This is a genomic window from Schlegelella aquatica (genome assembly GCF_026013905.1).
GTDB classification, from domain to species: domain Bacteria; phylum Pseudomonadota; class Gammaproteobacteria; order Burkholderiales; family Burkholderiaceae_C; genus Caldimonas; species Caldimonas aquatica.
The window spans coordinates 1,411,886-1,469,556 of sequence record NZ_CP110257.1 but is presented as its reverse complement, the minus strand read 5'-3'; the positions used below and the strand labels follow the sequence as shown (position 1 = coordinate 1,469,556).

The 57,671-nt window shown below is 68.5% G+C and carries 32 protein-coding genes, 1 tRNA gene and 1 riboswitch (2 of these 34 running past the window's edge); of the genes, 21 read left to right on the top strand and 12 right to left on the bottom strand.

Going from position 1 to position 57,671, the window contains the following annotated elements; translation table 11 throughout:
• The 11 genes from OMP39_RS06575 to OMP39_RS06525 all read left to right on the top strand — a co-directional run.
• On the top strand, window positions 1-353 hold the 3' portion of the coding sequence (locus OMP39_RS06575; RefSeq protein ID WP_264894136.1) for a sulfite exporter TauE/SafE family protein. Its footprint begins 415 nt before the window's first position; the window shows 353 of its 768 coding nt (coding positions 416-768); its start codon lies beyond the left edge, outside the window; it ends in the stop codon at window positions 351-353.
• A gap of 10 nt (window positions 354-363) precedes the next feature.
• On the top strand, window positions 364-2,076 hold the full coding sequence (locus OMP39_RS06570) for a nitrite/sulfite reductase (protein WP_264894135.1): 1,713 nt from the start codon (window positions 364-366) through the stop codon (window positions 2,074-2,076).
• A 15-nt stretch (window positions 2,077-2,091) separates the two neighbouring features.
• Complete coding sequence (locus tag OMP39_RS06565) at window positions 2,092-2,577, top strand: DUF934 domain-containing protein (RefSeq protein WP_264894133.1); 486 nt, start codon at window positions 2,092-2,094, stop codon at window positions 2,575-2,577.
• Window positions 2,574-3,326: a phosphoadenylyl-sulfate reductase gene (locus OMP39_RS06560; protein ID WP_264894131.1), complete on the top strand. Its 753-nt coding sequence runs from the start codon at window positions 2,574-2,576 to the stop codon at window positions 3,324-3,326. The genes OMP39_RS06565 and OMP39_RS06560 overlap by 4 nt, the downstream gene beginning before the upstream one ends.
• On the top strand, window positions 3,323-4,282 hold the full coding sequence (gene cysD, locus OMP39_RS06555) for a sulfate adenylyltransferase subunit CysD (RefSeq protein ID WP_264894130.1): 960 nt from the start codon (window positions 3,323-3,325) through the stop codon (window positions 4,280-4,282). Before OMP39_RS06560 ends, cysD begins: the two co-directional genes overlap by 4 nt.
• A complete protein-coding gene (locus OMP39_RS06550) occupies window positions 4,282-5,559 on the top strand; it encodes a sulfate adenylyltransferase subunit 1 (RefSeq protein WP_264894128.1) in 1,278 nt (425 codons plus the stop codon). Before cysD ends, OMP39_RS06550 begins: the two co-directional genes overlap by 1 nt.
• A gap of 27 nt (window positions 5,560-5,586) precedes the next feature.
• On the top strand, window positions 5,587-6,348 hold the full coding sequence (gene cobA, locus OMP39_RS06545) for a uroporphyrinogen-III C-methyltransferase (RefSeq protein ID WP_264894127.1): 762 nt from the start codon (window positions 5,587-5,589) through the stop codon (window positions 6,346-6,348).
• A gap of 160 nt (window positions 6,349-6,508) precedes the next feature.
• Window positions 6,509-6,832, top strand: coding sequence for a ferredoxin FdxA (gene fdxA / locus OMP39_RS06540; protein ID WP_264894125.1), 324 nt, complete (start codon window positions 6,509-6,511; stop codon window positions 6,830-6,832).
• Between the two features lie 22 nt (window positions 6,833-6,854).
• Window positions 6,855-7,943 (top strand): NAD(P)/FAD-dependent oxidoreductase, encoded by a 1,089-nt coding sequence (locus tag OMP39_RS06535; protein WP_264894123.1) that lies wholly within the window; start codon window positions 6,855-6,857, stop codon window positions 7,941-7,943.
• A gap of 122 nt (window positions 7,944-8,065) precedes the next feature.
• A riboswitch (TPP riboswitch) is annotated at window positions 8,066-8,166 on the top strand.
• Complete coding sequence (locus tag OMP39_RS06530) at window positions 8,166-10,391, top strand: TonB-dependent siderophore receptor (RefSeq protein ID WP_264894122.1); 2,226 nt, start codon at window positions 8,166-8,168, stop codon at window positions 10,389-10,391. Its footprint overlaps the riboswitch before it by 1 nt.
• 36 nt (window positions 10,392-10,427) lie before the next feature.
• Window positions 10,428-10,503, top strand: a tRNA-Asn gene (locus OMP39_RS06525).
• A 239-nt stretch (window positions 10,504-10,742) separates the two neighbouring features.
• Here OMP39_RS06525 and OMP39_RS06520 read toward each other — a convergent pair.
• Window positions 10,743-11,666: an SOS response-associated peptidase gene (locus OMP39_RS06520; protein ID WP_264894121.1), complete on the bottom strand. Its 924-nt coding sequence runs from the start codon at window positions 11,664-11,666 to the stop codon at window positions 10,743-10,745.
• A 168-nt stretch (window positions 11,667-11,834) separates the two neighbouring features.
• Here OMP39_RS06520 and OMP39_RS06515 point away from each other — a divergent pair, with 168 nt between their 5' ends.
• Complete coding sequence (locus OMP39_RS06515) at window positions 11,835-12,242, top strand: hypothetical protein (RefSeq protein ID WP_264894119.1); 408 nt, start codon at window positions 11,835-11,837, stop codon at window positions 12,240-12,242.
• A 311-nt stretch (window positions 12,243-12,553) separates the two neighbouring features.
• Here OMP39_RS06515 and OMP39_RS06510 read toward each other — a convergent pair whose 3' ends face one another.
• Entirely contained in the window at window positions 12,554-13,177 is a 624-nt protein-coding gene (locus tag OMP39_RS06510) for a methyltransferase domain-containing protein (RefSeq protein ID WP_264894116.1), read from the bottom strand.
• A gap of 131 nt (window positions 13,178-13,308) precedes the next feature.
• Window positions 13,309-13,851: an inorganic diphosphatase gene (ppa, locus tag OMP39_RS06505; protein WP_264894115.1), complete on the bottom strand. Its 543-nt coding sequence runs from the start codon at window positions 13,849-13,851 to the stop codon at window positions 13,309-13,311.
• Window positions 13,852-14,098: 247 nt separating this feature from the next.
• Between ppa and OMP39_RS06500 the strand changes: the two genes are divergently transcribed.
• Window positions 14,099-16,270: a sodium-translocating pyrophosphatase gene (locus OMP39_RS06500; RefSeq protein WP_264894113.1), complete on the top strand. Its 2,172-nt coding sequence runs from the start codon at window positions 14,099-14,101 to the stop codon at window positions 16,268-16,270.
• Between the two features lie 80 nt (window positions 16,271-16,350).
• Here the strand turns inward: OMP39_RS06500 and lpdA are convergent, their stop codons facing one another.
• The 3 genes from lpdA to aceE are packed head-to-tail and all read right to left on the bottom strand — an operon-like array spanning window position 16,351 to window position 22,324.
• Window positions 16,351-18,168: a dihydrolipoyl dehydrogenase gene (gene lpdA / locus OMP39_RS06495; protein ID WP_264894112.1), complete on the bottom strand. Its 1,818-nt coding sequence runs from the start codon at window positions 18,166-18,168 to the stop codon at window positions 16,351-16,353.
• Between the two features lie 13 nt (window positions 18,169-18,181).
• Window positions 18,182-19,555 (bottom strand): dihydrolipoyllysine-residue acetyltransferase, encoded by a 1,374-nt coding sequence (gene aceF, locus OMP39_RS06490; RefSeq protein ID WP_425340666.1) that lies wholly within the window; start codon window positions 19,553-19,555, stop codon window positions 18,182-18,184.
• A gap of 51 nt (window positions 19,556-19,606) precedes the next feature.
• Window positions 19,607-22,324, bottom strand: a complete 2,718-nt coding sequence (gene aceE / locus OMP39_RS06485; protein WP_264894108.1) for a pyruvate dehydrogenase (acetyl-transferring), homodimeric type — start codon at window positions 22,322-22,324, stop codon at window positions 19,607-19,609.
• 151 nt (window positions 22,325-22,475) lie between these two features.
• Between aceE and OMP39_RS06480 the strand changes: the two genes are divergently transcribed.
• The 5 genes from OMP39_RS06480 to OMP39_RS06460 all read left to right on the top strand — a co-directional run bounded on the left by OMP39_RS06480 (window position 22,476) and on the right by OMP39_RS06460 (window position 29,413).
• On the top strand, window positions 22,476-25,013 hold the full coding sequence (locus tag OMP39_RS06480) for a PAS domain S-box protein (RefSeq protein ID WP_264894105.1): 2,538 nt from the start codon (window positions 22,476-22,478) through the stop codon (window positions 25,011-25,013).
• Between the two features lie 9 nt (window positions 25,014-25,022).
• Window positions 25,023-25,646, top strand: coding sequence for a response regulator transcription factor (locus OMP39_RS06475; protein ID WP_264894104.1), 624 nt, complete (start codon window positions 25,023-25,025; stop codon window positions 25,644-25,646).
• A gap of 79 nt (window positions 25,647-25,725) precedes the next feature.
• Window positions 25,726-26,583 carry a bifunctional methylenetetrahydrofolate dehydrogenase/methenyltetrahydrofolate cyclohydrolase FolD gene (gene folD, locus OMP39_RS06470; protein WP_264894103.1) on the top strand — a complete coding sequence of 286 codons (858 nt, stop codon included), beginning with the start codon at window positions 25,726-25,728 and terminating at the stop codon, window positions 26,581-26,583.
• A 124-nt stretch (window positions 26,584-26,707) separates the two neighbouring features.
• Window positions 26,708-28,723, top strand: a complete 2,016-nt coding sequence (locus tag OMP39_RS06465; protein WP_264894101.1) for a M3 family metallopeptidase — start codon at window positions 26,708-26,710, stop codon at window positions 28,721-28,723.
• A gap of 39 nt (window positions 28,724-28,762) precedes the next feature.
• The gene (locus tag OMP39_RS06460; RefSeq protein ID WP_264894100.1) at window positions 28,763-29,413 is read left to right on the top strand and encodes a glutaredoxin family protein; all 651 of its coding nucleotides are present in this window, start codon (window positions 28,763-28,765) and stop codon (window positions 29,411-29,413) included.
• An 18-nt stretch (window positions 29,414-29,431) separates the two neighbouring features.
• On the opposite strand, the gene rpiA is transcribed toward OMP39_RS06460, so the two are convergent.
• Window positions 29,432-30,091: a ribose-5-phosphate isomerase RpiA gene (gene rpiA, locus OMP39_RS06455; RefSeq protein WP_264894099.1), complete on the bottom strand. Its 660-nt coding sequence runs from the start codon at window positions 30,089-30,091 to the stop codon at window positions 29,432-29,434.
• A gap of 62 nt (window positions 30,092-30,153) precedes the next feature.
• Here rpiA and OMP39_RS06450 point away from each other — a divergent pair, with 62 nt between their 5' ends.
• Window positions 30,154-31,200: a quinone-dependent dihydroorotate dehydrogenase gene (locus tag OMP39_RS06450; protein ID WP_264894097.1), complete on the top strand. Its 1,047-nt coding sequence runs from the start codon at window positions 30,154-30,156 to the stop codon at window positions 31,198-31,200.
• Window positions 31,201-31,218: 18 nt separating this feature from the next.
• Here the strand turns inward: OMP39_RS06450 and OMP39_RS06445 are convergent, their stop codons facing one another.
• The 5 genes from OMP39_RS06445 to OMP39_RS06425 all read right to left on the bottom strand — a co-directional run bounded on the left by OMP39_RS06445 (window position 31,219) and on the right by OMP39_RS06425 (window position 36,803).
• A complete protein-coding gene (locus OMP39_RS06445; protein ID WP_264894096.1) occupies window positions 31,219-32,346 on the bottom strand; it encodes an NAD(P)/FAD-dependent oxidoreductase in 1,128 nt (375 codons plus the stop codon).
• Window positions 32,347-32,353: 7 nt separating this feature from the next.
• On the bottom strand, window positions 32,354-33,187 hold the full coding sequence (locus OMP39_RS06440; protein ID WP_264894095.1) for an N-formylglutamate amidohydrolase: 834 nt from the start codon (window positions 33,185-33,187) through the stop codon (window positions 32,354-32,356).
• 89 nt (window positions 33,188-33,276) lie between these two features.
• Window positions 33,277-34,311, bottom strand: a complete 1,035-nt coding sequence (locus tag OMP39_RS06435; RefSeq protein WP_264894094.1) for an SDR family oxidoreductase — start codon at window positions 34,309-34,311, stop codon at window positions 33,277-33,279.
• On the bottom strand, window positions 34,308-35,588 hold the full coding sequence (locus OMP39_RS06430; RefSeq protein WP_264894092.1) for a nucleotide sugar dehydrogenase: 1,281 nt from the start codon (window positions 35,586-35,588) through the stop codon (window positions 34,308-34,310). The genes OMP39_RS06435 and OMP39_RS06430 overlap by 4 nt, the downstream gene beginning before the upstream one ends.
• Window positions 35,589-35,663: 75 nt before the next feature.
• The gene (locus OMP39_RS06425) at window positions 35,664-36,803 is read right to left on the bottom strand and encodes an SGNH/GDSL hydrolase family protein (RefSeq protein WP_264894091.1); all 1,140 of its coding nucleotides are present in this window, start codon (window positions 36,801-36,803) and stop codon (window positions 35,664-35,666) included.
• 192 nt (window positions 36,804-36,995) lie between these two features.
• On the opposite strand from OMP39_RS06425, the gene OMP39_RS06420 reads away from it, so the two are divergent.
• Both OMP39_RS06420 and OMP39_RS06415 read left to right on the top strand, forming a co-directional pair.
• Complete coding sequence (locus OMP39_RS06420; RefSeq protein WP_264894089.1) at window positions 36,996-50,126, top strand: non-ribosomal peptide synthetase/type I polyketide synthase; 13,131 nt, start codon at window positions 36,996-36,998, stop codon at window positions 50,124-50,126.
• Between the two features lie 241 nt (window positions 50,127-50,367).
• On the top strand, window positions 50,368-57,671 hold the 5' portion of the coding sequence (locus OMP39_RS06415) for a non-ribosomal peptide synthetase (RefSeq protein ID WP_264894088.1). It continues 1,171 nt past the right edge of the window; the window shows 7,304 of its 8,475 coding nt (coding positions 1-7,304); its start codon is at window positions 50,368-50,370; its stop codon lies beyond the right edge, outside the window.

Below are 57,671 nucleotides of genomic sequence, written 5' to 3'. Positions count from 1 at the left end.
GAAAGCCGGCACTCACGGTCGCCGCCGGCGCCATCCTGGGCGTGCTGGTCTCGCTCAGTTCGATCGGCGCGGGTGCGATCGGCGCGACGCTGATTCTCTTCCTCTACCCCCGCCTCGAGGCGCGTCGCCTCGTCGGCACCGACATCGCCCACGCCGTGCCGCTCACGCTGGTGGCCGGCATCGGCCACGCCTCGCTGGGCCACGTGGACTGGCCGCTCCTCGCGGCGCTGCTGATGGGCTCGGTGCCGGGGATCTGGATCGGCGCCCAGCTCACCCGCCGCATGCCCGACCGCCTGGTGCGCGGGCTGCTGTGCGTGTCGCTCGTGACGGCCGGGCTCAAGGTCATTCACTGAAACAGGCACGATGTACCGCTACACCGAATTCGACAAGCAGTTCATCAAGCTGCGGGCTGCGCAGTTCCGCGATCAGCTCGAGCGCCACTTGGCGGGCACGCTGAGCGACGATGATTTCCGTCCGCTGCGGCTGCAAAACGGGTGGTACATCCAGCGGCACGCGCCGATGGCACGCATCGCCATTCCGTATGGCGAGCTGAACTCGGCGCAACTGCGCCGCCTCGCCAGGATCGCCCGCGAGTACGACCGCGGCTACGGTCACTTCACGACGCGCCAGAACATCCAGTTCAACTGGATCCCGCTGCACCGCGCGGCCGACGTGATGGAGGAACTGGCCGAGGTGGACATGCACGGCATCCAGACCTCCGGCAACTGCATCCGCAACATCACGAGCGACGCCTTCGCGGGCATCGCGCCGGACGAGGTGGTGGACCCGCGTCCCTATTGCGAGATCCTGCGCCAGTGGTCGACGCTGCACCCGGAGTTCGCCTTCCTGCCGCGCAAGTTCAAGATCGCGGTGACGGGCGCGAAGGAAGACCGCGCAGCCCTGGCCTGGCACGACATCGGGCTGCACCTGGTGCGTAACGAGGCGGGGGACGTGGGCTTCAAGGTGCTGGTGGGCGGCGGCATGGGCCGCACGCCGATCACCGCTACCGTCGTGCGCGAGTTCCTGCCGTGGGAGCAGATCCTCGTCTACATCGAGGCGATCGTGCGCGTCTACAACCGCTATGGCCGGCGCGACAACATCTACAAGGCCCGCATCAAGATCCTCGTCAAGGCCGAGGGCCCTCGCTTCATCGACGACGTCGAGGAGGAGTTCCGGGCGATCCTCGAGCGCGATGTCGACGGCGCGGCTCACCTCCTCACGCAGGATGAGTTGGACCGCGTGGCCCAGCACTTCGACGTGCCGGCCGGGGTGCGATACGACGCGGCCAATGACTCGCTCGCCGTGGACGTGGGCGAGGTGCCCGTGGCCTTCCGCCGCTGGCTGGAGCGCAACGTGCATGCGCACCGCTTCCCCGGCTACCGGGCGGTGACGCTGTCGCTCAAGCGAGTGGGCCAGGCACCCGGGGACGTGACGGCCGAGCAGATGGAAGCCGCGGCCGATCTCGCGGAGCGGTTCAGCGCCGGCGAGATCCGCGTCACGCACGACCAGAACCTGGTGCTGCCCTGGGTGCGCGAGAGCGAGCTCTACGCCCTGTGGCAGGCCGCCAGGGCCGCGAGCTTCGCGACGCCGAACGTGGGCCTGCTGACCGACATGATCGCCTGCCCCGGCGGCGACTTCTGCGCACTGGCCAACGCCCGCTCGATCCCCATCGCCGCGGCGATCACCGAGCGCTTCCAGGACCTCGACGAGCTCTATGACATCGGCGACATCGACGTGCACATGAGCGGCTGCATGAACTCCTGCGGCCACCACCACAGCGGCCACATCGGCATCCTCGGCGTCGACAAGGACGGCTCCGAGTGGTACCAGATCACCCTCGGCGGCTCCGACGGTTCGACGCCCAGCGGCGCGGCCGTCGCCGGCAAGGTGATCGGCCCGTCGTTCGCGGCCGACGAGGTGCCCGACGTGATCGAGGCGGTGATCGAGATCTACCGCGAGCAACGCGCGGCCCACGAGCGCTTCATCGACACGGTGAAGCGCCTCGGGCTGGAGCCCTTCAAGGCGGCGGCCAACGCCGTGCGACGCACCACCGGCGGCAAGGCGATGGCCGCCTGACGAGGAGCCCCGCACATGAACTTCATCGACCCCCTACACGACGACTGGACGCCCTGGGCCGATGGCGAGCCGGGCACTCCCCTGCCCAATCGCCTGCTGACCTGGGCCCAGTGGCAGCAGGTGCGCGAGCAGTGGCCGGCGGACGTGCCGGTGGGCGTCGCCTTCCCGAACGATGCGGACATCGAGGCGCTGGAACCGGACCTGCCCCGCATTGCGCTGGTCGCCCTGCACTTCCCCAAATGGACCGACGGCCGCGCCTACAGCCAGGCGCGCCTGCTGCGCAACCGCTATCGCTTCAGCGGCCAGGTGCGGGCCACCGGCGACGTGGTCGTGGACATGGTGCCGCTCCTGCACCGCACCGGCTTCGATGCGGCCGTGCTGCGCGAAGGCCAGAGCGCCGAGGTCGCCCGGCGCTTGCTCGCGCACTTCCCGGCGTACTACCAGGGCGACGTGCACGAGCGCCAGCCGCGCTTTCGCCGCCCGGAAGGAGCTGTTGCATGAGCGCGATCGAACTCTATGCCCGTCACACCCCGGGCTTCGAAGCCCGGGTGGACCACGCCCTGGCCGTGCTGCGCGAAGCGGCCGCGCGGCATCCGGGTCGTGTGGTCCAGGCCACGAGCCTTGGCGCGGAGGACATGGTCCTCACTGACCTCATCGCCCGTCACGGCCTGCCCATCGCGCTCGGCACGCTCGAAACCGGCAAGCTGCACGACGAGACGGTCGCGCTGATCGGGCGCATCGAGGAGCGCTATGGTGTCGGCGTCGAGGTGTACCGGCCGGTCGAGGAGACGGTGGTTCACTTCGTGCGCACGCACGGCGAGAAGGCGATGTACCAGAGCATCGACCTGCGCAAGCAGTGCTGCGCGATCCGCAAGCTCGAGCCGCTGGCGCGCATGCTGAACGGCCGCAGCGCCTGGATCACCGGTTTGCGCCGCGAGCAGTCGAACACGCGCGCCGAGGTGCCCTTCAGCGAAGCGGACGACCAGGGCCGCACGAAGTACAACCCGCTCGCCGACTGGAGCTGGAACGACGTGTGGCACTACATCGCCACGCATCGAGCCCCCTACAACCCGCTGCACGACCAGTTCATGCCCAGCATCGGCTGCGCCCCCTGCACCCGCGCCATCGCCGTGGGCGAGGACTTCCGCGCCGGGCGCTGGTGGTGGGAGGACGAGAAAGCCAAGGAGTGCGGGCTGCACGTGAAGCAGGAAGAACCCGCCGTCGTATCGATCATCGGAGCCCACGCATGAACGCCCCCGTCAGCCTCGACAAGCTGTTGCCGGAGCTGGACCATCGGCACCTGGACTGGCTGGAAGAAGAAGCGATCTTCATCCTGCGCGAGACCGCCGCCGCCTTCGAGCGCCCCGCCCTGCTGTTTTCCGGCGGCAAGGACTCGTGCGTCGTGCTGCGCCTGGCCGAGAAGGCCTTCAAGACCCACGTGGGGCAAGGCCGGTACAAGGGCCGCCTGCCCTTTCCGCTGCTGCACGTCGACACCGGCCACAACTTCCCGGAGGTGATCGAGTTCCGCGACCGGCGGGTGGCCGAGATGGGCGAACGCCTGGTCGTGGCCCACTTGGAGGACTCCATCAAGCGCGGCAAGGTGCGTCTGGCGCACCCGCTCGAGTCGCGCAACGGCCACCAGACGGTCACGCTGCTGGAGGCCATCGAGGAGCACCGCTTCGACGTGCTGATCGGTGGCGCCCGGCGCGACGAGGAGAAGGCCCGCGCGAAGGAACGCATCTTCTCGCACCGCGACAGCTTCGGCCAATGGCAACCCAAGGAGCAGCGACCCGAGCTGTGGACGCTGTTCAACACCCGCATCAAGCCGGGCGAGCACATGCGGGCCTTTCCCATCAGCAACTGGACCGAGCTGGACGTGTGGCTCTACATCGCGCGCGAGAACATCCCGTTGCCGAGCCTGTACTACGCGCACGACCGCCAGGTGGTGCGGCGCAAGGGCCTGCTGGTGCCGGTGACCGAGGTCACCCCCGTGCAGCCCGGCGAGCAGGTCGAGACCGCGCAGGTGCGCTTCCGCACGGTCGGTGACATGACCTGCACCTGCCCGGTGGAAAGCACGGCCGCCACGCCGGCCGAGATCGTCGCCGAGACGCTGACCGTCACCGTCAGCGAGCGCGGCGCCACCCGCATGGACGACCGCACCTCCGACAGCTCGATGGAGCGTCGCAAGAAGGAAGGGTATTTCTGATGTCTCTGGAGCACGCCCCTCACCGCGCACTGCGCTTCTTGACGGCCGGCAGCGTCGACGACGGCAAGAGCACGTTGATCGGCCGTCTGCTCTACGACAGCCGCGCGATCCTGGCCGATCAGCTCGACGTGCTGCAAAAGAAGTCCGCCGGCGAGCAGATCGACCTGTCGCTGCTGACCGACGGCCTCGAAGCCGAGCGCGAGCAAGGCATCACGATCGATGTCGCCTACCGCTATTTCGCGACCCGCCAGCGCAAGTTCATCATCGCCGACGCCCCGGGCCACGAGCAGTACACCCGCAACATGGTGACGGCGGCGGCCGGCAGCGATGCGGCCGTCGTGTTGGTGGACATCACCAAGCTGGACACCTCCGCCCGGCCGGTCGCGCTGTTGCCGCAGACCCGCCGCCACGCGCTGCTGGCGCAGCTGCTGCGCGTGCCCAGCATCGTGTTCGCGATCAACAAGCTCGACGCGGTCGCCCAACCGCAGGCCGCCTTCGAGGCGGTGCGCGATGCGCTGCTGGACTTCACCGAGCAGGCCGCCATCCGCCCGGCGGGGATCATCCCGGTGTCGGCCCTGCGCGGGGACAACGTCACCCAGCCGCTGGAGGCGCCCTGGTACCAGGGCCCCTCGCTGCTGCAACTGCTGGAGTCGCTGCCGACCACGCAGGAGCGTCAGAGCGGCCACCTGCTGATCCCGGTGCAGTACGTGGCCCGTGAAGGCGAAGGCACCGGCAACCAGCCGCGCACGCTGTGGGGGCGCATCGCGCACGGCAGCGTCAAGGCGGGCGATTCGGTGCAGATCTTCCCGAGCGGGGAACTCGCCACCGTGGCCGAGGTGCGGCGTGCCGGCGAGGTCGTCGACGGCTGCTCGGCCGGCGAATCGGCCGGTCTGGTGCTGGACCGTCAGCTCGACGTTTCGCGCGGGGACTGGATCGCCACGCCCGGCTCCATCCGCGCCGCTCAGCGCTTTGCGGCCACGCTCGCCTGGCTCGACACCGAGCCGGCCGTCGTCGGGCGCAAGTACTGGGTGCGCCACGGCAACCGCTGGGTGCAAGCCCGCATCTCGGCGATCGACAGCCGCCTGGACATCCACACGCTGCAAGCCACCGACGCACAGGAGCTGGCCGTCAACGACATCGGCCATGTGATCGTCGAGACACAGCAGCCGCTGCCGGTGGAGCCCTATGAAGACAACCGCGTCGGCGGCGCACTGATCATCGTCGACCCCGCGAGCAACCGCACGAGTGGCGCGCTGCTCGTCAAGGCGGCGCAGTAGGACTGCGCGGGGAGCGAGGAACGAGCGATGGGAACGGTCGCATTCATCGGCGCGGGCCCCGGGGCGGCCGACCTCATCACGCTGCGCGGCGCGCGCTTGCTGGCGCAGGCCGACGTCGTGCTGCACGACGCGCTCACCGACCCGGCATTGCGCGATCTGGCGCCCCAAGCGCGGTGGATCGACGTCGGCAAACGAGGCTTTGCCGACAGCACGGGCCAGGACGCCATCAATGCGCTCCTGGTCCGCCATGCCGCACGCTCGTCGCTGGTCGTGCGCTTGAAGGGCGGCGACCCGAGCGTGTTCGGGCGGCTGGAAGAAGAACTGGAAGCGCTCGCGCGGGCGGGGTTCGAGGCCATCGTGGTGCCGGGCGTCACGGCGGCCCTGGCCGCGGCCGCCGACACCCGGCTGCCGCTGACGCGCCGCGGCAGCGGCCGCAGCGTGAGCCTCACCACCGCGATGACGCGCACCGGCGACTTGCGAGCCAGCCGCACCGCCGACACCGAGGTCTTCTACATGGCGGGCAAGCAGTTGGGCGCCTTGGCGCGCCGCCTGCAAGAGGCCGGCTGGCCGGCCGACACCCCCACGAGCGTCGTCTCGCGCGCCGGTTGGCCGGATCAACTCCACAGCCGCCACACCGTCGCCGACCTCGCACGCGCCAGCGTGCTGCACGCCGGGCGGCCCACCGTGGTGGTAGTGGGGGCGGGGGCCGCACCCCTGGGGGTCGCCCCTGCCCGGCCCGGCATCGAGCTTGCGCAGGGTCAAGTGCCGGGGAAAACCCTGGCGTCTTAAAATCGCATGTTTGCTGCTCCAATTCGCGGCTGAGGGCCGCGGGTCGCGGCGCTCAGCCGGCCGCGCGGTCGCGCCGGGCGCGGCTCGCGCCCTCGGGGCGGGAGATCAAGCGCCGCGCACACGGACATCCCGATTCACCAACCACATACGCGAGACCTGTATGACCCACGTAGTGACCGAGGCCTGCATCCGCTGCAAGTACACCGACTGTGTGGACGTATGCCCGGTGGACTGCTTCCGGGAGGGGCCCAACTTCCTGGCCATCGACCCGGACGAGTGCATCGACTGCGCGGTGTGCATTCCCGAGTGCCCGGTCAATGCCATCCTGCCCGAGGAGGACGTGCCGGCCGACCAGCAGCACTTCATCCAGCTCAACGCAGAGCTGGCGAAGAAGTGGCCGAGCATCACCAAGCGCAAGGCCCCGCTGCCCGATGCCGACGAGTGGAAGGACAAGAAGGACAAGCTCTCCGAGCTGATCCGCTGAGCATCGCAGCCCGCCCTCGTCCATGACCCGCCCGGCCGCCCCCGAATCCGCCCTTGCTGCGATCGAGACGGACGCATTGATCGTCGGTGCAGGCCCCGTGGGTCTGTTCCAGGTCTTCGAGCTGGGGCTGCTCGACATCGAGGCCCACGTGGTCGATGCGCTGACCGAGCCGGGCGGTCAGTGCATCGAGCTCTACCCCGACAAGCCGATCTACGACATTCCCGGCGTGCCGATGTGCACGGGGCGCGAGCTGACCGAGCGGCTGTTGGAGCAGATCCGGCCGTTCGCGCCCACCTTCCACCTGGGTCAAGAAGTGACCGCGCTCGCCCGCCGCGAAGACGGGCGATTCGACATCGGCACCTCGCTGGGGACGCGGTTCGTTGCCAAGACCGTCTTCATCGCGGCCGGCGTCGGCGCCTTCCAGCCGCGCAAGCTGCATCTGCAAGGGGCCGACACGCTGGAGGATCGGCAGATCTTCTACCGGGTGCGCCGCCCGCAGGACTTTGCCGGCAAGCACCTCGTCATCGCCGGCGGCGGCGATTCCGCCCTCGACTGGGCCATCCACTTCGCCCAGGAAGGCGCTCATCGTGCCGCCAGCGTCGTGCTGGTGCATCGGCGCGACGGCTTCCGGGCCGCACCGGCGTCCGTCGCCCGCATGCGCGAGCTGTGCGATGCCATGCAGATGCAGTTCCTCGTGGGCCAGATCAGCGGGCTGGAAACGGCGGGCGAGCGCATGGCGGGTGTCAAGGTCACCTCCCCGGACGGCTTGACGAGGGTGGTGCCGGCAGAGGCCTTGCTCGTCTTCTACGGCCTGAGCCCCAAGCTGGGCCCGATCGCGCAATGGGGGCTCGCGATCGAGCGCAAGCAGCTGGTCGTCGACACCGAGAAGTTCGAGACCAGCGAGCCGGGCGTCTTTGCCGTGGGCGACATCAACACCTACCCGGGCAAGAAGAAGCTCATCCTCTGCGGCTTTCACGAGGCCGCGCTCGCCGCTTTCGGCGCGGCCCGCTACGTGTTCCCGGACAAGCCGGTCCATCTGCAATACACGACCACGAGCCCCAAGCTCCACAAGGCGCTGGGCGTCGAGCCGCCCTCCTTCGACGACGAGTGAGCCGGCGCGCGCGGCGCCGGCCAGCCTTTGCGGCCACCGCAAACGCAGCAGGACGCACCGCAACGGTCTCGTTGGGGCGATAATCCACATTCTGAACGCGGCCCCGCCCAGGCGACGCCGCGTTCATTCGCTAGGGGTGTTGGAGCGTGGCCGCTCCGACTGAGAGAGTCCCTTCGAACCTGATTGAGGTAATCCTCGCGCAGGGAAGCGACCGAAAGCGGCGTGCATCCACGCCCTCTCGAAAGCCGCCACCTGCGCCACCTAGGACTGCAGATGGCGCACATCCACCCTTCTTCCTCCCGTCGTTCGCATTTCGTTCGGCGTCGCTCCCCCATCGCGGCTGCGTGCCTGCTGTGGTGCGGCTGGGCGGCCGCGCAGACGGACCAGACGGCCCTGCCCGCGATCACCGTCAAAGGCCAGGAGCGGCCACCCGCCAGCGTCACCGGCTTCGGGCAAGAGCCGCTGGCGCGGACCCCGCTCCAGGCGCAGGCATGGACGCTGGACGATCTCAAGGACCGCGGCGCCACCCGCCTGGCCGACGTGGTGGGCCTGGACGCCAGCATCAGCGACGCCTACAACTCCCAGGGCTACTGGGACTTCCTCACCGTGCGCGGCTTCGTGCTCGACAACCGGTTCAACTACCGGCGCGACGGCCTGCCCATCAACGCGGAAACCTCCATCCCGCTGGACAACAAGTCGGCCATCGAGATCCTGAAGGGCACGAGTGGCATCCAGGCCGGCACGAGCGCGCCGGGCGGCCTCGTGAACCATGTGGTCAAGCGCCCTGAGGGACGGACGCGCACCGTGGAGTTGGGCTGGCGCAGCAAGGCCACGGTCGGCGTCGCGGTGGACGTCGGGGATCGCTTCGGCACCGACGACCGCTTCGGGCTGCGCGTCAATGCCGCCTACGAGCACCTCGACGCGCCGCTGCGCAGCGATACCGGCCACCGCCGGCTGCTGGCGGTGGCGGGCGACTGGCGCATCGCCCCGGGCACCCTGCTGGAAGCCGAGATCGAGTCGAGCCGTCGCAGTCAACCCAGCCAGCCGGGCTTCAGCCTGCTCGGCGACCGCCTGCCCGAGCCGGTAAACCCGCGCATCAACCTCAACAACCAGAGCTGGACCCAGCCGGTGGTGATGGACGCCCTCACCGCCTCTGTGCGGCTGCGCCAAGAGCTGTCGGCCGACTGGAGCGTGACGGCGCACTATGGGACGCAGCGCCTGGACACGGACGACCGCCTGGCCTACCCCTTCGGATGCAGCGCGGTCAACCAGTATGACCGCTACTGCGCCGACGGCAGCTTCGACTACTACGAGTACGTCAGCGACAACGAACGGCGCCGCACGCAGGCGTTCGACCTTCATGCGGACGGGCAGGTGCTGTGGGGCGGCATGCGTCACCGCCTGACGGCCGGGGTACTGCTCACGCGCTACAAGGCCCGCTTCCAGGACGGGCTCAACACCTGGGCCGGCGTCGGCACCGTCGATGGAAACACCCAGGTTCCCCAGCCGTCCACGCCCTTCTTCGATGCCAACACGAACCGCACCGAGCGCAGCGTCGAGTACTACGTGCGCGACGCGGCGCAGCTGGCGCCGGGGTGGCAGCTGTGGGCGGGCCTGCGGCACACACGGCTGGCCCGCGAGAGCGTGCGCACGAGCGGAGATCCGCGCGCCACCGACTACACCCAGTCGTTCACGACGCCGTGGCTGGCGCTGGGGCATGAGGTGGCGCCCGGGCGGCTCCTTTACGCCAGCTGGGGGGAAGGGGCCGAGTCCGACGTCGTGCCGAACCGGGCTCGCTACACCAACCGCGGGCAGGCGCTCGGGCCCCTCAAGAGCCGTCAGTGGGAGCTGGGCTACAAGTCGCACGCCTTCGAAGGGCTGACGTGGGACGTGGCCTACTTCGACATCCGCCGCCCGGCCACCTCGGATGTGGGCACCGTCTGCGACGACGACACTCCCGGCGACAGCTGCACCCGCCGCTTCGACGGCCACGCACGCCATCGAGGGGTGGAGCTCGGCGCCCAACTGCGACAGGGGCCCTGGACCTGGGGCGCGAGCGCGATGTGGCTGCATGCACGCCGCGAAGACAGCGCCGACCCGTCGCTCGATGGCAAGCGACCGGTCAACGTGCCGCGTCACGCCTTCAAAGCGACGGCCGACTACCGCGTGCCGAGCGTCGAAGGGCTGCGAATCGGCGCGACCCTGGTGCACGAGGGCGATCGCATGGTGCTGCCCGACAACAGCGTGCGCATTCCCTCCTGGACCCGCTACGACCTCGGTCTGACCTGGCAGCAGCGCAGGAGCGGCACGGTGCTCACCTGGCGCGCCGGCGTGGAGAACCTGACCGACAAACGCGCCTGGCGCGAGTCGCCGTATCAGTTCGGCCATGTGTACCTCTACCCGCTCGCGCCGCGCACCTTCCGCGTCGCGCTGCAAGCAGACTTGTAAAGCCGCAAAAACTCGTTCTATAATGCGAGGCTCTGTTCCCCGATAGCTCAGTCGGTAGAGCGACGGACTGTTAATCCGCAGGTCCCTGGTTCGAGCCCAGGTCGGGGAGCCAAAAACAGCAAAAGCCCCAGCGTTGGAAGCAGCCGACGCTGGGGCCTTTTCCTTTGCGCTGGGTGCCTCTTCTGGTGCCACCTCCTCCCGTTTCACCTCCCGCTTCCCCTCCCCGCTACGCCGCGCTGCATTCAGCCTTCGGCTTTGCTTCGTTGGTGCCACCCTCGCTGCCAGTGTCCGGTGGCTTCTCGCCGCTCTCTCCTTTCGACTTCCTTCCGGATGCGCGGCTTGCGAATCCGTTCAGGCCGCGAGTCGGTGTTCGTAGTACGGGCGGTCGCGGTCGTCGAGGATCGCATAGAGCGCTTGCAGGTTCGAAGGGTCGGGGTTGAGCCACGCGTCCAGGTGCTCCGGCTTGATCGGCACGAGACATCGGTCGTGCCCGGCGGCAGCCACCTCGGCCGGGGGGTCGTCGGTGATCGCCGCGAAGGAATACAAGACCTCGCCCTCGCCTTCCCAGCGCGACCAGAGGCAGGCGACCAGCAGGTCGTGCTCGGGTCGAGGCTTGAACTCGACCACCGCTTTCTCACCCGCACGTTGGACGTTCTCGTAGAACGACGAGATCAAGATGACGCCGTGGTTGCGGCCGAAGAGATCGCGCCAGAACGAACCTTCCAGGTTGTCCCTGCGGGCGTTGTAGGTGCCGGGGAAGCGTTCGTCGTAGTGGGCCGGCTTGCCGGGCGGGCGGCACTGGTAGCGCATCAGGCGCACCACGCGGCGCCCGTGCTCCGAGACCATCACCGGCGCATAGTGGCCGGGGAAGATGCGTGAATCCTTGGCCTGCGGCTCGGTGCGTTGCAGGTCCTCGAGCCAGCCCCGCAACTGGGCGATCTTGTTGGCCGCGATCCGGGCCTCGTCCTGGGCCTTCTTGGTCGGCTTGGCGGCCAGGGCCGCCTCGGCCCTGGCCAGCCGCTGCTTCTGCCGCGCGAGCTCCTGCTGCCACTGCCACGCCTGTTCGGCATCGGTCTCGTCGATCAATGCCTTGATCCGGCGCTCCTCGTCCGTCTGCGGCGCCGAGAACGACAGATCCACGCCCCTGGGGATCTTCAGCTTCGCTCCCTGGCGCCGCCTCCAATACAAGTCGTAGTACTCGTGGAGGTCGATGTCGGCCCCATATGCGCGCACGTAGCGTTGGTACTCCGCTTTGATCTGGGCGCTGTAGCACATGAGCCCAATGTAGCGCCGAGCCGCATACGCCGGGAAGCGAAGGGCGAGGTGCGCGGCCCGCGAAGCTCTCCGCTCGTGCCATGCCCTACCCCCGCGCCGGTATCGCGCCCCGGCACGCCAGATGCTCGCCTTCGTCGCAGCACCGCGCACTCGAAAGGAGACCCTCCCATGACGCCCAAGCTCACACTGATCGCCGTCTTCGAGCGGGCCGAGGACGCCCGCGCAGCGCGAGCAGCGCTGGCCGGCTCGGGACTGGGGGCACAGACGCTGGAGCCCGAGGGCGAGGCCTCGGATTTCAAGAGCGACGGCTCGATCCGGGACACCGTCCAGGACATGTTCCTCTCGCTCACTGGAGAGGAAGGCGCACAAAGCGAGATGGAGGCCCTCTATCGTGCGGCGATCGAGCGGGGCAACCGGTTGCTCGCGGTGACGCTGGAAGACGAGACGGCGAAGGGCCGCGTCGAGGAGTTGCTGCGACGGCACGGCGCGAGCGACGTGCTGGCACGCTCGGGCCTTGCGCTCGATTCCCGGGCGCACAGGCCGTCCGCCCGCACTCGCCCGCCGCACAGTCCGTGAAGCCCGCTCGTCCACCTGGAGCATGAGACCATGACCCCGTCCTCGCCCTCACCCGATCCCTCACCTTCCGATCCGCGCCCTTCTCCGGGCGACGAGGCGCCGCCGGGCAGCCCCGGTACCGGCGAGTCGGTGTGCCCCGACTGCGGCGGCAGTGGCCGGCTCGACGGCCGGCCCTGCACCACCTGCAACGGCACAGGACGCGTCACGCGCGGCATCGGGGGCGGCTGACGAGGCGTTGCACCCGCCGCTCGACGACAGATGCCGCGCTGCGAGGGCGCAGCCCGGTCTGCCGGCGCGGGTTGGGCAGGGCGTCAAGCGCCGCGCGGCGGCGCCCGTCCTTGGGCGCCAGGCAGGATCGGCGCGGGCATGAGTGTGCCCGCCTTGCGATAGAACTCGAATCGGTGCGCGTTGTCGCCGCCGCTGAGCACCACGGCGCGGCCCAGGGGCGCAAACACCACCTTCTCGTACCCGCTCAAGGCGCGCAGTTCCCCGAACGGAAACGGCCGACGCGAGGGCACGTCGTTCCATCCGACGACCAGTTCTCCGTCATCGCGCAGTACAGCGTGGATCGCGTGGAGCGCCTGCTCCGCGTCCTCGCGCCGATCGAGGCCCCAGCCGAAGACGCCATTGAGCACGACGAGGTCCACGCAGCGCGCGGGCAGGTGCCGGTCCACCTCGGTGACCGATGCGACGAGGTGCCCGCCAGGGGACCCATGCCGCGCCTGCCGGGGATCGATGTCGAGCGTGAGGAAGCGGGCCGCCGGGAAGTACTGCGGGTAGTGCGCCGTGTACCAATGCGTGCCGACGAAAAGAACACAGCGCACGTCCTCGCGTGCGCCGTAGTGAGGGAGGATGACGTCTTCGAGCAGGCGCCTGTCCGGGGTGTCGATGCGCACCTGCTGCCCGAGGGCGCGCCGCACGGTCTGCAGCGCCACTCGTCGCATCCATGCCCATCGCGCCACCGCTCGTCCTTTCCTGAGAAGTGCGGACTCCACGGCGCGCACCCTACGGCAGGCGGCCGCGCGCCGCAAGTCCGGCCCCGCACGGCGGCGCCCGGAAAGAGCACTCAGCCCTTTTGCCGCGCCTTCAGGAAGCTGGCGATGCCGTTGCGCACTTCCTCCTTGGCGGCCTCGGGGCCTTCCCAGCCCTTGACCTTGACCCACTTGCCGGGCTCCAGGTCCTTGTAATGCTCGAAGAAGTGCTGGATCTGCTGGAGGCGCAGCTGGTTCATGTCTTCGGGCTTCTGCCAATGCGTGTAGATCGGCAGGATCTTGTCGATCGGCACGGCCAGCAGCTTGCTGTCGCCGCCTGCCTCGTCTTCCATCTTGAGAATGCCGATGGGCCGGCACGTCACCACCACGCCGGGGATGAGCGGGAACGGCGTGATCACGAGCACGTCCACCGGATCGCCGTCGTCGGCGATCGTCTGGGGGATGTAGCCGTAGTTGCACGGGTAGTGCATGGCAGTGCCCATGAAGCGGTCGACGAACAGCGCGCCCGTTTCCTCGTCCACCTCGTACTTGATCGGATCCGCATTCATCGGGATCTCGATGATCACGTTGAACTGCTCGGGCGCCTTGGCGCCGGGAGTGACGTTGTGCAGGCTCATGATGTGTTGATGGCAATGCGAGGGAAAACCCGCAGTGTACCGGCTGGCCTTGCGGCGCCCTGACGGGCTGCCGTCGTGGGGCCGCCGCAACTGCGCGTAAACACAGGGGCGCCGCGATTGCGGCCCTATAGCGCTTCCCGTAGCATGGGTTTTGCCCCTGGCTGCGTGCCGGGGGGTGCGACCGCGGCGTCAGACACGCGGCGTGAACGACAACCACGCGGATGATCGAGAGGAAGGAGACCACTTCATGTCGACGGCTTTTTCGGCGCTCTACTTTGCGCTGGCTTGCGGCGTTGCCGCGGTGCTCTATGGCTTCGTCTCGCGAAGCTGGATCCTCAGGCAGGACCCGGGCAATGCCCGGATGCAGGAAATCGCCGCGGCCGTCCAGCAGGGCGCGGCTGCGTACTTGGCGAGGCAGTACCGCACCATCGCGATCGCGGGCGTCGTGCTCGCCATCCTGATCGGCATCTTCATCGACTTGACGACGGCCGTGGCCTTCGTCGTGGGCGCGGTGCTTTCGGGAGCCTGCGGCTTCATCGGCATGAACGTCTCGGTGCGCGCCAACGTGCGCACTGCACAGGCCGCCACGCGCGGCATCGGTGAGGCGCTGGCCGTCGCCTTCCGCGGCGGCGCCATCACCGGGCTCTTGGTGGTGGGCCTGGGCCTCCTGGGCGTCGGCATCTTCTTCTGGTTCCTCACGACCAATGGCCAGATGACGCCCACCACCTCGCTGGCGACCTTGCTCAAGCCCCTGATGGGCCTGGCGTTCGGTGCCTCGCTGATCTCCATCTTCGCGCGGCTGGGTGGCGGCATCTTCACCAAGGGGGCGGACGTGGGCGCCGACCTCGTCGGCAAGGTGGAGGCGGGCATCCCCGAGGATGACCCGCGCAACCCGGCGGTCATCGCCGACAACGTGGGCGACAACGTCGGCGACTGCGCCGGCATGGCGGCCGACTTGTTCGAGACGTATGCCGTGACCTTGATCGCGACGATGGTGCTGGGTGCGCTCACGGTGACCGCGGCGCCCTTCGCGGCCAGCGTCTACCCGCTGGCGCTCGGCGGCTTCTCGATCATCGCCTCCATCCTCGGCTGCTTTGCGGTGAAGGCCTCACCGGGCATGCGGAACGTGATGCCGGCGCTCTACCGGGGCCTCATCGTCGCGGGGGTCATCGCGCTGATCGGCTTCTACTTCATCACCAAGTGGGTGGTGCCGGACGACGCGATCTACGCCTCGGGCACGCAGATGCGGCTGTTCGGCGCGGCCGTGGTGGGCTTGGCACTCACCGCCCTCATGGTGTGGATCACCGAGTACTACACCGGCACCGACTACTCGCCCGTCAAGCACGTCGCACAAGCCTCGACGACCGGCCACGGCACCAACATCATCGCGGGTCTGGCCGTGAGCATGAAGTCCACCGCCTGGCCGGTGATCTTCGTCTGCGCCGCGATCATCGTGTCGTACCTGCTCGGCGGCCTCTACGGCATCGCCGTGGCGGCCACCTCGATGCTGAGCCTGGCGGGCATCATCGTCGCACTCGATGCGTACGGCCCCATCACCGACAACGCCGGCGGCATTGCGGAGATGGCCGAGCTGCCCGCCTCGGTGCGCGACATCACCGATCCGCTGGACGCGGTGGGCAACACCACCAAGGCCGTGACCAAGGGCTATGCCATCGGCTCGGCGGGCCTCGCGGCGCTGGTGCTCTTCGCCGACTACACCCATGCGCTCGAAGCGCGCGACCTCGCCACGAGCTTCGACTTGTCCAACCACATGGTCATCGTGGGCCTGTTCATCGGCGGCCTGATCCCCTACCTTTTCGGCGCCATGGCGATGGAAGCCGTGGGCCGGGCGGCAGGCAGCGTGGTCGAGGAGGTGCGACGCCAGTTCAAGACCATCCCGGGCATCATGGAAGGTACAGGCAAGCCGGAGTACGGCACCGCGGTGGACATGCTCACCGCCGCCGCGATCAAGGAGATGATCGTGCCCTCGCTGCTGCCGGTGGTGGTGCCCATCCTGGTCGGCATGTTCCTCGGCCCGGCGGCACTGGGGGGCCTGTTGATGGGCACCATCGTGACGGGCCTGTTCGTCGCCATCTCGATGTGCACCGGCGGCGGCGCGTGGGACAACGCCAAGAAGTTCATCGAAGAAGGCCACCACGGCGGCAAGGGTAGCGACGCCCACAAAGCCGCCGTGACGGGCGACACGGTGGGCGACCCCTACAAGGACACTGCCGGCCCCGCCGTGAACCCGCTCATCAAGATCATCAACATCGTGGCGCTCTTGATCGTGCCGCTGCTGCCGGCCGGCATGCCCACGCAGCGGGCCGAGGCGCCCGCCACCCCGCCCGCGCAGGTGCAGGTCGCGAAAGGCCCGGCGTCGCTCGCCGGGCCCGCCGCGGTCACGCCGGCAGCGCGTTGAGCGCCGGCTGCGTCTGCCCTTGAAGAAACGCCCGCGGCCTGCGGGCGTTTTTTCTTGGTTCGCTGAGCGCGGGGGGCCGTTCAGCGACGCGGGGGCGGCACGTCGGTGCAGGTGCCGTGGGCGACCTCGGCCGCCATGCCGATGCTCTCGCCGAGCGTCGGGTGCGGGTGGATCGTCTTGCCGATGTCGATCTCGTCGGCCCCCATCTCGATGGCCAGCGCGATCTCGCCGATCATGTCGCCGGCGTGCGTGCCCACGATGCCGCCACCGACGATGCGGTGCGTCTCTTCGTCGAACAGCAGCTTGGTGAACCCTTCGTCACGCCCGTTGGCGATCGCGCGGCCCGAGGCGCTCCAGGGGAACAGCCCCTTCTTCACCTTGCGGCCCTCGGCCTTGGCCTGGTCCTCGGTCAGGCCCACCCAGGCCACCTCGGGATCGGTGTAGGCCACGCTCGGGATCACGCGTGCATCGAAGGCGACCTTCTCCCCCGCCGCCGCCTCGGCCGCCACATGAGCCTCGTGCACCGCCTTGTGCGCCAGCATCGGCTGGCCGACGATGTCGCCGATGGCGAAGATGTGCGGCACGTTGGTGCGCATCTGCACATCCACCGGGATGAAGCCCCGCTCCGTCACCGCCACCCCGGCCTGGTCGGCGCCGATCTTCTTGCCATTGGGCGCGCGGCCCACCGCCTGCAGCACCAGGTCGTAGAGCTGAGGCTCCTTCGGCGCGCCCTCGCCTTCGAACCGGACCAGGATGCCGTCCTTCGTCGCTTCGGCGCCCACCGTCTTGGTCTTGAGCATGATGTGGTCGAAGCGCGCGGCGTTCATCTTCTGCCACACCTTGACCAGATCGCGGTCGGCCCCTTGCATCAGGCCGTCGAGCATCTCGACCACGTCCAGGCGGGCACCGAGCGTGGAGTACACCGTGCCCATCTCCAGCCCGATGATGCCGCCGCCGACGATGAGCATGCGCTTGGGGACCTGTGGCAGCTCCAGCGCCCCGGTGGAATCGACGACGCGCTCGTCATCGGGCAGGAACGGGAGCCTCACCGCCTGCGAGCCGGCCGCGATGATGGCCTGCCTGAAGCGGACGACCTGCTTCTTGCCGGTCTTGTCCTGGCCCGGGCCCGCCGTCTCTTCGACCTGCACGTGGTGCGGGTCGAGGAAGCTGCCGTAGCCGCGCACGACCGTCACCTTGCGCATCTTGGCCATCGCGGCAAGGCCCCCGGTGAGCTTGCCCACCACCTTGGCTTTGTGGGCGCGCAGCTTGTCCAGGTCCACCGTCGGAGCACCGAAGCTCACGCCCAAGTCCGCGAAGTGCTTGACCTCGTCCATCACGGCCGCCACGTGCAGCAGCGCCTTGGACGGGATGCAGCCGACGTTGAGGCACACGCCGCCGAGCGTCGGGTAGCGCTCGACCAGCACCACCTTCATCCCCAGGTCCGCGGCGCGGAAAGCGGCCGAATACCCGCCGGGGCCGCCGCCGAGCACGAGCATGTCGCATTCGAAGTCCGCGCCTGCCGAGTAGGACGCCGCGGGCCCGGTGGACGCGGCAGGCGAGGCAGCCGCGGCCTGAGGCGCCGCCGCAGCGGGCGCTGCGGCCGCGGCGGGAGCCGCAGCAGGAGCTGCTTGCGCGGCTGCAGCCGCCGAGGCCGCCGCGCCTTCGGCTTGCAAGAGCAGGATGGTCGATCCCTCGCTGACCTTGTCGCCGACCTTGAGCTTGAGTTCCTTGACGACCCCCGCGTGCGAAGACGGGATCTCCATCGACGCCTTGTCGGACTCGACGGTGATCAGGCTCTGCTCGGCCTTGACGCGGTCGCCCGGCTGCACCAGCACCTCGATGACCGCCACATCCTTGAAGTCGCCGATGTCCGGCACTTTGATTTCGATCGTGGACACGCCGCGCTCCTCCTTACAGCATCACGCGGCGGAAGTCCGCCAGCACGCTCGCCAGATAGGCGTTGAACCGGGCGGCTGACGCCCCATCGATCACCCGGTGGTCCCAGCTGAGCGACAGGGGCAGCATGAGCCGCGGCACGAACTGCGTGCCGTCCCACACCGGCTTCATCGCCGACTTGCACACGCCGAGGATGGCCACCTCGGGCGCATTGATGATCGGCGTGAAGTAGGTGCCGCCGATGCCGCCCAGCGACGAGATCGAGAAGCAGCCGCCGGACATGTCGGCCGGGCTGAGTTTGCCCTCGCGCGCCTTGGCCGCGAGCTCTGCGGTTTCCTTGGCGATCTGCAGCACGCCCTTCTTGTCGGCGTCTTTGATCACCGGCACCACCAGGCCGTTCGGCGTGTCGGCCGCGAAGCCGATGTGGTAGTACTGCTTGAGCACGAGCTGCTCGCCGTCCAACGACGCATTGAACTCGGGGAACTTCTTCAGCGCCGCCACGCACGCCTTGATCAGGAAGGCCAGCATCGTCACCTTGACGCCGGATTTCTCGTTCTCCTTGTTGAGCTGGACGCGGAAGGCCTCCAGCTCGGTGATGTCCGCGTCCTCGTGGTTGGTGACGTGCGGGATCATCACCCAGTTGCGGTGCAGGTTCGCGCCCGAGATCTTCTTGATGCGCGACAGATCCTTGCGCTCGATCGGCCCGAACTTGGCGAAGTCCACCTGGGGCCAAGGCAGCAGACCCGGCAGCGCCCCGCCGCCCGCCTGCGCCGGGGCCTTGGCCTTCTGCGCCTGGGTCTGCACCTCGCCCGCCATCACCTTCTTGACGAAGCCCTGCACGTCCTCCTGCGTGATGCGCCCCTTGGGCCCGGTGCCTTGCACCTCCTCCAGCGGCACACCCAGCTCGCGCGCCAACTTGCGCACGCTCGGCGAGGCGTGCGGCAGCCGACCCTTGGGCGCCGCCGGCTCATGGGGTGGCAAGGCCGCGGTCGGTGGGATGCGCTCGACCGGCTGGCTGGCCAGTTCTGCCCCGGCGTGCGCGGCGGGCGCCGGCTCGGGTGCGGCGGCGGCGGCCGATGGGGGTGCTGCGGCCGGCTGCGATGCGGGGGCCGGTCGCGCCTCGCCTGCGGGCGGCGGGGCGGCAACCCCCTGCGCCGCCTCGAGCACGGCAATGGCCGAGCCCTGGCTGACCTTGTCGCCGACCTTCACCTTGAGTTCCTTGATCACGCCCGCGTGCGACGATGGAATCTCCATCGACGCCTTGTCGGACTCCACGGTGATGAGGCTTTGCTCGGCCTTCACCGTGTCTCCGGGTTGGACCAGCACCTCGATGACGGCCACGTCCTTGAAGTCCCCGATGTCGGGAACCTGCACTTCCACCAATGCCATGCTTGTTGTCTCCCGGCGGGCGCCGCGTTGGCGGCGCCCCGCCAAGCTCGCTCACGCGTAGAGCGGGTTGATCTTCTCGGTCTTGATGCCGTACTTGTCGATCGCCTCGGCCACCTTGGCCAGCGGCAGCTTGCCTTCCTCGGCCAACGCCTTCAAGGCCGCCACCACGATGTAGTGCCGGTTGACCTCGAAGTGCTCGCGCAGCTTGTAGCGGAAGTCGCTGCGACCGAAACCGTCGGTGCCCAGGACCTTGTAGACATGGCCCTTGGGGATGAACGCCCGGATCTGCTCCGAGTAGTTCTTCATGTAGTCGGTGGAAGCGATGACCGGGCCGTCATGCGGCTGGAGTTGCTGCGTGACGAACGGCACGCGTGGGGCCTCGCCCGGATGCAGGAGGTTCCAGCGCTCGCAGTCCTGGCCCTCGCGCGCCAGCTCGTTGAAGCTCGGGCAGCTCCAGACGTTGGCCGCAATGCCCCACTCCTTCTCGAGCAGCTCCTTGGCGAACATCGACTCGCGCAGGATGGAGCCGGAGCCCAGCAGGTTGACCAGCAGCTGCCCCTGGGCCGGCTGCGCCTCCTGCAGCAGGTACATGCCCTTGATGATCTGCTCTTCGGTGCCGGGCCTCAGGCCCGGGTGCGCGTAGTTCTCGTTGAGCAACGTGATGTAGAAGAACACGTTGTCCTGGCGCTCGACCATGCGCTTCAAGCCGTGGTGCATGATCACCGCCACCTCGTGCGCGAAGGTCGGGTCGTACGACACGCAGTTGGGGATGGTGCCCGCCAGGATGTGGCTGTGCCCGTCCTGGTGCTGCAGACCCTCCCCGTTCAGCGTGGTGCGCCCCGAGGTGCCGCCCAGCAGGAACCCGCGCGCCTGCATGTCGCCCGCCGCCCACGCGAGGTCCCCGATGCGCTGGAAGCCGAACATCGAGTAGTACACGTAGAACGGGATCATGATGCGGTTGTTCGTGGAGTACGACGTCGCCGCGGCGATCCACGAGCACATGCCGCCCGCCTCGTTGATGCCTTCCTGCAGGATCTGGCCGGCCTTGTCCTCGCGGTAGTACATCACCTGGTCCTTGTCGACCGGGGTGTACTTCTGCCCTTCCGGGTTGTAGATGCCGATCTGGCGGAACAGCCCCTCCATGCCGAAAGTGCGCGCCTCGTCCACCAGGATGGGCACCACGCGGGGTCCCAGCGTCTTGTCGCGCAGCAGCGTGGTGAGAAACCGCACATAGGCCTGCGTCGTGGAGATCTCGCGTCCTTCGGCCGTGGGTTCCAGCACCGCCTGGAAGGCCGACAGCTCGGGCACGGGCAACTGCTCGTCGGCCTTCGGGCGACGTTTCGGCAGGTAGCCGCCCAGGGCCTTGCGGCGCTCCTGCAGGTACTTCATCTCCGGCGTGTCGTCGGCCGGCTTGTAGAAGGGGATGTTGCCGTCCTTGAGCTGCTCGTCGGGAATGGGGATGTTGAAGCGATCCCGGAAGGCGCGGATGTCGTCGTCGGTGAGCTTCTTGGTCTGGTGGGCGGTGTTCTTGCCCTCGCCGCTCTTGCCCATGCCGAAGCCCTTGACCGTCTTGATCAGGAGCACGGTGGGCTGGCCCTTGTGGTTGACGGCGCGGTGATAGGCCGCGTAGACCTTCTGCGGGTCGTGGCCGCCGCGGTTCAAGCGCCAGATGTCCTCATCGCTCATCTTGGACACCATCTCCAGGAGCTTGGGATGGCGGCCGAAGAAGTGCTTGCGCACGAAGGCACCGTCGTTCGCGCGGAAGGCCTGGTAGTCACCGTCCACGGTCTCCATCATCACCTGCTTGAGGATGCCTTCCTTGTCACGTGCCAGCAGCGGGTCCCAGTAGCTGCCCCACAGCAGCTTGATGACGTTCCAGCCCGCGCCGCGGAACTCGCCCTCCAGCTCCTGGATGATCTTGCCGTTGCCGCGCACCGGCCCGTCCAGGCGCTGCAAGTTGCAGTTGACGACGAAGATCAGGTTGTCGAGCTTCTCGCGGGCAGCCAGGCCGATGGCTCCCAGCGACTCGGGCTCGTCCATCTCGCCGTCGCCGCAGAAGACCCACACCTTGCGGTTGCTGGTGTCGGCGATCCCGCGGGCATGCAGGTACTTGAGGAACCGTGCCTGGTAGATCCCCATGATGGGCCCCAGGCCCATCGAGACGGTCGGGAACTGCCAGAACTCGGGCATCAACTTCGGGTGCGGGTAGCTGGACAGCCCCTTGCCATCCACTTCCTGGCGGAAGTTGAGCAGTTGCTCCTCGGTCAGCCGCCCTTCCAGGTAGGCGCGGGCATAGATGCCGGGCGACGAATGCCCCTGGATGTAGAGCAGGTCGCCGCCGTGACCCTCGTGCTCGGCATGCCAGAAATGGTTGAAGCCGCAGCCGAGCATCGTGGCGAGCGAGGCGAACGACGAGATGTGTCCGCCCAGGTCGCCGCCATCGGGCGGGTTCAACCGGTTGGCCCGCACCACCATCGCCATCGCGTTCCAGCGCATGTAGGCGCGCAGGCGCTCCTCGATCTCGAGGTTGCCCGGGCAGCGCTCCTCCTCGTCCGGCTCGATGGTGTTGACGTAGCCGGTGGTCGCCGAGAACGGCATGTCGATGCTGTTCTGACGGGCGTGCTCGAGCAACTGCTCCAGCAGGAAATGCGCGCGTTCCGGCCCTTCGGTTTCGATCACGGCGGACAAGGCGTCCACCCACTCGCGGGTTTCCTGGCGGTCCGGGTCGTTGGCAGCCGGGCCCAGGAAGGATTCGGGCAATGCAGACATGGGTCTCCTCGTGCGTGTGGTTCGGCGGAGCCGGGGCAACACGAGTAGTGTCGCACAAGGCCCCTCATGTTTTCAAATAATGCGACTTCATTTCATAATGCGAACTGACATACGGCCCTGAAGGGATGGCGTCGCGTTCGATAATCCGCCTATGTCCGCGATTCCAAAAGAATTTCGCCCCAGCACGCACGAGCTTCCCCGCCGACCGCGGCGGCTGTTCGGCAGTTGGTGGCGCCGGCAGTCGCCCGCTCGGCAGGACCGCTATGCCACGCTCGGGCCGCTGGTGTCGGTGCTGCTGTTCCTGGCGGCGATCATCGCGGCCTTCTGGTACCTGCGCACCGAGGAGATCGAACGCGAGCGTGAGGCGGTCAAGCGCGATACCGAGGTCTCTCAGCAACAGATACGCCTGCGGCTGATCGAAAACCAGGAGCAACTGGTGCGCATCGCCCGGGAGATCACCACCCGCGCGGTGGACCAGGACGAATTCCTCGGGCAGGCCACCACCTTCGCCCGTGAACGGCCCGAGGTCGTGAGCATGGTGTGGCTCACCTCCGCTCGCAAACCCATCGTCAGTTACACCTCGCCCAGCTACAGCTTCAACGGCAGCCGGTACGAACCGGGCGTGGAGCCGCAACCGCGGCCGGCCTCGGGCACCAAGAGCGTGACCAAGAGCGAGCCCGAGTGGGCCTTCGAGGCGGCCCGTGACCTGCGCCAGCCGGTGTATTCGCGCCCCTACACCACCCCGCAAGGCCTGCATGTCTTCCAGGTGCAGGTGCCGCTGATCGATCGCAGCGCGTTCGTCGGCACACTGGTCGCCGAGTATTCCGTCGAGGCCTTGCTGCGCTACTTCGTGCCGAGCGAGGTGGTGAACCGGCATGGCGTGATGCTCCTGGACGCCAACGACCGCGTGCTGGCGAGCACCATCGCGCAGGGTCCCGGGGCGCACGAGCGGCCGTCCATCTCGCACGACATCCCGGTGGCGCCCGTGGGCAACGGGCTGATCCTGCGCGGGCTGGGCTACCGCACCTCCGTCGGGCTGATCGGCAACACGCTGTTCTGGATGGTGGTGGCGCTGTCCGGCCTCACCGTCTGGATGCTGCTCGGCACGTGGCGTCACATGCGACGCCGGCTGCAGGTCCAAAGCGCGCTCATCGCCGAGACCAACTTCCGCCGCGCGATGGAGAACTCCATGCTCACCGGCATGCGCGCGATGGACATGGAAGGCCGCATCACGTACGTGAACGCCGCCTATTGCTCGATGACCGGGTTCTCCGAGTCGGAGCTCATCGGCAAGCTGCCGCCCTATCCGCATTGGCCGCCGGAGCGCATGGAGGAAAACCGCCGCCTGCTGGAACAGGAGCTCCAGGGCCGCAGCCCGCCGGGAGGGATCGAGGTGAAGGTCATGCGCAAAGACGGCACCCGCTTCGACGCGCGGATGTACGTCTCGCCGCTGATCGACGCCAAAGGCAACCAGACGGGCTGGATGACCTCGATGACGAACATCACCGAGGCCAAGCGCATCCGCGACCAGCTCTCCGCCGCGCACGAGCGGTTCACCACGGTCTTGGAGGGGCTGGACGCCGCGGTGTCGGTGGTCTCCGTCCAGGAGGGCGAACTGCTGTTCGCCAACCGCTCGTACCGGGTGTGGTTCGGCGCGGACGCGCGCGGACACACGCATCTGGCCAGCGGCCACCCCGGCGAGGTGGATCTGCCCCTGCCCGACGAGGACGATGCGGTGGACCACCTCGGCGGGCTGCCGGCGCAGGAACTCACCGAGGCCGGCACCGACCCGCGCGAGGTGTACGTCGAGTCGCTGGACAAGTGGTTCGACGTGCGAGCCCGCTACCTGCAATGGACCGACGGGCGCCTGGCGCAGATGCTCATCGCCACCGACGTGACCGCCCGCCGGCGAGCCGAGGAACAGGCGGCCCAGCAGGCGGAGAAGGCCCAGGTCACCAGCCGTCTGGTCACGATGGGCGAGATGGCCTCGTCCGTGGCGCACGAGCTGAACCAACCGCTCACCGCCATTTCCAACTACTGCAACGGCATCATCTCGCGGGTCAAGGCCGGCGCGATGGACACCGACGACCTGCTCGCCGCCCTCGAGAAGACCGCCAAGCAGGCGCAGCGCGCCGGGCAGATCATTCACCGCATCCGCACCTTCGTGAAGAAGAGCGAGCCCCAACGGCAGCCCGCGCAGGCCCGGGAGATCGTCGAGGACGCGGTGGAGCTGGCGATGATCGAGCTGCGCCGGCGCAACGTGGCGATCCACACCTATGTGGCGCAGCGTCTGCCGACCCTGATGGTCGACCCCATCCTCATCGAGCAGGTGCTGCTCAACCTGCTCAAGAACGCCGCAGAGGCCATCGACAACGCCCGGTTGCCGCCGTCGCGCCGCAACATCGAGCTGCGCGTCGTGCCCAAGCACACGCCGGAAGAAGGCGGCGTGATCGAGTTCAGCGTGACCGACAGCGGCCCCGGCCTGAAGGAGGAAGTGCTGGGCCGGATGTACGAGGCCTTCTTCTCGACCAAGTCCGACGGCCTGGGCATCGGCCTGAGCCTGTGCCGCTCGATCGTCGAGTCGCACCGGGGCCGGATTCGTGCCGAGAACTTATACAATGGTTCGACGGTCGTCGGCTGCCGCTTCTCATTCACCTTGCCGGTGGAAACCGCCTCTGCAACTCATTGAACTGCGCCTATGAGCTTGATCCCGAAAAAAGGCACCGTGTACGTGGTCGATGACGACGAGGCCGTGCGCGATTCGCTGCAATGGTTGCTCGAAGGCAAAGACTACCGTGTCAAGTGCTTCGACTCGGCCGAGTCCTTCCTGTCGCGCTTCGATCCCCGGGAGGTCGCCTGCCTGATCGCCGACATCCGCATGGACGGCATGAGCGGCCTGGAGCTGCAGGACCGGCTGCTCGAGCGCAAGTCGCCGCTGCCCATCGTCTTCATCACCGGCCACGGCGACGTGCCGATGGCCGTGAGCACGATGAAGAAGGGCGCGATGGACTTCATCGAGAAGCCCTTCAAGGAAGACGAACTGGTGGCGCTGGTCGAGCGGATGCTGGACGTGGCGCGTCAGCAGTTCGCCCAGCAGCAGGAAGCCGCCAGCCGCGATGCCCTGCTTTCTCGGCTGACCACCCGCGAGGCGCAGGTGCTCGACCGCATCGTCGCCGGCCGGCTGAACAAACAGATCGCCGACGACCTGGGCATCAGCATCAAGACGGTGGAGGCGCACCGCGCCAACATCATGGAGAAGCTCAACGCCAACACGGTCGCTGATCTGCTCAAGATTGCCCTGGGCGCTCAGGGCAAGAACTGAACGAATTCACGATCCGCGAGGCCGCTTGCGAAACCAAGCGGCCTTTTTCGTTTCTGACCTCTGATCGACAGACCCGACCATGACCGCACGCCTGATCGACGGCAACGCCCTTGCCCAGCAGATCCGCTCCGATGTCGCCGCCCGCGCGGCCGCTCTCACCCGAATCGGCCGCACCCCGGGCCTGGCCGTCATCCTCGTCGGGGACAACCCCGCCTCGCAGGTGTACGTGCAACACAAGGTCAAGGATTGCGAGGGCGCCGGCATGCGCTCGGTGCTGGAGAAGTACGACGCGACCATCAGCCAGGCAGAGCTGCTCGCGCGCATCCAGGCGCTCAACGAGGACCCCACCATCCACGGCATCCTCGTGCAGCTGCCGCTGCCCGCGCACATCGACCCTCAGCGTGTGATCGAGACGATCTCCCCCGCCAAGGACGTGGACGGCTTCCACGTCCAGAGCGCGGGCGCCCTGATGGTGGGGCAGCCCGGGTTCAAGCCCTGTACCCCTTACGGCTGCATGAAGATGCTCGAGTCCATCGGCTACGACCCGAAAGGCAAGCACGCGGTGGTGATCGGGCGCTCCAACATCGTCGGCAAGCCCATGGCGATGATGCTGCTGCAAGCCAGCGCCACGGTCACGATTTGCCACAGCGCCACGGCGGACCTCGGCCACCATACACGCCAAGCGGACATCGTCGTGGCCGCCGTGGGCAAGCGCAACGTGCTGACGGCGGACATGGTCAAGCCCGGCGCGGTGGTCATCGACGTCGGCATGAACCGCAATGAAGCGGGCAAGCTCTGCGGCGACGTGGATTTCGAAGGTGTGCGACAAGTAGCGGGCTGGATCACGCCCGTGCCGGGCGGTGTCGGGCCCATGACCCGGGCGATGCTGCTCGTCAACACCATCGAGGCTGCCGAACGGGCGGCCGCTCGCGGCTGAGCCCCGGCGCGCGACCCGGCCTGCGGGATCACCGCGCACAGGCCGTGCCCCGGGGGGCGTGGCCGGCCCGGGCGTTGCGGGTCCGACCGCGGCGCCGGGCGTCCTGGTTTTCTTGTGAGGCTCCATGAACCCTTTGCTCGACACGTCAGACCTGCCCCGATTCGCCGAGATCCGGCCGGAACACGTCACGCCGGCCGTGGACGAACTGCTGAAGGCCGCCTACGAGGCGCTCGAACGTGCGGTGGGCGATGAGGTCCCCGCCGATTACGACGCCCTCTCGGCCGTGCTGGACGTGGCGACCGAGCGGCTCGGCCGGGCCTGGGGGGCGGTGAGCCACCTGAACGCGGTGGCCGACACCCCGGAGCTGCGCGCCGCCTACAACGAGAACCTGCCGAAGGTCACCGAGTTCTATACCCGGCTGGGGGCCGACGAGCGGCTGTACGCCAAGTACAAGGCCATCGCCGGCGGCCCCGGCGCGGCGGCGCTGCGCGCGGCCCGCCGCCGGGCGCTGGCCAACGCGATGCGCGACTTCGTGCTCTCCGGCGCCGAGCTCACCGGCGCTGCCAAGGAGCGCTTCGCGCAGATCCAGGAGCGCCAGGCGGAGCTGTCGCAGAAGTTCTCCGAGCATGTGCTGGACGCGACCGATGGATTTGCCTACTACGCCACCGACGAGGAACTGGCCGGGGTGCCCGACGACGCCAAGCAGGCCGCCCGGGCCGCGGCCGAGCGAGAGGGCAAGGACGGCTACAGGATCACCTTGCAGTTCCCCAGCTACTTCCCGGTGATGCAGTACGGCAGCCACCGCCCGTTGCGGGAGCGCCTGTATCGGGCCTACGTCACGCGGGCCTCCGAGCTCGGCGCCCCGGAACACGACAACTCGCAGCTCATGCGCGAGCTGCTCGCGCTGCGTCAGGAAGAGGCCCGCCTGCTCGGACACGAGAACTACGCCTGTGTGTCCCTCGTGCCGAAGATGGCCGACTCCCCGCGGCAGGTGCTCGACTTCCTGCGCGACCTGGCGCGCCGGGCCCGCCCGTATGCCGAGCGCGACTTGGCCGAGCTGCGCGAGTTCGCGGCCGCGGAGCTGGGGCTGACGGACCTCGCCGCCTGGGACCTGGCCTACGCGTCCGAGAAGCTCAAGGAGAAGCGCTACGCCTTCAGCGACCAGGAGGTCAAGCAGTACTTCACGGAGCCCAAGGTGCTGGAAGGCCTGTTCCGCATCATCGAGACGCTTTTCGAGGTGCAGATCCGGCCCGACGAGGCGCCGGTGTGGCATCCCAGCGTGCGGTTCTTCCGCATCGAGCGTGGCGGCGAGCTGGTCGGGCAGTTCTACCTGGACCTCTATGCGCGCACCGGCAAGCGCTCGGGCGCCTGGATGGACGACGTCCGCGGCCGCTGGGCCCGCCCGGAGGGCCGGCTGCAGACGCCGGTGGCGCACCTGGTGTGCAACTTCGCCGAGGGGGTGGGGGGCCGGCCGGCGCTGCTGACACACGACAACGTCATCACCCTCTTCCACGAGTTCGGTCACGGCTTGCACCACATGCTCACCCAGGTCGACGACCTGGGCGTGGCGGGGATTTCCGGCGTCGAGTGGGATGCGGTCGAACTGCCGAGCCAGTTCATGGAGAACTTCTGCTGGGAGTGGGACGTCCTCAGGCACATGACGGCCCACGTCGAGACGGGCGAGCCGCTGCCCCGGGAGCTCTACGACAAGATGGTCGCGGCCAAGAACTTCCAGAGCGGCTTGCAGACGCTGCGGCAGATCGAGTTTGCGTTGTTCGACATGCGCTTGCACGCCGAGCCCGGCAGCGAGGCCCGTATCCAGGAAGTGCTCGACGAGGTGCGGCGCGAGGTCGCGGTCTTCCCGCCGCCGGAGTTCAACCGGATGCAGCACAGCTTCTCGCACATCTTCGCCGGCGGCTACGCGGCGGGCTATTACAGCTACAAGTGGGCGGAAGTGCTGAGCGCCGATGCCTACAGCGCCTTCGAGGAGGAAGGCGTTCTCAACGTGGAGACGGGCCGGCGCCTGCGCCGCGAGATTCTGGAGGCCGGAGGCAGCCGCCCGGCCGCCGAGAGCTTCCGCGCGTTCCGCGGGCGGGAGCCGCGCATCGACGCACTGCTGCGCCACCAAGGCATGGCCTGATAGCATCCCGTGTGCTCACGCTCCTAGGAGCCTCTACGCATGAAGCGCACCTTCATCCGACTGCTGCACGGCGCGCCGCTGGCGTTGCTGTGGGTTCTGTCGCCGGCCCACGCGCTCTACAAGGTGGTGGGGCCGGACGGCAAGGTCACGTACACCGACCGGCCGCCGGCCCACAGCCCCGCCCAGGCGCTCGGCGCTCCGGGCGCGTCGACCGAAACGACGTCGGCCCTGCCGTTCGAGCTGCGCCAGCTCGCCTCGCGGTTTCCGGTCACGCTCTACACCACGGCCAATTGCCAGCCCTGCGATGCCGGCCGCGCACTGCTGCGGCAACGCGGGATTCCTCACGTGGAGAAGACGGTGACCACGGCCGAGGACTCGCAGGCTCTCGGCCAGCTGACGGGCGCCAACGAGCTGCCGGTGGTCCAGATCGGCCAGCAACGGGTGCGCGGTTTCTCCAGCACCGAATGGTCGGCGTACCTCGACGCGGCCGGCTATCCCAAGCAGTCACGGCTGCCGGCGGGCTACCAGTTCCCGGCGGCCACGCCGCTGGTCGAGGTCAAGCCTCCGGCTGCGCCCCAAGCGCGCACGCAGGAGGGCCAAGGCGACGGCAGCGCGGGGGCCTCCACCCAGCGCCCCCTGCCCTCGCCCCCGCCGCCGGCAGGCAACGCCCCGCCGGGCTTCAAGTTCTGAGCCCGGCCGGCCTCGGCGTCAGAAGCTGAGCGTGCGCACCCCCTCGGGGGTGCCCAGCAGGCACACGCTCGCGCGGTGCCGCGCGAAGATGCCCACCGTCACGACCCCCGGCCACTGGTTGATCTCGGTTTCCATCGGGAGCGGATCGGTGATCGACAGCCCGCGCACGTCGAGGATGACGTTCCCGTTGTCCGTCACCACGCCTTCGCGCAGCACCGCCTCGCCTCCCAGCCGCGCCAGGCGCCGGGCGACTTGGGCGCGCGCCATCGGAATCACTTCGACCGGCAGCGGAAAGCGGCCCAGCGTGGTGACGAGCTTGGACGCATCGGCAATGCAGACGAAGCGCTCGGCCAGGTCCGCCACGATCTTCTCGCGCGTCAGTGCGGCGCCGCCGCCCTTGATCATGAAGCCGCGCTGATCGATCTCGTCCGCGCCGTCGATGTAGACCGGCAGGGACTCGACCTCGTTGGCGTCGAGTACGCGGATGCCGTGGGCTTGCAAGCGCTCGGTGCTGCGATGGGAGCTGGAGACCGCGCCGGCGATGCGGTCCTTGATCTTGGCGAGTTCGTCGATGAAGAAGTTGACCGTGGAGCCCGTGCCCACACCCACGATGGTGCCGGGCACCACGTGATCCAGCGCCGCCCGGCCGACCAGGGCCTTCAGTTCGTCTTGCGTCATGGAAGGAAAGGCCGCCTGCGGCCTGTTTGCGACAATCTCGCGATTATCCCGAACCACCGCCCATGTCCTTGCTGCCTTACGCCCTCGCACGACCGCTGCTGTTCCAGATGGACCCGGAACGCGCGCACGAACTCACGCTCGACGCTCTGGCCCGCACCCAGCGCACGCCGCTGGCCTGCCTCTATGGAGAGGCACGGGTCGAGGACCCGTACACCGTGGCGGGGCTCACCTTTCCCAACCGCATCGGCCTGGCCGCCGGGCTGGACAAGAACGGCCGCTGCATCGACGGCCTGGCGGCGTTGGGTTTCGGCTTCATCGAGGTGGGAACGGTGACCCCCCGCCCGCAGCCGGGCAACCCGAAGCCGAGGATGTTCCGGCTGCCGCAAGCGCAGGCGCTGATCAATCGGCTGGGCTTCAACAATGACGGGCTGGAGGCCTTCATCGCCAACGTGCAGCGTGCACGCTTCCGCAATGAAGGAGGGATCCTCGGTCTGAACATCGGCAAGAACGCCTCGACCCCCATCGAGCGTGCAGCGGACGACTACCTGATGGGCCTCGCCGGCGTCTATCCGTATGCCGACTACGTGACGGTCAACATCTCGTCGCCGAACACCCAGAACTTGCGCAGCCTGCAGTCGGACGCCGCCCTCGACGCCCTGCTGGACGCCATCGCGCAGCGGCGCGAGGCCTTGGCCGACCAGCATGGGCAACGTGTGCCGCTGTTCGTGAAGATCGCGCCGGACCTCGACGACGCCCAGGTGGAAGTCATCGCCCACACCCTGCGCCGGCACGGCATCGACGGCGTCGTCGCCACCAACACGACGGTGGCCCGCGACGCCGTGCAGCACCTTCCCCACGGACAGGAGACGGGCGGGCTGAGCGGCCGGCCGGTGTTCGAGGCCAGCAACCGCGTGATCCGTCGGCTGCGGCAGGCTCTGGGCGCCGGCTATCCGATCATCGGCGTGGGAGGCGTGATGAGCGGGGCCGACGCTCGCGCCAAGATCGAGGCCGGGGCCGACCTGGTGCAGATCTACACGGGCCTCATCTACCAGGGCCCCGCCCTCGTGCGCGACGCCGCCCTGGCGGTGGCGGCCCTGCGACGTGGCTGAAGCCGCCGGCCGGCGGCCTCAAGCGGCGGCAAGGGCCGCGTGGGCCACCACCTCGCCCAGCGCCAGCGAAGCCGTGAGCCCGGGCGATTCGATGCCGAACAACTGCACCAGGCCCGCCACGCCGTGCTCGCACGGCCGCAGGATCATGAAGTCGGCGGCCGGCTCGCCCGGCCCGTGGATCTTGGGCCGGATGCCGCTGTACGCGGGCTGCAGAGCATCGTCGGGCAGATCGGGCCAATAGCGCCGGATCTCGGCATAGAACGCCTGGGCGCGCTCCGGCGCCACCCGGTAGTCCAGCCGGCCCTGGCCATCCGGCTCCACCCACTCCACATCGGGGCCGAAGCGCGCCTGCCCTGCGAGGTCCAGCGTCAGGTGCACGCCCAATCCCGCCGCCTCGGGGATAGGATAGATCAGCCGCGAGAACGGCGCCTTGCGTGCCAGCGCGTAGTAGTTGCCCTTGGCGTAGTAGGCCCGCGGGGTCAGATGCTGCGGCCATCCCTCGATCCGGCCGGCCAGAGCGCAGGCGTCCAGGCCGGCCGCATTGACGAAGACGCGCGCTCCCAGCTCCATCGGTGACTCGCCGCCCGTCTGCACGATGAAACCGTCGCCCGTGCACCTGACGGCCTGCACCGGAGAGGCCAGCGCCACTGCACCGCCAGCCGCATCGAGGTCCCCGAGCAGCGCCAGCATCAGTCCATGGCTGTCGACGATGCCGGTCGAGGGCGACCACACCGCCGCCACACAACGCAGCGCCGGCTCCCGGTCGCGCACCTGCGGTCCGTCCATCCATTCCAGATCGTGGACGCCGTTGGCCTCGCCTCGCGCGAGGATGTCGCGCAGGGCGGGCACTTGGGCCTGCGAGGTGGCGACGATCAGCTTGCCGCACCGGCGGTGCTCCACGCCTCGCTCGTCGCAATACGCGTACAGGCGCCGCTTGCCCTCGACGCACAGGCGCGCTTTCCAGGAGCCCGCGGGGTAGTAGATCCCGGCGTGGATCACCTCGCTGTTGCGGGAGCTGGTCCCCGAGCCGATCGCCGTCTCGCGCTCGAGCACCACCGTTTCCAGTCCCCGCTGTGCCAACGCCCGGCCCACCGCCAGGCCGACCACGCCGGCCCCCGCGACGAGCGCGTCCACCCGTTCCATCATCGCCCCCTCAGATGCGCCGCGGGTCGAAGCCCAGCAGGTGTTCGATCAGCGCGCGCAAGTCGCGTTGCAGGCGCTCGAAGCCTTCGTGCAGTTCGAGCGTGCCCTCGTCCATGTAGAGCCGCCGGTTCACCTCGATCTGGATGGAATGCCGGTGCTCCGAGGGCCGGCCGTACCGGCGCACGAGCTCGACGCCCTTGTAAGGGTGGTTGACCGCGACCTCGTACCCGCGCGACGACAGGAACTGCGCAATCGATGCGGTGAGCGCCGAGGCCGCCGTGGTGCCGTCGCGGTCGCCGAGCACGACATCTGGATGCCTCTCACCCGGGAACTCCGTGGCGTACTCGGCTGCGACCGAGGGCATGGAATGGCAGTTGAGATGCACGCAGTAGCCATGACGGTCGTACGCCGCGTCGAGAGCCGTTCGCACCGCCTCATGGTAGGGGTACCAGCAGCGCTCGATGCGCCGCAGGACCTCCTCCACCGACAGGCGACGGCCATAGATGGGGGTGCCGTCGTCCGTGCATCGCCAGACCAGCCCCTTGCCGAGCCGCACCTTGCTGCCCTGGGAAACCGGATGAGGCCACGCTCCTTCGATCAGCTCCGTGTCGAACTCCTCCAGCGCCCGGTTCACATCCACGTAGCTGCGCGGAAAGTGCGCCTCGACCCAGGACACACCGAGCTCCGAGGCGAAGGCGTAGAGCTTTTCGACATGGGTGTCCTCCGCCATGCGCAGGACCGCCAGGTCGCAGGCATGGCCGAAGTCCTCGGGATACCATGTGCCGCTGTGCGGCGAATCGAGCACCAGCGCGGTGGTGCCCAGTCGGCTGGTCACGTACTGCATGACGGGATTCTGCGGCAACTGATCGCCGGTGCCCGTTGCGGGTTGCACGCAGGGCGCCGCGCGGGCACGGCACCGGATCGTACCCTTCGCTATGCCGGCACTGCGGCTTTGGAGACGTACCAGCCGATCGCCTCACGCAAGCCCTGTTGAACGGTGTGCGTGGGTGCATAGCCGAGCAGGCGACGGGCCTTGCCGATGTCGGCCAGCGAATGGCGCACGTCGCCCGGGCGGAAGTCGGCGTACTCGGGCGGGCGTATGCGAAGGTCGGAGCGAACGCCTCCCAGGGCCCCGGCGATCAACTCGTGCAACTGGTTGAGCGTCGTCCGCTCGCCGACAGCGACGTTGTAGACCTGATTGACGGCCTGCGGGTTGTCGGTCAGCGCGGCGCGCAGGTTCGCCTGCACGGCGTTGGCGACGAAGCAGAAGTCCCGCGAGGTCTCGCCGTCGCCATTGATGACGCTGCGCTTGTTCGACAGCATCTCCGCCACCCAGCGGGGGATCACGGCCGCGTAGGCGCCGTTCGGGTCCTGCCGCGGGCCGAAGACGTTGAAGTACCGCAGCCCGATCGTCTCGATGCCATAGCAGCGCGAGAACACCTCGGCGTAGAGCTCGTTGAGGTACTTGGTCACCGCATAGGGCGACAGCGGGCGGCCGATCCTGTCCTCCACCTTGGGCAGCGTGAGGGAGTCGCCGTAGGTCGAACTGGAGGCGGCATAGACGAAGCGCCGGACGTTCGCCTCGCAGGCGGCTGCCAGCAGATTCACGAAACCCGTGGCATTGGAACGATGCGTGGCCAGGGGGTCCTTGATCGAGCGCGGCACCGAGCCGAGCGCCGCCTGATGGAGCACGATCGAGGCCCCTTCGCAGGCGTGCCGGCACACCTCGGGGTCGGCGATGTCGCCTTCGATGAAGGTGTGGCGGCTCCATGCTTCTTCACCGACCGCCTCGCGCACTTCCTCCAGATTGGCCCGGTGGCCGGTGGAGAAGTTGTCGAGGCTGGTCACGGTCTGACCGTGACGCAGCAAGACCTCCAGCAGGTGCGACCCGATGAAGCCCGCGCTTCCCGTCAGCAGCCATCGACGGGGGCGGACCCTCAGCACCACGGTGATTTCGTCCAGGCTCATAGCCGCCACACATGAACGCCGTGGGCGCGAAGGGCCTGCGCGTCCGCCGTGCACTTGACATCCACGTACAGGCCGCCTTGACACAGCTTGGCCAAGTAATCGGTGATGGGCCGCTCGGTCAGCTGACGGTGAGGAACCGCCGCCACGATGGCATTCGCCTTCGGCAGGTGCTCCCACTGGATGAGCTCGACGCCGTACTCGTGCCAGGCCTCGCGGGGCGAGGCGAGGGGGTCGTGCACATGCACGGTCACCCCGTAGGTCTCCAGCTCCCGCACCACGTCGATCACCCGGGAGTTCCTGAGGTCCGGGCAGTTCTCCTTGAACGTCAATCCCAGCACGATGACGTGAGAGCCCTTGACCGCGAAGCCGCGTTGGATCAGCGTCTTGACCGTCTGCTCCGCGATGTACTTGCCCATCCCATCGTTGATGCGGCGGCCCGCGAGGATCACCTGAGGGTTGTAGCCCAGGCGCTCGGCCTTGTGCGTCAAGTAGTAAGGGTCGACGCCGATGCAATGCCCGCCGACGAGCCCCGGACGGAACGGCAGGAAGTTCCACTTGGTGCCCGCCGCCTCGAGCACCTCGTGCGTGTCGATGCCGATGCGGTGGAAGATGAGCGCCAACTCGTTGACGAGCGCTATGTTGAGGTCCCGCTGGGTGTTCTCGATCACCTTGGCCGCTTCTGCGACCTTGATGCTGCTGGCCCGATAGACGCCGGCCGTGACCACGGCGCTGTACATCTGTGCCACCTGCTCCAGAGTCTGCGGGGTGTCCCCCGAAACGACCTTGACGATCGTCGTGAGGGTGTGTTCCTTGTCGCCCGGGTTGATGCGCTCGGGCGAATAGCCGACGAAGAAGTCCTGCTTCCAGCGCATGCCCGATTCGCGCTCGATGATCGGAATGCAGACTTCCTCTGTTGCACCTGGATACACGGTGGACTCGAAGACGACGATCGCGCCGGGCTTGAGATTGCGTCCGACCGTGGTGCTGGCACCGACGAGCGGTGAGAGATCGGGGATGTGAGCATCGTCCACCGGTGTGGGCACCGCGACGACGATGAAATCCGCCTCGCGCAGAGCCGCCGGATCGGTGGTGGGTTCGAGAAGTTTCGCTTCCTTGAGGTCTTCGGTGCTCACCTCACCCGTCGGGTCCACGTGGCGCCGATACGCATCGATCTTCTCGGGGGACAGATCCAAGCCGATCGTGCGGAACTTCTTTCCGAACTCCACGGCCAGAGGCAGCCCCACATACCCCAAACCTACGACAGCAACTGTCTTCATCGCTTCTCCATGGCCGCGGTCCGACCGCATCGGAGGGCATGGTCACAGAGCGATGGAGCGACGCCAATCCCCGATTCACGGGTTCTGCCCGGCTCCCCGAGGCTCACCGGATGTGACCGCGCGCACGAGCCGCACGATCTCGTCAGGTGGCACCGCGGGAACGCGAAGCTGCCACGTGCCGTTCAACAGATCGATCAGCGAAGCGGCCCACATCGCGTTCCACGCCGTACCCGCGTGTCCGTCGGCCAGCACCGCGTTGGACGGCTCGTCGCCGGAGGTGTTCGCCACACGCAGCCCAGGTCCCAGCGCCACCGCCCGGTAGGCGGGCGCTCCGGCACCGTCGCGCCCACCCCAGCGCGCCGCGAACCAGGAGCGCTCGTCGAAGAACACCGCGGGGCCGAAACGAAGCGTCATCGCCTGCAGGCCGTGGTCGAAACGGTCGAGGGCCCGGGCGATCCGCTCTTGAGCCACCGGGTCCTGCCAGCGATCGGAGAAGCGGGCCCAGTGCGCGTTGTTGAAAATCCCCACCAGGACCAACCGAACCTGCGGGTGCCGGGACCGCACGAGGCCCACCGCCTCCTCGATGTGCCGCAAGCACGCCTCGACCACCGCGTCAGAACGCGAGCCGACGGGATCGCTGGCAAAGGCATCGAGGGCCTCGCGCGTGCCGAGGTCATTGATGCCGATGCGAACCACGACGACGCCGCGCGACCAGCGCTCTCGGTCGGAGGCGAGCAGATCAAGAAGGTGCTGGGTCTGCCGACCTCCCCCTCGCGTGAGGTCGTCGCAGCCGGCGCCGGCATAGGCGAAGTTGTGCAGGTAGTCTTCCTTGCGCGGCTGTCGCAGACTGAGGCCGAGCCACCGCGCCGCCCGGCCGATCGGCACCGGCACGCCCCACACGCCCCACGGGCCGAGATCGAGGTGGCCGGGCCTGAGGCGGCTCACCGCTTCGGTCCACTGCAAGGACGAGGCGCGGTACCGGCCCCCGCGAAGGTCCGAATCGCGCGGGAACGACAAGCTGTCGCCGTAAGAGTGGCTGTCCGAATCGCCGAGCACAGCCAGCGGTGTCGCACCCGCTCCGGGCTGCTGCCACCGCACGCCGCTTCCGCCAGAGCCGACCGCCAGCACTGCCAACAGGGCCAGGGTCAAAGCGAGGAGCGCTGCTCCCGCGAGCCCGCCGACGCGCAAGCGCTCGCCCGTCCACCGTTCGCTCATGCACGCAGTATCCCCGCCTCGGCCGTCGCTCCAAGCACCCATTCAGGGGGCGCCCCCCTCACTCATTTGAGGGGCCAAGAGGAATGCCCCCCCTCGCATAATCGCTCGACCACTCGAACTCGCGCTGCTGGGCACCGCGCCGCGGAAGCGGTTTCGAGCCACTGCCTGCCGCATCGCCTGAACGGAGCCGCCATGAACCAGCCACGCCTCGAGGAAGGATGCGACATGCAGGACCACCGTCCTCCACCCTTGCTCGATCACTGGCTCGAACGCGCTTGCCTGGAATGGCCCGAGCGGGTGGCGGTGCAGTGGGCGACAGAGCAATGCACGTACCGCGAGTTGTCCAAGCTCGTCCAAGAGCGGCTCTCGCAGCTTCGGTCTTGCGGCATCGTTCCCGGCGACCGGGTGGGCATCGCGGCCACCCGCAGCCTGCGCACGATCGTCGACATCCTGGCGACGGTGCGCGCGGGGGCGGCCTACGTGCCGCTGGACCTCGCCTACCCGGCCGAGCGTCTGCAAGCCATGCTCGCGGAAGCGTCCCCCCGGCTCGTGCTGGGCGACCCGGCCCAGTTGGATGTTCTCTACGAGGCGGGCCTGCGACCCGAGGACGGTCGCCTCGACCCCGCGGCTTCCGGAACGGGCCCGCGCCCGTACGCAGCCGCCTCGGATCTCACCTACGTGCTGTTCACCTCGGGGTCCACCGGCAAGCCCAAGGGCGTCGCGATGGGGTCTGTGCCGCTGCGCCACCTGATCGCGTGGCATGCCTCGCACCCGCGTCTCGGTCGAGCGGCCGTCACGCTGCAGTTCGCGCCCCTGTCTTTCGACGTCCACTTTCAGGAGATCTACTCGACCATCGCGTGCGGAGGAACGCTCGTCCTGCTCGAGGAAACGCATCGCCTCGATCCGGCTCTGCTCGTGGCCGCACTGCGCAGGCACAAGGTCGAGCGGATCTTCCTGCCCTACGTGGCGCTGCAGATGATCGCCGGCGAGGCAGGATCGTCCCCTGCCCTTTCGCTGCAGGACGTGATCAGCGCCGGGGAACAGTTGCAGATCACCCCGGTGATCCGGGCCTTGTTCCGACAACTGCCGGGGGCGGTGCTGCACAACCACTATGGCCCCACCGAGAGCCACGTGGTCACGGCCTACGAGCTCAGCGGGCCCGCGGAGGGCTGGCCCGACATACCGCCGATCGGCTCGCCGCTGCCCCATGTGCGGTTGGCGTTGCGCGACCCGGACAGCGGCGCACCGACCGGCGACGACATCGGAGAACTGCTGCTCGGCGGGCAGGCCTTGGCCCACGGCTATCTGGGACGCGAGGACCTGAGCCGAGAGCGCTTCCGCGATGACATACCTGGATTGCCGGGCGTCTGGTACACCACGGGGGATCTCGTGCGCCGCCGGGGTGGGCAGGACGGCTACATCTACCTCGGCCGCACCGACCAGCAACTGAAGGTCGATGGCTTCCGCATCGAGCCTGGGGAAACCGAGATCGCGCTCATGGCGCATCCGGGCGTCCGAGAGGCCGTCGTCACCGCGCCCGACATTCCGGGCGTCGGCAAGCAACTGGTCGCGCACCTCGTGCTCAAGCCTGAACACGATCTGCCCACAAGCACGATCGATTCCGAGCTGCGCTCCTTCCTGCGCGAGAGGCTGCCCGAGTACATGGTGCCCGTTCGGTACGTCGTGCTCGACCGGTTGCCGACGACCCCCAGCGGCAAGATCGACAGGAAGCGGCTGCCATTGCCCGGACCTGCTGGTGCCTCGCCGAGCTCAGAGGATGCCGCCGCCTTTGCCGCCTCGGTCTGGAAGGAGCTGCTCGGGCTGAAGGAACTGCCGGCCGATGCGAATCTCTTCGAGCTCGGTGCCAAGTCGCTGCTCGTACTTCGCTTCGTTGCGCGTTTGAAAGAAGCAGGCATTCGCGGCATTGGGGTCGCCGACGTATACGACCGACCGACGATGCGCGGCCTGGAGTCGCTGCTGTCGAACAAGACCGATCCCCGCACCGACCGCGGAACAGGACGCTCCCCCCGCGCCACCGCCGGAATCGCCATCGTCGGCATGGCGGTGCGCACCGCCGGTGCCTGCGACGTCGATGAGTTCTGGAAGAACCTGCTGGCAGGAAGAGAAGGAATCCGGCACTTCGCGCCCGAGGAGATCGACCCCAGCGTTCCCGCCGAGATGCGGTTGCGGACGAACTTCGTGCCGGCCCGAGGGGTGATCGAGGATCCGGGTCGATTCGATGCGGCCTTCTTCGGCGTGTCGGCGAGAGAAGCCGTCGTCCTCGACCCTCAGCAGAGGCTGCTGCTCGAACTGGCTTGGGCTGCACTGGAGCACGCCTCGATCGATCCGTCTGCCAGCGATGCGCGCATCGGGGTCTATGCGGGCGTCGCCAACAACAGCTACATCGCCGCACTCAAAGAGGAGCGTCCCGAACTCGTCCAACAGCTGGGCGACTTCGCCTCCATGCTGGCCAGCGAGAAGGACTACGTGGCCACGCGCATCGCCCACCGCCTCAACTTGAGGGGGCCGGCCGTCAGCGTGCACACCGCCTGCTCCACGGGCCTGGTGGCGGTGGTGCAGGCCTGGCACGCGCTGGCCAGCGGACAGTGCGATGTCGCGCTGGCCGGCGGAGCGACGGTCCTGGTGCCCCAGGAAGCGGGCTATCTCCACGTCGAAGGGGGGATGGAATCCGCCGACGGGCACTGTCGCCCGTTCGATGCGAACGCGAGCGGCACGGTGTTCGCGAGCGGCGCAGGCATGGTGGTGCTCAAACGCCTCGAAGACGCCGTCGCCGAGGGCGACACCATCTACGCTGTCATACGCGGGGTGGGTCTGAACAACGACGGGGGCGACAAGGCGAGCTTCACCGCGCCCAGCGTGACCGGCCAGGCCGGCGCGATCCGCATGGCGCTGGAGCACGCACAGCTCAACGCCCGCAGCATCGGCTACGTGGAAGCGCACGGCACGGGCACCGCGTTGGGCGACCCCATCGAGATCGCCGCACTGACGCAGGCCTGGGGGGCCGACACCGCGGACAAGCAGTTCTGCCTCATCGGCTCGTTGAAGAGCAACCTCGGTCACACGATCGCAGCCGCCGGCGTGCTCGGACTGATCAAGACCGCGCTGTCGCTCCACCACGAGGTCATTCCCGCCACGCTGCACTTCCGCCGTCCCAATCCCCAGATCGATTTCTCGTCCACACCGTTCGAGGTCGCCGCGCTCAACACACCTTGGCCTCGCTCCGCGGTGCCCCGACGAGCGGCGGTGAGTTCGTTCGGCGTGGGCGGAACGAACGCCCATGCGGTGCTGGAGGAAGCCCCCTTGCGCGAAACCGTGGCCCGGCGCGAACCGCAGGAACCGGTCATCCTGCCTTTGTCGGCCCGCACCCCTTCCGCGGTGCTACGGCGGGCACGCGATCTCGCCGCCTATCTGGAGGGTCACCCCGACGTTGCACTGCAGGAGGTGCTGGCCACGCTCACCCTCGGCCGCCGGCCCATGAACCACCGCGCTGCGGTGGTGGCGAGCGACGCGCTCGGGGCGGCGCGTGCCTTGCGCGGCGTGAGCAGCGCGACCGCCTGCCTGCCCAGCCCTCGGGTGGTCTTTCTCTTTCCCGGACAGGGCTCGCAGCATCCCGGCATGGCGCGCGGCCTGTACGAGCAGGTGCCGGCCTTCCGGGAGGCGCTCGACCGGTGTTGCGAGTTGTCGGCACCCTTGCTCGGAACGGATCTGCGCCCCTGGCTGGTCCACTGCCCCCCTGACGACGCCGCCGCCTCCGAGCTGCTGGCCGAAACGCGGTACGCGCAACCTGCGCTTTTTGCGATGTCCTACGCTCTGGCTTGCTGGCTCGACTCGCTCGGTGTGCGGCCCCAGAGCATGATCGGCCACAGCATCGGCGAGTACGCCGCGGCCTGCGTGGCCGGCGTCATGACGACGGAGGAGGCGGTGGCCGCCGTGGTCGCGCGAGGCGAGGCGATGTTCGGCCAGCCGCGCGGCGCGATGCTCGCCGTGCGCGCCCCTGCCGACGTCCTGGCGCCGATGCTGCCTTCCAGTGTGGAGATCGCCGCGCGCAACGCCCCCGCGCTGACGGTGCTGGCCGGCAGCCTGGACGCCGTCGAGGACTTGGCGCAGCAGCTCGAAGCGCAAGGGATCGGAGCCACGCGCCTCAAGGTGTCTCATGCCTTCCACAGCGCCTCGATGGAAGGCGCGTTGGACTCGGTCAGGCAGGCGCTCGGTCGGTGTCGTCTGCGCGCGCCTCGCTTGCCGCTGTACTCCTGCGCCAGCGGTGCGCTGCTGACGGACGAAGAGGCGGTGAACCCCGACTATTGGGCACGGCAGGTCCGCGCGCCGGTCCAATTCAGCACGGCTGTCGAGAGTGAGCTCGCTCGCGGTCCGTGCGTGTTCGTGGAGGTCGGAGCAGGACAGGCTCTTGCCGCACTCGTACGCCAACACCGGGGCCGCGAAGGCCAGGCGCCTCAGGTCGTGCCCCTGCTGGGCCGTGCACAGGACACCACGGCCCCCACCGTTCATGCGCTCGAAGCGCTGGCGAAGCTGTGGTGCCTCGGAGTCGGCATCACCTGGCCGGTGCCGCGTTCGGCGCGCCGGATTCCCTTGCCGACCTACCCCTTCGAAGGCGAAGTCCATTGGTTCAAGCGTCCGACCACGCGCGACGCTGGCCCACCCCACGCTGCAGCCGCTCCTGTCGCGGCTCCGATGCAGGCGACCACCACCGTGCGCGGGCCCCTCTGCGCCAACAGCACTCCGACCATGACCCGATTGCCTCTTCTCGAACAGGAACTCCAGCGCATTCTCAGCGACGTCTCGGGCGTGCCCGCCGAGGAGATGGGCGGCACCGCCTGCTTCCTGGATCAAGGGCTCGACTCTCTGTCGCTCACCCAGGCCACACTCGAGATCGAGCGAGTGTTCGGCGTCAAGCTGCGGATGCGCCGATTGATGGAAGACCTCGACACCGTCCCCAAGCTGGCGGTGTTCCTCGACGGACAACTTCCTCCCGATCGCTTCCGGCCCAGCCCGGCTCAGCCCCCCGAGGTCTCGAGCGGGCCCTCCACCCAGCCCGGCCCGACGCCGCACACCCCGGAGGCCGTTCCCCTGCTCTCGCCCACACCCCACAGAGGCACAGCCGCTGTGACCCCGAGCCTTGCGGGCGACGCGAACGCAGCCATCCCCTCGCCAGCGCCGACAGGCATCGGCACCGATGCCCTACACCAGCTCCTCCAACAACAGATGCAGCTGATGTCTCAGCAGCTCGCTCTGCTGGCCGGCCAGGGGCCAGCCCCGGCGGCCCTGGCGCAGCCGCGTGCACAGGCACCGATGCCCGGCAGCGCACCTGCCCCTTCGGCCCAGCCGGTGTCCGCGCCGAAGGAATCGTCCGAGCAGCCTTCGATCACGGCCCTGATCGAGAAACCCTTCGGGGCAGCGGCCCGCATCACCTTGGATGCCAGGCACGACGAGACGCCTGCGCAGCGCAGGTGGCTCGAAGACTTCATTGCCCGCTACAACGCAAGGACCGCGAAGTCGAAGGCGTTCAGTCAGCAGCACCGCCGCCTCATGGCGGATCCCCGGGTGGTCACGGGGTTCAATCCGCTCTGGAAAGACCTCGTCTACCCCATCGTCGTCAACCGCTCGCATGGGGCGCGGCTTTGGGACATCGACGGCAACGAGTACATCGACCTGCTGTCGTGCTTCGGCGCCAACCTGCTCGGCTATCAACCGGCCGGTGTCGTGCAGGCGATGGTCGACCAACTCCAGGCCGGAATCGAGGTGGGCCCTCAGCACCCGTTGTCGGCTGAGGTCGCCCAGCTCATCTCGGAGCTGACCGGCGCAGAACGCGTCGCGTTCTGCAACACCGGGTCGGAGGCCGTGATGGGCGCCATGCGTATCGCTCGCACGGTGACGGGGCGCAAGACGATCGCCATCTTCACCAACTCCTACCACGGCATCTTCGATGAGGTGATCGTTCGCGGCACCAAGCAGCTTCGCTCGGTTTCCGCAGCGCCCGGCATTCTTGCCAGTGCGGTGGAGAACGTCCTCGTGCTGGACTACGACAGCCAGGAATCTCTGCGGGTGCTGCACGAGCGAGGGCACGAACTGGCCGCGATCATGATCGAGCCGATCCAGAACAAGTGCCCCACGCTCCAACCCCGGGAGTTCGTACACCAGTTGCGCCGCATCGCAGACGAGGCAGGCTGCGCGCTGATCTTCGACGAGGTGGTCACCGGGTTCCGTGTCGCGCCGGGTGGCGCGCAGGAGTTCTATGGAGTACGGGCAGACATCTGCACCTACGGGAAGGTGATCGGCGGGGGCCTTCCCCTCGCTGCCATCGCTGGTGCCGCCCGCTGGCTCGATGCCTTGGATGGCGGGTACTGGCAGTACGCAGACGATTCCTATCCTGAAGCGGGCGTGACCTATTTCGCGGGCACGTTCGTCCGCCACCCGCTCGCGCTCGCCGCGGCACGGGCCACGCTGCTGCGCCTCAAGGAGGAGGGCCGCTCGATCTATCGCCGCCTGAACGATCGGACACAGCGCCTCGTCGATCGTCTCAACACGGCGTTCGCCGTTCGAGGGGCTCCGTGCAAGGCCGTCCATTGCGCCTCCCTGTGGCGGCTTTCCTGGGACGAGGGCCAGAAGTACGTCAGCCTGTTCTACTACCTGGTGCGCCATCACGGCCTACACCTGTACGAGCAGTTCGGGCACTTCGTGACGGAGGCGATGGGCGACGAGGAGCTGGACCGCATCTTCACCGTCTTCACGCAGTCGCTCGACGAACTGATGGCGCTCGGCTTCATCCAGCCGCGCGCGGGCTTCCCGCCCCCCGCCGGCCCCCACGACGATGGGCGCGGGTCCCTCCTGGAAGGGCCGCTGACGCCGGGGCAGACCGAACGTTGGCTGGCAGCCGGTTTCGATCCCCACGTGCGCCGTGCGCTCAACGAGTCCTTCTACATCGAGTTGTCGGGAGACGTCGACCTCCCCGCCCTCAAGGCGGCCGTCGCCGACGTGCTGGAGCGCCACGAGGCCTTCCGTCTCAGCTTCGACCTGGACGAACCTCGGCAGAGACTCTCGCCGCCCCGGGCCATGTCGGTGACCGAAGTCGATCTGCGGGGGCAGCCGGATCCTGACGCAGCCCTGGATCGGTTCTGCACCGAGGCGAGCCGACGCGCCTTTCCGCTCGATCAGCCCCCGCTGGCGGCGATCACCTTGCTGCGGCTCGGCGACACGCGGGCGGCCGTCCATCTCGTGACCAGTCACCTCATCCTCGATGGCTGGGCCTCGAGCGTTTTCGTTGCGGAGCTGGGCGCCGCCTACCGGGCGCGAGTCCGCGGCGAGGCACTGCAGCTTCCTGCCGCGGAATCGCCGATCGAGTTCGCCAGGAAAGAGGATGCACGCATGAACGGCCCCGAAGGCGAGGCGTGTCGTGCGTTCTGGTTGCGCTGCCTCGAAGAGGCACCGCCGCCGCTGGCCCTGGGCGATCGCACGCCGCCGTCGCCCCGGCGTTACGAAGCGAACACGCTGCATACCCGCCTCGAAGCTTCGCTGTGCCGACGGCTGCGCGAGCGGGCACGACAACACGCAGCCACGGCGTTCCAGGTGCTGCTCGCAGCCCTCAGTGCGATGTTGTACCGCGTGGGCGGTCAAAACCGCTTCGTGGTTTGCATCCCCTATGCCAGTCAGTCCCTGGACCGCCATGGACCGCTCATGGCGGACGGTGTGCTCGACCTGCCGCTGCTGATCGACTGCGAGGAGACCGACACGGGCGCGTCGCTGCTCGGCCGGGTGCGCTCCCGGCTGATCGATGCACTGCACCATCCCCTCGTGACGCAAGGATCGATCGCCCGCGCGCTGGGACATGCCAGCCCCGGAGACCGCCCTGCTCTGACGGGCATCTTCTTCAACCTCAACCCGAAGGTCGATCTGACCGCCTTTGCCCCGTTGAAAGCAAGGATGCAGGAGGGGCGCAAAGCGGGAATCCTGAGCGAGTTGTTCTTCAATTTCTACGAGAACGACGGCGTCATCACGCTCGATCTCCATTACAGCACGGAGCATTTCAGCCCCGAGCGGGCGAGGTTCCTCGTCGAGTCGTTGGTGGCCTCATGCGAGGCACTCGCCAGTTCGCCGGATGAGCCGCTGGCTCGGGCGCGAGACGACGCGGCCGCGGGGGAGCCGGATTCCGGCCGGCTGCGCGGGCCGGGCTGCCCTGCCGTGGACCCGAGGCTGGTCGCGTGGAACGCGACCGACGCGGAGTTGTCCCACGACGCGAGCGTGGAGCAATGGTTTCGCGACCAGGTACGTCTCGCACCGCAAGCCGTCGCTCTGATCGCCGGGCGGGTCGAGATGACCTATGGGGAGCTGGAGGCCCGATCCAACCGCTTCGCCCACGCGCTGCTCGCCCACGGCGCGGGCCCCGGCACTCGTGTGGGTCTGTGCCTTGGACGGGGGACGGACCTCGTTGCCGCACTGCTCGGCGTGTTGAAGACCGGCGCGGCTTACGTGCCGCTCGACCCGGGCTTTCCACGCGACCGCCTCCTCTACATGGCCGAGGACGCGGGCGTGAAGGTCGTGGTGACCGAGCGGGTACACGCCCACGCGTGCGGAGTTCCGCGCGAACTGCAGCTTCGCATCGACGATGACGCGGACGCGCTCGCGCAGGCGTCGCTCTCGCCGGTGGCTCCACCTCGTGAGCATGCGGGCGACGCCACGGCCTACGTGATCTACACCTCCGGGTCCACGGGAAGGCCCAAGGGGGTGGTCGTGCCCAGGCGTGCAGTGTGCAATTTCCTTGCGAGCATGAAGCGTGAGCCAGGTCTGGGCCGTGACGACAGGCTCCTTGCGGTGACCACGCTGTCCTTCGACATCGCGGTGCTCGAGTTGCTGCTGCCCTTGGTGGTGGGCGCACAGGTCGTCTTGGCCGAACGCGAGGAAGCCATGGACGGCGAGGCGCTCGCACAGTTGATCCAGAAGCACCGCATCACCGTGATGCAAGCCACTCCCACCACCTGGCACCTCCTGCTGGACACGGGCTGGCGGGCTCCCGCGGGGTTCAAGGCGCTGTGCGGCGGTGAGCCTTTGCCTGCCTCGCTCGCCGAGCGCCTGCTGCGCCAGGGTGTGGAGCTGTGGAACATGTACGGCCCGACGGAGACGACCGTCTGGTCGACCGTCGCCCGCATCACCGACGCGAGCCGCAAGATCACCGTGGGCCGGCCCATCGACAACACCCAAGTGTGGGTGGTGGATGCAGGAATGCGCCCTTGTGCCGTGGGTGAGGAAGGCGAGATCTGCATTGGCGGTGCCGGCGTCGCCACCGGCTACTTCAACCGGCCGGAACTCACCGCCGAGAAGTTCGTTCCCGACCCCTTCGCGACCCGCCCCGGCGCTCGCCTGTACCGCACGGGCGATCTCGGCCGCTGGCTGGAAGATGGAACGATCGAGCATCTCGGTCGCCTCGACCATCAGGTGAAGATTCGCGGCTACCGCATCGAGCTCGGCGAGATCGAGGCACAGCTGGAAGCCCTGGACAACGTTCGCCGCGCCGTCGTGAGCGTGCAGGAAGACGCATCCGGGGGTCTGCGGCTCGTCGCCTACGTCATCCCGGGGGATCACACTTCCTTCGACGAGGCGGGCATTCGGGCGGCGCTGAAGACGAACCTTCCCGACTACATGGTGCCGGCTCAGTTCGTCTTGCTGGATCGGTTTCCGTTGCTGCCGAACGGCAAGATCGATCGCAAGGCGCTGCCGGCACCGGCTGGCGGATTGCCGGCCGCTGCGCCGGCCCGCGCGCAACCTGCGGCTGCGACCGCCGAGCAGGCCGTCACCGCAGAGCAGATCGGGCAGATCATGGGAGAGATTCTGGGCCGCGCACCGCTGGAGCCGGATGACCACTTCTTCGAGCTGGGAGGCCACTCTCTGCTCGCGGCCCGTCTGGCTTCCAGGGTCGGCCGGCTCGCGGGTCAACGAGTCCTTTTGAAGACGATCTTTCAGTCCCCCACGCCCCATGCGCTGGCCACTGCGCTGCGATCGGCTCCGTCGGACCAGGCGAGGCAGTTGCCGCCCGTCCTGCCCCGTGCAGATCAGGACACCGCCCCGATGTCGTTGATGCAGCAGAGGCTGTGGTTCCTCGAGCAGCTGAATCCCGGCACGCCCGTGAACAACCTGCCCTCCGCGCATCGGTTGAAGGGCCCGATGAACCTGGCTGCCCTCGAGGCGGCGCTCGCCGGGCTCGTGCAGCGCCAAAGCGCACTTCGCACCTACTTCGAGCGCACGCCAGACGCAGGGGCGGTGCAAAGGGTTCTTCCGTCCCTCGAGGTCCGCCTCCCGTTGGTGGACCTGTCCGGAGTTCCTGCGCAAGAGCGCGAGCAAGTGCTTCAGGAACACATCGCCCGCATGGCGAAGACGCCGATTTCTCTGGAACAGCCACCACTTTTCCGTCTGCAGCTCTTCTGCATGGACGAGCAGGAACACGTGCTGTTCTTCATGGCACACCATGCGATCTGGGACGGATGGTCGTTCGACCTGCTGTACCGTGAGTTGTCCGAACTCTATGCCGCACACTGCGAGGGCAGAGAGCCTCGCCTGCCCCCGCTTTCCGTGACATACGGGGACTATTCGGTTTGGCAGCGCCAGTGGATGCAGGGCGCCGAACTGGCCCGGCAGACCCACTACTGGAAGTCCCAGCTCACTCCTCTGCCGCAGCCGCTGGAGCTTCCATTGGACCGCCCGCGGCCGCCCTCGATGTCGGGCCGTGGCGCTTCGCACCGACACCTGCTTCCTCGCGAGCTGGCAGATCGTCTCCACGCATTCGCACGGCAACGGGGCAAGACGCTGTATGTCGTGCTGTTGGCCGCTTACGGACTGCTGTTGCACCGTATGACGGGGCAGTCGGACTTCGTGGTGGGCACGCCGGTACGAGGCCGCGAGCAGCCTGAGCTCGAACCGGTCATGGGGTTCTTCGTCAACGCTCTTCCCTTGCGCCTTCGCCCCGGCCCGGACCTTTCGTTCAGCCGATGGCTCGACGACGTGCACGACGTCGTGACACAGGCATTCGCATACCCGGAGGTGCCGTTCGAGCATCTGGTACGCGAGCTCAACGTGCCTCGCGACCCGAGCCGGCCGGTGCTCTATCAGTCGATGTTCTCTTTCCAGGACGCGCGAGAGCGTCGGTTGCAGTGGGGAAGGCTGACGCACCAACGCACCGGCATCGGACTGCATGGGGCCTCGGAGGACTTCAGCCTCTGGTGCGTGGAAACACCGGCGGGCATCGAGTGCGCCTACACCTACGCCGCGGACCTCTTCTGCCACGAGACGGTCGTGTCCTTTGCCCTCCGGTTCCAGGACGTGCTGGAGCAGGTGACCGCTGAGGCCGAAACGGCCTCGAGCCGCTACCGCATGCTGGCGCAGGCAGAACAAGATCGCCTGAGCGCTTGGAACGACACCGCCCAGGACGTGAAGCAGGCGTGCGTGCCCACGCTGCTCGCCCCCTCGTTCGAACGCCACGCACGGTCGTGCGCGGTCGCGACTTCGACCGAGCGCTGCTCCTACGCCGATCTCGACGAGAAGTCGAACCGTCTGGCGCACGAGCTGCGCGTGCACGGGGCGGCGCGTGGCTCGCTGGTGGGGCTGTGCCTGCCGCGCGGGCTGGACATGCTGGTCGCTCAGCTGGCCATCCTCAAGTGCGGCGCCGCCTATGTCCCGCTCGATCCGGCCTTCCCCGCCGAGCGCCTGGCCTACATGGCCGACGACGCCCAGCTCGCGCTGCTGGTGACCTCCTCGCCCCTGGCGGGCTTGCTGCCCTGGCCGCGCGAGCGCAGCGTCTTGCTCGACATCGACACCCCTCGCATCGAGCGCCACCCGAGCACGCCGCTGCCCCGCGACGAGCGTTCGGCCCGCCCCGAGGACCCGGCCTATGTGATCTACACCTCCGGCTCCACCGGTCGCCCCAAGGGCGTGGTCGTGCCTCACCGCGCGGTCGTCAACTTCCTGCTCAGCATGGCGCGCGAGCCGGGCCTGGCCCCCTCGGACCGCCTGCTGGCCGTCACCACGCTGTCGTTCGACATCGCCGTGCTGGAGTTGCTGTTGCCCCTGGCCGTGGGCGCTCAGATCGTGATGGCCAGCCGCGACGAGGCCATGGACGGCCAGGCCCTGCATGCGCTGCTGCTGTCCTCGCAGGCCACCGTGATGCAGGCCACGCCTTCGACCTGGCGCATGCTGCTGGAGGCCGGCTGGCAAGGCAGTGCCTCGTTCAAGGCCCTCATCGGCGGTGAGCCGCTGCCGGCGGATCTGGCCGAGCAGTTGCTCGCGCGCACCGGCGAGCTGTGGAACATGTACGGCCCCACCGAGACCACCGTGTGGTCCACCTGTGGTCGCGTCTCGTCGCTGCACTCGGGCATCAGCATCGGGCGGCCCATCGCCAACACGCAGGTGCACATCCTCGACGAGCGCGGCCAGCCCTGCCCCATCGGCGTGCCCGGCGAGATCTGCATCGGCGGGCTGGGGTTGGCCTCGGGCTATTGGCGCCGCCCCGAGCTCACCGCCGAGCGCTTCATCGACGATCCGCAGCGCCCGGGCCACCGGCTCTACCGCACCGGCGACCGCGGCCGCTGGCGTCATGACGGCTGGCTCGAGCACCAGGGGCGGCTGGACTCGCAGGTCAAGCTGCGCGGCTACCGCATCGAGCTCGGCGAGATCGAGGCCCAGCTGGCCTCGCACCCGGGTGTGGCGCGCTGCGTGGTGGCGCTGCGCGAGGACCACCCCGGCGATGCGCGGCTGCTCGCCTATGTGGTGCCCGACGGCCCCGCGCCTCAGCCCGCGGCGTTGCGCGAGCACCTGCGGCGCACTCTGCCCGAGTACATGCTGCCGCAGCACTTCGTCATGCTCGAGGCCATCCCGCTGCTGCCCAACGGCAAGATCGACCGCAAGGCCCTGCCCGCGCCGCCTTCGGCCGCACGCAGCACCGCCGCCGCCTCGCTCGTGCCGCCCACCACCGCCGCCGAGATCGCCATCGCCGAGGTCTGGCAGCGCCTGCTCGGCATCGAGCACGTCAGCTGCTCCGACAACTTCTTCGACCTCGGCGGCCACTCCCTGCTGGCCATGCGCGCCGCCTCCGACATCGAAGCACGCCTCGGCGTGCGCCTGCCCGTGCGACGCCTCATCTTCGAATCCCTCTCTCAGATCGCAGCCGCGTGTGAGATCGAAGAGGAACGCCCCCCGCAAGTCACCGAAGCCAGCCCCGCCTCGCGAGCGGGCTGGCTCAAGCGCGTGCTCACGGCCGTTGCCGGCGACCGCACGCAGGAGGACGTGAAGCAAAGACTGGGATGACCGCCTCACCGCGTGCAGCGCAAGAGAGCAAACGCGTCGAGGCGTGATGCTTTCCCGCTGTACGCGGCGCAGCCCCCTCGTACGAGGGATTCGCGCAGCCCATCGCTCCTCTTAACCTCCGTTACAAACCTTGAACGAGCACTGGCACGTCGGCATGAGCGGCTTCCGCTCCGCATGAGACACCGCTCGCGGCGGACCGGTACTTCGGACAGGGCCCAGGCAGTCTCACTCCTTCGATCTCATGCCCGTCGCCCTCCACACGCATGCATCGCCGTACCCTGATGTCGCCGCGATGCTGCGGATGCGTGCCGGGCCCGCGGGCGGACGCACGGCAGTGGCGTTCCTGCGTCACGACCTCGAGGTCGAGGAGCGGTTGACCTTCACGCAGCTGCTGCATCAGTCGCTGCGGGTCGCGCAGCATCTGATGCAGCACACCCGGCAGGGGGACCGGGTCTTGCTGGCCCTCGCCCCCGGACTCGACTTCGTCCGCGCCTTCTGGGGCTGCGTCCTCAGCGGCCGCATCGCCGTTCCCGTCCCGGACTCCGACGCCCTGCGGCAACGCCATGCCGCGGCCCGCCTCCAAACCATCATCACCGACGCCGACGCCTCGCTCGTCCTGTCTCATCGGGCACGGTGCGCGCAGGCCGAGCAAGCTGCGCACGCCTGGCATGCGATCGAGGACGCTACTCTCAGCGATCCTGCGAAGCCGGCCGACCTACCCCGCCTCGATCCGCAAGGGGTGGTCTACCTGCAGTACACCTCCGGATCCACGTCTGCGCCCAAGGGCGTGGTGCTCACCCATGCCCAGGTGCTCGCGCAATGCGTGCAGGCGCGCCGAGCCATGGGGATGGGACGCGACAGCCGCACGCTGTGCTGGCTCCCGCACTACCACGACTACGGCCTCGTTTCGGGGTTGTTGTGGCCGATGGCAGCCGGGGGCACCAGCTACCTGATGTCGCCGCTGACGTTCCTGCGCGATCCGCTTCGCTGGCTGCAAGCGGTGGCGAGGTTTCGCATCACGCACACCGGCGCGCCCAACTTCGCCTTCGCCGCATGTGCGAAGGCGATCGAGTCCGGAGCCCGGCTGCACGGTCGCCTGGACAGCTTGCAGTGGCTCACCTGCGGCGCCGAACCGATCCACGCCCCAACGATCGAGCGCTTCCTGCGCCTGACGGTCCCTCATGGTTTGCGCCCTTCGGCCTTCCGCGCGGGCTACGGAATGGCGGAAACGGTGCTGTCCATCACGGTTCCCGTCCGCGCTGGTGGATTGCGGGTGTTGCGCTGCGACCCCCGCTCGCTGACGGACGGCCATGCGGTCCACGTCAACGGCCAGGGAAGCGAGCACGCCAGGATCTTGGTGGCGTGCGGCTCGCCCGCCCCCACCATGACGGTACGGGTGGTCGATCCGGAATCGCGCGAGCCCCTTCCCGCAGGCCAGGTCGGCGAGCTTTGGGTCCGCGGCCCCTTCGTCGGAAGCGGCTATTGGCGTCGCCCGCAGGAAAGCAGCGCGACGTTCGAAGCACACACGTCGGCCGCAGAGGGACCTTTCCTGCGAACGGGGGACCTCGGTTTCATCGACCGCGGCCAGATCTACATCACCGGACGCCTCAAGGACCTGATCATCGTCCGGGGACGCAACCACCACCCCCAGGACATCGAATGGACGGTCCAGCGCAGCGCCCCCGCTGTGCGCTCCGGGCGGGGATGCGCCTTCGCCGTCGACGCACCGGATGGCGAGGCCCTGGTCATCGTCCAGGAGCTCGAACGACGGCATGGCGTGCAGGACTTCGGCCTCTTGTGCAACTCCATTCGTGAGGCAGTGTCCGCCGAGCACGGCATCGTGCCGAGCGCGATCGTGCTGGTGCGCGCCGGGGCGGTGCCCGTCACGTCGAGCGGAAAGGTGCAACGCGCCGCCTGCAAGCAGCTTTACTCGAGCGGCCTCCTTGTCGCGGTCCACCAGGAGAGCCGGCAGGGTCCGCAGCTCCCTGCTGCCCGCGCCGAAGCCGAACTCACACCGCAAGCGCCCACGAAGGATCTGCGGCCCTCGGGCACGCCCGCGAGCGCGGCCGCATGCAAGGACTACCTTCGCGCCCTGGTGGCGCAGCTCACGGACCGGGCCCCCGACGAGATCGACGATCGCCTCTCGCTGTTCGGCTGCGGTCTGGACTCGCTCGCGGTCTTCCAGATGCTGCGTTCGGTGGAGAACTGGCTCGGCCGCCCCCTGGACCATGCGCGGTTCCTCACGGCGCGCAGCCTGGAGGCTCTGGCCGCGGATCTTGCCGAGCAGGCGCGCTTCGCACATCCGTCCACGGTCGCGGCTTGCCAGACGAACAGCCCGGCACCGGAGGCGGCGACCCTGTCTCCGGCGCAGCAAGGCATGTGGGTGCTCGACCGCCTGCAGCCGCCCGGCACCTATCACCTCGCCGTGTCGCTCCTCGTGTCCGGCACTCTCGACACCGCTGCATTGGAGAGGTGCCTGGAGCGCATCGTCGATCGCCACCGCGTCCTCAGGACGACCATCGCTCAGCGTGGAGAAGCGCTCGAAGTCACGGTCGGCGGCCCGGGCCGGGTGCCGGTCGAGGTGATCGAGGTGCCGCAGGCCCGGCTGGAAGACACCGCACTCGTCGCCCGCATGCGAGCCGATGCCTGCGAGCCGTTTCCTTTCGACGGCACGCCGCTGTTGAGAGCGCGCCTCTATCGCGACGCCGCAGAGCGAAGCGTGCTGCTGCTCGTGACCCACCACCTGGTGTTCGACGGCTGGTCCTTCGATCTGTTGCTCTGCGAGCTGGCGGAATTCAGCGAGCAGGAGCGAACCGGCGTGCGCTTGGACCTCCCTCCGGCCACGGGCTATGACGAGTACGCGTTGGAACACCACCGCCTGCTCACCGGCCCTGAGGGCGAGCGGCTGCTCGAGTACTGGCGCGGCAAGCTCGCCGCCTTCGAGCCTGTGGAGCTCCTCCCCGACCGTCCGCCGCCGGCGCACGCCAGCTTCCGCGCCGAGCATCAGGGGCTGCGGCTCCCGGCCCCGCTGCTCGAGCGTGTCCGGCAGCTGTCCCTGCGCCTGCAGACGACACCGTACGTAGTCATGCTGGCCGCCTTCAAGGCGCTGCTTGCCCGCTACACCGGCCAGGACGACATCACCGTCGGTTCTCCCAGCGCGTGTCGATTGCATGCCCGGCACGAGAAGACGGTCGGCTACTTCTCCAACACCCTGGTCCTGCGCACCACGCTCGAAGGCGATCCGTCCTTCGAGACCCTGGTGCGCAGAGTCAGCGAGACCACCGTCGAGGCCCATGCGCATCAGGCGTATCCCTCCGATCACCTGGTGGCCGCGCTCGGCCTGCCCCGCGTGCCGGGCCGCAACCCGCTCTACCCCGTGGTCTTCGCGTGGCGTCAACGCGGCGTGTCGGACGTGCGCCTGCCCGGGGCCTGTGCCGAGGTCCGCCCCTTCCCGCTCGGGATCGCGAAGACCGACCTTTGGGTCGAGTGCACGCAGACGCACGGTGGCGTCGAGCTCGAGTACGAGTACAGCGCCGACCTGTTCGACGCAGAGACCATCCAGAACCTGGCCCGGCACCACCTCACCCTCCTCGAGGCCGCCCTCGCGGCCCCCGAGACGCCGCTGTCGCGCCTTCCGCTGCTCAGCGAACCGGAGCTCGAGCGGCTTCTCCACACCTGGAACGACACGCATCGGCACTATCCTCTCGAGCTTGCGGCACACGAGCTGTTCGACCAGGTGGCCGCCGAGGCCCCGGACGCGCCGGCCGTGACGTTCGGGCAGTCGCAGCTGAGCTACGACGCCTTGCATCGGCGTGCGGATCAGCTCGCGGCGCTCCTGCGCGAGCGCGGTGTCGCCCCCGGTGACCTCGTCGCGATCGCGATGCACCGCTCGCTGGAGCTGCCGATCGCCATGATGGCCGTGCTCAAGGCCGCAGCCGCCTTCTTGCCGATCGACCCCGACTACCCGGGCCCTCGCATCTCGTTCATGCTCGCCGACAGCAAGGTGAAATGCGTGCTCACGCAAAGCCACCTGCGCGGCGCCTTCAGCGGGGCAGGCGGGGACGTGCAAGTCCTCTGTGTCGATGAAATGCCGCTCGTCGAGGCAGTGAGCCTGCGCGTGCGCACACCGCTTCCGGCCGACAGCGCGGCCTATGCCATCTACACCTCCGGCTCGACGGGCACCCCCAAGGCCTGCCTGCTCACGCACCGGGGGTTGACGAACCATCTGTTGTGGCTGCGCGAGACGCTGCGGCTGGGCCCCGGAGACCGCGTCCTGCAGAAGACGTCGATCAGCTTCGATGCCTCGGTCTGGGAGTTCCTCGCGCCGCTGGTCAGCGGCGCGACGGTGGTACTCGCCGAACCCGATTCGCACCGCGATCCCGCCGCCCTGATCCGCCAGATCCGCACGCACCGGGTGACGATCCTCCAGATGGTCCCGTCCGCGTTGCGGGCGCTCGTCGAGCAAGGCGAGCTGGAACACTGCCTCACCCTGCGGCACCTGGTCTGCGGAGGAGAAGCCCTGGACTGGGATCTGGTGCACCGCTGCCGCGCCTTGCTGCCCGACGTCAGGATCGGCAACTTCTATGGCCCGAGCGAGGCCTCGGACGATGCCACGCACTGGGAAGTCGGCGAGGACGGCCCCCGAGCCGGGGTCGTTCCCCTGGGGCGTCCCATCGCCAACACGAGGACGCTCATCCTCGACCGGCACGGTCGATTGGTTCCCCCGCGGGTGGCGGGCGAGCTGCACATCGGAGGTGCCGGCCTGGGTCGAGGCTATCTCGGCCGGCCCGACCTCACCGCCGAGCGCTTCATCGAGGACCCGTACCGCCCGGGCGAACGCCTCTATCGCACCGGCGACATCGCACGCTACCGGCACGACGGGGTCATCGAGTTCCTTGGCCGCGCGGACTTCCAGGTCAAGGTGCGCGGCCACCGGGTGGAACTCGGCGAAGTGGAAGCGGCGCTGAGGTCGATCGAGGGCATCGACGATGCCGCCGTGGCCGCTTCCTGCGACACGACGGCGACGAAGCTCATCGCCTACGTGGTCGGCCCTCGCGTCCGCGATGCCGAAGTGCTCGCGCGTCTGCGCGACCTGCTGCCCGAGTACATGTGCCCCAATGCGGTCGTCTCCGTGCCTCGGCTCCCCCGTTTGCCGAACGGCAAGCTCGACCGCAAGGCCTTGCCCTCGCCCGCCCCGGCGCATGCCGAGCTCGAACACGTGCCCCCGAGGAGCCCCACGGAGCAACTGCTCTGGGAGGTCTGGAGGGATGTCCTGCGGCACGGCGGCTTCGGCGTGCATGACGACTTCTTCTCGCTGGGCGGCCACTCGCTGCTCGCCACGCAGGTGCTCGCTCGGCTGCGCAAGGTGTGTCAGGCGGATCTTCCCCTGCGAACGATCTTCTCCGCACGCACCATCGCAGAGCTCGCCCCTGCGGTCGAGGCCGCCCGCCACGCCACCCACGAGCTGCTGCCGGATGACTTGCACCACCGCCCACCCCTGGACCGCGCGCAGCCGTTGCCGGTCTCCTACTCGCAGCGACGGATGTGGCTGGTCCAGCAGTTCGACCCGGACTCCACGGCCTACAACATCCCCTATGCCGTCGAACTGAAGGGCCCGCTCGACCTGGACTCGCTGCTGCGCTGTGCGCAAGCGCTGGTCGAGCGCCACGAGGCGTTCCGCACCTCCTTCGCCTTGCAAGGCGACGAGCCCATGCAGAAGATCTCGCCCGCCGCGGATCTGCCGTTGGTGATCGAAGACTTCTCCTCGGCCGCCGCGGGTGAGGACCGCAAGGCGAAGGCCCTACGATGGCTCGAGGCCCACGCCGCCGTGCCGTTCGACCTGTCGACGCCGCCCCTGCACCGCTTGTTCCTGGCGAAGCTCGACGACCGACACCACCTGATGATGTGGCTCGTGCACCATGCCATCGGAGACGAGTGGTCGGGAACGATCCTCCTGAAGGAGTTCGCCGCCCTGTACGGGGCTGCGGCCGACACGCCCCCCGCGTTGCCGGCGATCGAGGTCGCGTATGCCGACTATGCCGCCTGGCAGCGCGCGACCTACGGGCCTGCCGCGCTGGCGCCTCAACTGGCCTACTGGCGATACCAGCTCCAGGGCATGACGCCTCTCGATCTGCCCACGGACCGCCCGCGGCTCGCAGGGCGCTCGTCGGCGGGACGGCAGGTCAGCGCGGCGCTGCCCGCCGATCTTCTGGCCGCGGTGCGAGAGACGGGCATCGCCCACGGGGCCACGCCCTTCATGGTGCTTCTTGCCGGCTTCAAGGTGCTCCTGTCGCGCATTTGCGGGCAGCAGGACGTGGCCGTCGGCACCCCGATCGCCAACCGCACGCATTTCGCGGCGGAGCACCTGGTAGGGACCTTGGTGAACACGCTGGTCATGCGGTGTTCCCTCGAGGGTGACCCCACTTTCGGGGAACTGGTGGAGCGCGTGCGGCAGACCGCGCTCGACGCCTACGATCATCAGGACGTTCCCTTCGACTTCCTCGTCGAGCGCCTCCAGGGCGAGGGATCGGCACGCAAGGACTTGGGCATCAGCGTGTTGTTCAACGTGCTGAACGCCCCGCTCGAGGAGGTGCGCTTGACGGGCGGGCTGCGTCTGGCTCCCCTCGAGGTGGATCGAGGTTCCGCCCAGTTCGACCTCTCGATGCACGTGGACACGGAGTTCGCGCATCGCGTCACCATCGAGTACGCCGCCGACCTGTTCAGCCCTGAGACAGCCGGGCGCTGGCTGGAGTCCTACTTGCTCCTGCTGCGACAGGCGCTGGCCGATCCTCGCCGACGCGTCTCGTCGATCTCGCTGATGACGCCGAGCGACGTGGCCTGCCTGGAGCAATGGAACGCCACCGTGCAGGAAGTGCCGTCGGAGCTGTGTGTCCATGACCTGCTGGCCACGCAGGCACGGGCGCGGCCGCACGCGTGCGCGGTGACCGCCGCTCAGCAGCGCGTCAGCTACGCCGATCTCGACGAGAAGTCGAACCGTCTGGCGCACGAGCTGCGCGCGCACGGGGCGGCGCGCGGCTCGCTGGTGGGGCTGTGCCTGCCGCGCGGGCTGGACATGCTGGTCGCTCAGCTGGCCATCCTCAAGTGCGGCGCCGCCTATGTCCCGCTCGATCCGGCCTTCCCCGCCGAGCGCCTGGCCTACATGGCCGACGACGCCCAGCTCGCGCTGCTGGTGACCTCCTCGCCCCTGGCGGGCTTGCTGCCCTGGCCGCGCGAGCGCAGCGTCTTGCTCGACATCGACACCCCTCGCATCGAGCGCCACCCGAGCACGCCGCTGCCCCGCGACGAGCGTTCGGCCCGCCCCGAGGACCCGGCCTATGTGATCTACACCTCCGGCTCCACCGGTCGCCCCAAGGGCGTGGTCGTGCCTCACCGCGCGGTCGTCAACTTCCTGCTCAGCATGGCGCGCGAGCCGGGCCTGGCCCCCTCGGACCGCCTGCTGGCCGTCACCACGCTGTCGTTCGACATCGCCGTGCTGGAGTTGCTGTTGCCCCTGGCCGTGGGCGCTCAGATCGTGATGGCCAGCCG

Coding starts and splice junctions, on each gene's coding strand:
- OMP39_RS06570 (WP_264894135.1), top strand. CDS start 364: ATGTACCGCTACACCGAATTCGACAAGCAGTTCATCAAGCTGCGGGCT.
- OMP39_RS06565 (WP_264894133.1), top strand. CDS start 2,092: ATGAACTTCATCGACCCCCTACACGACGACTGGACGCCCTGGGCCGAT.
- OMP39_RS06560 (WP_264894131.1), top strand. CDS start 2,574: ATGAGCGCGATCGAACTCTATGCCCGTCACACCCCGGGCTTCGAAGCC.
- cysD (WP_264894130.1), top strand. CDS start 3,323: ATGAACGCCCCCGTCAGCCTCGACAAGCTGTTGCCGGAGCTGGACCAT.
- OMP39_RS06550 (WP_264894128.1), top strand. CDS start 4,282: ATGTCTCTGGAGCACGCCCCTCACCGCGCACTGCGCTTCTTGACGGCC.
- cobA (WP_264894127.1), top strand. CDS start 5,587: ATGGGAACGGTCGCATTCATCGGCGCGGGCCCCGGGGCGGCCGACCTC.
- fdxA (WP_264894125.1), top strand. CDS start 6,509: ATGACCCACGTAGTGACCGAGGCCTGCATCCGCTGCAAGTACACCGAC.
- OMP39_RS06535 (WP_264894123.1), top strand. CDS start 6,855: ATGACCCGCCCGGCCGCCCCCGAATCCGCCCTTGCTGCGATCGAGACG.
- OMP39_RS06520 (WP_264894121.1), bottom strand. CDS start 11,666: ATGTGCTACAGCGCCCAGATCAAAGCGGAGTACCAACGCTACGTGCGC.
- OMP39_RS06515 (WP_264894119.1), top strand. CDS start 11,835: ATGACGCCCAAGCTCACACTGATCGCCGTCTTCGAGCGGGCCGAGGAC.
- ppa (WP_264894115.1), bottom strand. CDS start 13,851: ATGAGCCTGCACAACGTCACTCCCGGCGCCAAGGCGCCCGAGCAGTTC.
- OMP39_RS06500 (WP_264894113.1), top strand. CDS start 14,099: ATGTCGACGGCTTTTTCGGCGCTCTACTTTGCGCTGGCTTGCGGCGTT.
- aceF (WP_425340666.1), bottom strand. CDS start 19,555: ATGGCATTGGTGGAAGTGCAGGTTCCCGACATCGGGGACTTCAAGGAC.
- aceE (WP_264894108.1), bottom strand. CDS start 22,324: ATGTCTGCATTGCCCGAATCCTTCCTGGGCCCGGCTGCCAACGACCCG.
- OMP39_RS06480 (WP_264894105.1), top strand. CDS start 22,476: ATGTCCGCGATTCCAAAAGAATTTCGCCCCAGCACGCACGAGCTTCCC.
- OMP39_RS06475 (WP_264894104.1), top strand. CDS start 25,023: ATGAGCTTGATCCCGAAAAAAGGCACCGTGTACGTGGTCGATGACGAC.
- folD (WP_264894103.1), top strand. CDS start 25,726: ATGACCGCACGCCTGATCGACGGCAACGCCCTTGCCCAGCAGATCCGC.
- OMP39_RS06465 (WP_264894101.1), top strand. CDS start 26,708: ATGAACCCTTTGCTCGACACGTCAGACCTGCCCCGATTCGCCGAGATC.
- OMP39_RS06460 (WP_264894100.1), top strand. CDS start 28,763: ATGAAGCGCACCTTCATCCGACTGCTGCACGGCGCGCCGCTGGCGTTG.
- rpiA (WP_264894099.1), bottom strand. CDS start 30,091: ATGACGCAAGACGAACTGAAGGCCCTGGTCGGCCGGGCGGCGCTGGAT.
- OMP39_RS06450 (WP_264894097.1), top strand. CDS start 30,154: ATGTCCTTGCTGCCTTACGCCCTCGCACGACCGCTGCTGTTCCAGATG.
- OMP39_RS06445 (WP_264894096.1), bottom strand. CDS start 32,346: ATGATGGAACGGGTGGACGCGCTCGTCGCGGGGGCCGGCGTGGTCGGC.
- OMP39_RS06440 (WP_264894095.1), bottom strand. CDS start 33,187: ATGCAGTACGTGACCAGCCGACTGGGCACCACCGCGCTGGTGCTCGAT.
- OMP39_RS06435 (WP_264894094.1), bottom strand. CDS start 34,311: ATGAGCCTGGACGAAATCACCGTGGTGCTGAGGGTCCGCCCCCGTCGA.
- OMP39_RS06430 (WP_264894092.1), bottom strand. CDS start 35,588: ATGAAGACAGTTGCTGTCGTAGGTTTGGGGTATGTGGGGCTGCCTCTG.
- OMP39_RS06425 (WP_264894091.1), bottom strand. CDS start 36,803: ATGAGCGAACGGTGGACGGGCGAGCGCTTGCGCGTCGGCGGGCTCGCG.
- OMP39_RS06420 (WP_264894089.1), top strand. CDS start 36,996: ATGAACCAGCCACGCCTCGAGGAAGGATGCGACATGCAGGACCACCGT.